General features: G+C 62.8%; 56 protein-coding genes and 1 pseudogene (2 of these 57 cut by a window edge). 37 read left to right on the top strand and 20 right to left on the bottom strand.

The features are described 5' to 3' along the window. The 6 genes in view from hyfB to AC0L3I_RS25845 are tightly spaced (at most 20 nt apart) and all read left to right on the top strand, a layout consistent with a single transcriptional unit that may run on beyond the window. Positions 1–1,218, top strand: the 3' portion of a protein-coding gene (gene hyfB / locus AC0L3I_RS25870) for a hydrogenase 4 subunit B (RefSeq protein ID WP_473528703.1). It extends 798 nt beyond the left edge of the window; only the last 1,218 of its 2,016 coding nucleotides appear in the window; its start codon lies off the left edge, out of view; the stop codon is at positions 1,216–1,218. After that, positions 1,209–2,165 (top strand): respiratory chain complex I subunit 1 family protein, encoded by a 957-nt coding sequence (locus AC0L3I_RS25865; RefSeq protein WP_123147005.1) that lies wholly within the window; start codon positions 1,209–1,211, stop codon positions 2,163–2,165. Before hyfB ends, AC0L3I_RS25865 begins: the two co-directional genes overlap by 10 nt. Next, the gene (locus AC0L3I_RS25860) at positions 2,165–2,827 is read left to right on the top strand and encodes a hydrogenase-4 component E (protein WP_123147006.1); all 663 of its coding nucleotides are present in this window, start codon (positions 2,165–2,167) and stop codon (positions 2,825–2,827) included. Before AC0L3I_RS25865 ends, AC0L3I_RS25860 begins: the two co-directional genes overlap by 1 nt. Then, positions 2,824–4,272, top strand: a complete 1,449-nt coding sequence (locus AC0L3I_RS25855; protein ID WP_473528702.1) for a hydrogenase 4 subunit F — start codon at positions 2,824–2,826, stop codon at positions 4,270–4,272. The genes AC0L3I_RS25860 and AC0L3I_RS25855 overlap by 4 nt, the downstream gene beginning before the upstream one ends. 20 nt (positions 4,273–4,292) lie before the next feature. Further along, on the top strand, positions 4,293–5,873 hold the full coding sequence (locus AC0L3I_RS25850; protein WP_473528709.1) for a hydrogenase large subunit: 1,581 nt from the start codon (positions 4,293–4,295) through the stop codon (positions 5,871–5,873). 11 nt (positions 5,874–5,884) lie between these two features. Further along, on the top strand, positions 5,885–6,433 hold the full coding sequence (locus tag AC0L3I_RS25845) for an NADH-quinone oxidoreductase subunit B family protein (protein ID WP_473528701.1): 549 nt from the start codon (positions 5,885–5,887) through the stop codon (positions 6,431–6,433). 42 nt (positions 6,434–6,475) lie between these two features. Here the strand turns inward: AC0L3I_RS25845 and AC0L3I_RS25840 are convergent, their stop codons facing one another. The 3 genes from AC0L3I_RS25840 to AC0L3I_RS25830 all read right to left on the bottom strand — a co-directional run bounded on the left by AC0L3I_RS25840 (position 6,476) and on the right by AC0L3I_RS25830 (position 9,133). After that, complete coding sequence (locus tag AC0L3I_RS25840; protein ID WP_473528700.1) at positions 6,476–6,832, bottom strand: DUF488 domain-containing protein; 357 nt, start codon at positions 6,830–6,832, stop codon at positions 6,476–6,478. 45 nt (positions 6,833–6,877) lie between these two features. Then, positions 6,878–8,134, bottom strand: a complete 1,257-nt coding sequence (locus AC0L3I_RS25835; protein ID WP_473528699.1) for an aminopeptidase — start codon at positions 8,132–8,134, stop codon at positions 6,878–6,880. 84 nt (positions 8,135–8,218) lie between these two features. Beyond that, complete coding sequence (locus AC0L3I_RS25830; RefSeq protein WP_473528698.1) at positions 8,219–9,133, bottom strand: LysR substrate-binding domain-containing protein; 915 nt, start codon at positions 9,131–9,133, stop codon at positions 8,219–8,221. Between the two features lie 97 nt (positions 9,134–9,230). Between AC0L3I_RS25830 and AC0L3I_RS25825 the strand changes: the two genes are divergently transcribed. From AC0L3I_RS25825 to sbmA, 3 genes are all read left to right on the top strand, one after another. Then, on the top strand, positions 9,231–9,443 hold the full coding sequence (locus tag AC0L3I_RS25825; RefSeq protein ID WP_473528697.1) for a hypothetical protein: 213 nt from the start codon (positions 9,231–9,233) through the stop codon (positions 9,441–9,443). A 120-nt stretch (positions 9,444–9,563) separates the two neighbouring features. After that, on the top strand, positions 9,564–10,724 hold the full coding sequence (locus AC0L3I_RS25820) for a YbfB/YjiJ family MFS transporter (protein ID WP_473528696.1): 1,161 nt from the start codon (positions 9,564–9,566) through the stop codon (positions 10,722–10,724). A 122-nt stretch (positions 10,725–10,846) separates the two neighbouring features. Then, on the top strand, positions 10,847–12,124 hold the full coding sequence (sbmA, locus tag AC0L3I_RS25815) for a peptide antibiotic transporter SbmA (protein WP_473528695.1): 1,278 nt from the start codon (positions 10,847–10,849) through the stop codon (positions 12,122–12,124). 16 nt (positions 12,125–12,140) lie between these two features. Here the strand turns inward: sbmA and AC0L3I_RS25810 are convergent, their stop codons facing one another. Further along, positions 12,141–13,157: a polysaccharide deacetylase family protein gene (locus tag AC0L3I_RS25810; protein ID WP_473528694.1), complete on the bottom strand. Its 1,017-nt coding sequence runs from the start codon at positions 13,155–13,157 to the stop codon at positions 12,141–12,143. 282 nt (positions 13,158–13,439) lie between these two features. On the opposite strand from AC0L3I_RS25810, the gene AC0L3I_RS25805 reads away from it, so the two are divergent. Beyond that, entirely contained in the window at positions 13,440–14,105 is a 666-nt protein-coding gene (locus AC0L3I_RS25805) for a tetratricopeptide repeat protein (RefSeq protein ID WP_473528693.1), read from the top strand. Between the two features lie 118 nt (positions 14,106–14,223). Beyond that, positions 14,224–15,657, top strand: a complete 1,434-nt coding sequence (der, locus tag AC0L3I_RS25800; protein ID WP_473528692.1) for a ribosome biogenesis GTPase Der — start codon at positions 14,224–14,226, stop codon at positions 15,655–15,657. 250 nt (positions 15,658–15,907) lie between these two features. On the opposite strand, the gene AC0L3I_RS25795 is transcribed toward der, so the two are convergent. Then, the gene (locus AC0L3I_RS25795; RefSeq protein WP_473528691.1) at positions 15,908–16,663 is read right to left on the bottom strand and encodes an SDR family NAD(P)-dependent oxidoreductase; all 756 of its coding nucleotides are present in this window, start codon (positions 16,661–16,663) and stop codon (positions 15,908–15,910) included. A gap of 188 nt (positions 16,664–16,851) precedes the next feature. On the opposite strand from AC0L3I_RS25795, the gene AC0L3I_RS25790 reads away from it, so the two are divergent. From AC0L3I_RS25790 to AC0L3I_RS25735, 12 genes are all read left to right on the top strand, one after another. Beyond that, positions 16,852–17,448 (top strand): L,D-transpeptidase, encoded by a 597-nt coding sequence (locus tag AC0L3I_RS25790; RefSeq protein WP_473528690.1) that lies wholly within the window; start codon positions 16,852–16,854, stop codon positions 17,446–17,448. A gap of 199 nt (positions 17,449–17,647) precedes the next feature. Beyond that, a complete protein-coding gene (locus AC0L3I_RS25785; protein ID WP_082982116.1) occupies positions 17,648–17,788 on the top strand; it encodes an ABC transporter in 141 nt (46 codons plus the stop codon). Positions 17,789–17,930: 142 nt separating this feature from the next. Further along, positions 17,931–18,530, top strand: a complete 600-nt coding sequence (locus AC0L3I_RS25780) for a hypothetical protein (protein ID WP_473528689.1) — start codon at positions 17,931–17,933, stop codon at positions 18,528–18,530. Between the two features lie 157 nt (positions 18,531–18,687). Next, on the top strand, positions 18,688–19,275 hold the full coding sequence (locus AC0L3I_RS25775; RefSeq protein WP_473487695.1) for a protein-S-isoprenylcysteine O-methyltransferase: 588 nt from the start codon (positions 18,688–18,690) through the stop codon (positions 19,273–19,275). 10 nt (positions 19,276–19,285) lie between these two features. Further along, the gene (locus AC0L3I_RS25770) at positions 19,286–20,065 is read left to right on the top strand and encodes a hypothetical protein (protein WP_473487680.1); all 780 of its coding nucleotides are present in this window, start codon (positions 19,286–19,288) and stop codon (positions 20,063–20,065) included. Next, the gene (locus tag AC0L3I_RS25765; protein WP_473487694.1) at positions 20,065–20,952 is read left to right on the top strand and encodes an SDR family NAD(P)-dependent oxidoreductase; all 888 of its coding nucleotides are present in this window, start codon (positions 20,065–20,067) and stop codon (positions 20,950–20,952) included. Before AC0L3I_RS25770 ends, AC0L3I_RS25765 begins: the two co-directional genes overlap by 1 nt. Before the next feature lie 259 nt (positions 20,953–21,211). Next, a complete protein-coding gene (locus tag AC0L3I_RS25760) occupies positions 21,212–22,396 on the top strand; it encodes a cell wall hydrolase (RefSeq protein WP_473487679.1) in 1,185 nt (394 codons plus the stop codon). A gap of 242 nt (positions 22,397–22,638) precedes the next feature. Next, a complete protein-coding gene (locus AC0L3I_RS25755; RefSeq protein WP_023799399.1) occupies positions 22,639–23,037 on the top strand; it encodes an AtpZ/AtpI family protein in 399 nt (132 codons plus the stop codon). Between the two features lie 70 nt (positions 23,038–23,107). Beyond that, on the top strand, positions 23,108–23,866 hold the full coding sequence (locus tag AC0L3I_RS25750) for a F0F1 ATP synthase subunit A (RefSeq protein WP_077381387.1): 759 nt from the start codon (positions 23,108–23,110) through the stop codon (positions 23,864–23,866). An 83-nt stretch (positions 23,867–23,949) separates the two neighbouring features. After that, the gene (locus AC0L3I_RS25745) at positions 23,950–24,174 is read left to right on the top strand and encodes a F0F1 ATP synthase subunit C (protein WP_023799397.1); all 225 of its coding nucleotides are present in this window, start codon (positions 23,950–23,952) and stop codon (positions 24,172–24,174) included. Between the two features lie 60 nt (positions 24,175–24,234). Continuing rightward, positions 24,235–24,834, top strand: a complete 600-nt coding sequence (locus tag AC0L3I_RS25740) for a F0F1 ATP synthase subunit B (protein WP_473528688.1) — start codon at positions 24,235–24,237, stop codon at positions 24,832–24,834. A gap of 10 nt (positions 24,835–24,844) precedes the next feature. Beyond that, positions 24,845–25,336: a F0F1 ATP synthase subunit B gene (locus AC0L3I_RS25735; RefSeq protein WP_473528687.1), complete on the top strand. Its 492-nt coding sequence runs from the start codon at positions 24,845–24,847 to the stop codon at positions 25,334–25,336. A gap of 264 nt (positions 25,337–25,600) precedes the next feature. Here the strand turns inward: AC0L3I_RS25735 and AC0L3I_RS25730 are convergent, their stop codons facing one another. Together AC0L3I_RS25730 and AC0L3I_RS25725 are read right to left on the bottom strand one after the other, a co-directional pair. Then, the gene (locus tag AC0L3I_RS25730) at positions 25,601–26,296 is read right to left on the bottom strand and encodes a ribonuclease HII (RefSeq protein WP_473487676.1); all 696 of its coding nucleotides are present in this window, start codon (positions 26,294–26,296) and stop codon (positions 25,601–25,603) included. A gap of 155 nt (positions 26,297–26,451) precedes the next feature. Then, a complete protein-coding gene (locus tag AC0L3I_RS25725; RefSeq protein ID WP_473528686.1) occupies positions 26,452–27,606 on the bottom strand; it encodes a PA0069 family radical SAM protein in 1,155 nt (384 codons plus the stop codon). A gap of 151 nt (positions 27,607–27,757) precedes the next feature. On the opposite strand from AC0L3I_RS25725, the gene AC0L3I_RS25720 reads away from it, so the two are divergent. The 4 genes from AC0L3I_RS25720 to AC0L3I_RS25705 all read left to right on the top strand — a co-directional run bounded on the left by AC0L3I_RS25720 (position 27,758) and on the right by AC0L3I_RS25705 (position 31,641). Next, positions 27,758–28,264: a glycosyltransferase gene (locus tag AC0L3I_RS25720; protein ID WP_473528685.1), complete on the top strand. Its 507-nt coding sequence runs from the start codon at positions 27,758–27,760 to the stop codon at positions 28,262–28,264. A 188-nt stretch (positions 28,265–28,452) separates the two neighbouring features. After that, positions 28,453–29,388: a cyclase family protein gene (locus AC0L3I_RS25715; protein WP_473528684.1), complete on the top strand. Its 936-nt coding sequence runs from the start codon at positions 28,453–28,455 to the stop codon at positions 29,386–29,388. 192 nt (positions 29,389–29,580) lie between these two features. Then, positions 29,581–30,408: an MBL fold metallo-hydrolase gene (locus tag AC0L3I_RS25710; RefSeq protein ID WP_473528683.1), complete on the top strand. Its 828-nt coding sequence runs from the start codon at positions 29,581–29,583 to the stop codon at positions 30,406–30,408. Positions 30,409–30,666: 258 nt separating this feature from the next. Next, entirely contained in the window at positions 30,667–31,641 is a 975-nt protein-coding gene (locus AC0L3I_RS25705) for a phytanoyl-CoA dioxygenase family protein (RefSeq protein ID WP_473487670.1), read from the top strand. 47 nt (positions 31,642–31,688) lie between these two features. Here AC0L3I_RS25705 and moaB read toward each other — a convergent pair whose 3' ends face one another. The 6 genes from moaB to AC0L3I_RS25675 form a co-directional block, all read right to left on the bottom strand. Next, positions 31,689–32,246, bottom strand: a complete 558-nt coding sequence (gene moaB, locus AC0L3I_RS25700) for a molybdenum cofactor biosynthesis protein B (RefSeq protein ID WP_258119209.1) — start codon at positions 32,244–32,246, stop codon at positions 31,689–31,691. Beyond that, entirely contained in the window at positions 32,233–33,135 is a 903-nt protein-coding gene (locus tag AC0L3I_RS25695) for a 4-(cytidine 5'-diphospho)-2-C-methyl-D-erythritol kinase (RefSeq protein ID WP_473528708.1), read from the bottom strand. The genes moaB and AC0L3I_RS25695 overlap by 14 nt, the downstream gene beginning before the upstream one ends. Positions 33,136–33,160: 25 nt before the next feature. After that, positions 33,161–33,346 carry a hypothetical protein gene (locus AC0L3I_RS25690; protein WP_077381693.1) on the bottom strand — a complete coding sequence of 62 codons (186 nt, stop codon included), beginning with the start codon at positions 33,344–33,346 and terminating at the stop codon, positions 33,161–33,163. Positions 33,347–33,427: 81 nt separating this feature from the next. Next, complete coding sequence (locus tag AC0L3I_RS25685) at positions 33,428–34,294, bottom strand: S49 family peptidase (protein WP_473487669.1); 867 nt, start codon at positions 34,292–34,294, stop codon at positions 33,428–33,430. 84 nt (positions 34,295–34,378) lie between these two features. After that, the gene (locus tag AC0L3I_RS25680) at positions 34,379–35,179 is read right to left on the bottom strand and encodes a tRNA1(Val) (adenine(37)-N6)-methyltransferase (RefSeq protein WP_473528682.1); all 801 of its coding nucleotides are present in this window, start codon (positions 35,177–35,179) and stop codon (positions 34,379–34,381) included. Continuing rightward, positions 35,179–35,403 (bottom strand): putative signal transducing protein, encoded by a 225-nt coding sequence (locus AC0L3I_RS25675; protein ID WP_023799382.1) that lies wholly within the window; start codon positions 35,401–35,403, stop codon positions 35,179–35,181. The genes AC0L3I_RS25680 and AC0L3I_RS25675 overlap by 1 nt, the downstream gene beginning before the upstream one ends. Positions 35,404–35,565: 162 nt before the next feature. Here AC0L3I_RS25675 and AC0L3I_RS25670 point away from each other — a divergent pair, with 162 nt between their 5' ends. After that, complete coding sequence (locus AC0L3I_RS25670) at positions 35,566–36,582, top strand: polyprenyl synthetase family protein (protein ID WP_473487667.1); 1,017 nt, start codon at positions 35,566–35,568, stop codon at positions 36,580–36,582. A 149-nt stretch (positions 36,583–36,731) separates the two neighbouring features. Here the strand turns inward: AC0L3I_RS25670 and AC0L3I_RS25665 are convergent, their stop codons facing one another. Further along, the gene (locus AC0L3I_RS25665; RefSeq protein ID WP_473528681.1) at positions 36,732–37,880 is read right to left on the bottom strand and encodes a helix-turn-helix transcriptional regulator; all 1,149 of its coding nucleotides are present in this window, start codon (positions 37,878–37,880) and stop codon (positions 36,732–36,734) included. A gap of 298 nt (positions 37,881–38,178) precedes the next feature. Here AC0L3I_RS25665 and AC0L3I_RS25660 point away from each other — a divergent pair, with 298 nt between their 5' ends. Next, positions 38,179–39,954, top strand: a complete 1,776-nt coding sequence (locus AC0L3I_RS25660; RefSeq protein ID WP_473528707.1) for a tetratricopeptide repeat protein — start codon at positions 38,179–38,181, stop codon at positions 39,952–39,954. A gap of 66 nt (positions 39,955–40,020) precedes the next feature. On the opposite strand, the gene AC0L3I_RS25655 is transcribed toward AC0L3I_RS25660, so the two are convergent. After that, positions 40,021–41,856 (bottom strand): patatin-like phospholipase family protein, encoded by a 1,836-nt coding sequence (locus AC0L3I_RS25655; RefSeq protein WP_473528680.1) that lies wholly within the window; start codon positions 41,854–41,856, stop codon positions 40,021–40,023. Positions 41,857–42,007: 151 nt separating this feature from the next. Beyond that, positions 42,008–42,931: pseudogene (locus tag AC0L3I_RS25650) on the bottom strand (NmrA/HSCARG family protein). On the opposite strand from AC0L3I_RS25650, the gene AC0L3I_RS25645 reads away from it, so the two are divergent. The 3 genes from AC0L3I_RS25645 to AC0L3I_RS25635 all read left to right on the top strand — a co-directional run bounded on the left by AC0L3I_RS25645 (position 42,908) and on the right by AC0L3I_RS25635 (position 47,195). Next, positions 42,908–43,975, top strand: coding sequence for a glycine--tRNA ligase subunit alpha (locus AC0L3I_RS25645; RefSeq protein ID WP_473528679.1), 1,068 nt, complete (start codon positions 42,908–42,910; stop codon positions 43,973–43,975). The pseudogene AC0L3I_RS25650 and the gene AC0L3I_RS25645 overlap by 24 nt on opposite strands. Positions 43,976–44,379: 404 nt before the next feature. Then, positions 44,380–46,827 (top strand): glycine--tRNA ligase subunit beta, encoded by a 2,448-nt coding sequence (gene glyS, locus AC0L3I_RS25640; RefSeq protein ID WP_473528678.1) that lies wholly within the window; start codon positions 44,380–44,382, stop codon positions 46,825–46,827. A gap of 110 nt (positions 46,828–46,937) precedes the next feature. After that, positions 46,938–47,195, top strand: a complete 258-nt coding sequence (locus AC0L3I_RS25635; protein WP_473487659.1) for an ATPase — start codon at positions 46,938–46,940, stop codon at positions 47,193–47,195. Positions 47,196–47,325: 130 nt separating this feature from the next. On the opposite strand, the gene AC0L3I_RS25630 is transcribed toward AC0L3I_RS25635, so the two are convergent. Beyond that, complete coding sequence (locus tag AC0L3I_RS25630) at positions 47,326–47,778, bottom strand: hypothetical protein (RefSeq protein WP_473528677.1); 453 nt, start codon at positions 47,776–47,778, stop codon at positions 47,326–47,328. A gap of 176 nt (positions 47,779–47,954) precedes the next feature. Between AC0L3I_RS25630 and AC0L3I_RS25625 the strand changes: the two genes are divergently transcribed. From AC0L3I_RS25625 to AC0L3I_RS25615, 3 genes are all read left to right on the top strand, one after another. Further along, positions 47,955–48,926, top strand: coding sequence for an L-threonylcarbamoyladenylate synthase (locus AC0L3I_RS25625; RefSeq protein ID WP_473528676.1), 972 nt, complete (start codon positions 47,955–47,957; stop codon positions 48,924–48,926). 9 nt (positions 48,927–48,935) lie between these two features. Next, on the top strand, positions 48,936–50,366 hold the full coding sequence (locus tag AC0L3I_RS25620) for an FAD-binding oxidoreductase (protein ID WP_473528675.1): 1,431 nt from the start codon (positions 48,936–48,938) through the stop codon (positions 50,364–50,366). 184 nt (positions 50,367–50,550) lie between these two features. After that, positions 50,551–51,117, top strand: a complete 567-nt coding sequence (locus AC0L3I_RS25615; protein ID WP_095491092.1) for a DUF6101 family protein — start codon at positions 50,551–50,553, stop codon at positions 51,115–51,117. Here AC0L3I_RS25615 and ubiA read toward each other — a convergent pair whose 3' ends face one another. Continuing rightward, entirely contained in the window at positions 51,118–52,101 is a 984-nt protein-coding gene (gene ubiA, locus AC0L3I_RS25610) for a 4-hydroxybenzoate octaprenyltransferase (protein WP_473528706.1), read from the bottom strand. It abuts the gene before it with no gap. A 205-nt stretch (positions 52,102–52,306) separates the two neighbouring features. Between ubiA and purD the strand changes: the two genes are divergently transcribed. Continuing rightward, a complete protein-coding gene (gene purD, locus AC0L3I_RS25605) occupies positions 52,307–53,584 on the top strand; it encodes a phosphoribosylamine--glycine ligase (RefSeq protein WP_473487652.1) in 1,278 nt (425 codons plus the stop codon). Between the two features lie 20 nt (positions 53,585–53,604). Here the strand turns inward: purD and AC0L3I_RS25600 are convergent, their stop codons facing one another. Continuing rightward, the gene (locus tag AC0L3I_RS25600; protein WP_123147476.1) at positions 53,605–54,711 is read right to left on the bottom strand and encodes a glycoside hydrolase family 25 protein; all 1,107 of its coding nucleotides are present in this window, start codon (positions 54,709–54,711) and stop codon (positions 53,605–53,607) included. 169 nt (positions 54,712–54,880) lie between these two features. Continuing rightward, positions 54,881–55,111, bottom strand: coding sequence for a hypothetical protein (locus AC0L3I_RS25595; protein ID WP_473487650.1), 231 nt, complete (start codon positions 55,109–55,111; stop codon positions 54,881–54,883). Positions 55,112–55,322: 211 nt separating this feature from the next. Here AC0L3I_RS25595 and AC0L3I_RS25590 point away from each other — a divergent pair, with 211 nt between their 5' ends. After that, positions 55,323–56,387 carry the 5' portion of an acyl-CoA dehydrogenase gene (locus tag AC0L3I_RS25590; protein WP_473528674.1) on the top strand. The gene runs 705 nt beyond the window's last position, so 1,065 of the gene's 1,770 nt are visible here — the first part of the coding sequence; it begins with the start codon at positions 55,323–55,325; its stop codon lies beyond the right edge, outside the window.

The following is a 56,387-nucleotide window of genomic DNA, read 5'->3' as shown; positions in this document are numbered from 1 at the left end:
GGTGAGCCGGCATGGTGGTCTGGCGTCGTCGTGCTTTTCCTTGGCGGCCTGACGGCGGTGCTCGGGATCCTCTACGCCTTGATGGAGAAGGACCTCAAGCGGCTCCTTGCCTACAGCACCATCGAAAACATCGGCGTCATCTTCGTTAGCCTTGGCCTCGCGCTCGCCTTCAAGGCCAACGCGATGCCGTCGGCCGCAGCATTGGCGCTCACCGCCGCGCTGTTCCACGTTCTCAACCATTCCTTTTTCAAGAGCCTGCTGTTTTTCGGCGCGGGCGCGGTGCTGACGGCGACCGGCGAGCGCAACATGGAGAAGCTGGGCGGTCTTATCCATCGCATGCCGCTGACCAGTTTTGTCTTTCTCGTCGGCTGCGTTTCGATCTCAGCACTGCCGCCCTTCAACGGCTTCGTCTCCGAATGGCTGGCCTTCCAGGCCATATTGCAGAGCCCCGATCTGCCGCAATGGGGCCTGAAGGTGATGGTGCCCGCTGTCGGTGGCCTGCTGGCGCTGTCGGCGGCGCTGGCCGCGGCCTGTTTCGTGAAGGCGTTCGGTATCACATTTCTCGGCCGGCCACGCTCCGCGGCGGTGGAGCAGGCGCAGGAGGTCGACCGCTACTCGCTGGCGGCAATGTTCGTTCTCGCGGCCCTTTGTCTGCTTGCCGGCATTCTGCCGGGCCTGATCATAGACGGTCTGTCACCGGTGACGCTTTCGCTGATCGGCAACCGCATGCCGGTGCAGATGGCGCAGCCCTGGCTGTCGATCGTGCCGATCGCCGAGAGCCGCAGCTCCTACAACGGCCTGCTGGTGTTTGTGTTCATTGCAATCTCCGCATCGCTTGCGGCGTTCGTCATTCACCGCTTCGCCTCGCATGCGCTGCGTCGCGGCCCCGCATGGGGTTGCGGCTTTCCCGACGTCACGCCGGCCGCGCAATATACGGCCGTCAGTTTCGCGCAGCCCATTCGCCGCGTCTTCGGCACATTCGCATTCCGTGCCCGGGAAAAGGTGGAAATGCCACCACCGGGCGCCACCGGGCCGGCACGCCTCACTGTGGAAATCCACGATGTGATCTGGGAGACATTTTACCAGCCGATCGCTGGCGCTGTCGGCTATGCGACCGAGAAGCTGAACCATCTGCAGTTCCTGACCATCCGGCGCTATCTGACCCTGGTCTTCCTCTACCTCGTCACCTTGCTTCTGGTGCTCGCGCTATGGCCCTGATCCTTGAACTGGCCGTCCAGGGCGCGCAGATGGTGCTGGTGCTTTTGCTGGCACCGCTGCTGACCGGCTTCGTGCGCAAGGTGAAGGCGAGACTGCAGCGCCGCCGGGGACCTTCGCTGTTCCAGCCCTACCGCGATCTCCTGCGGCTGATGCGCAAGGAGGTCGTCCTGGCGGACAACGCATCCTGGCTGTTTCGCGTCATACCCTACCTGATCTTTGCCGCCACCTGGGTCGCCGCCGCGCTCATCCCGACATTCGCAACCGGCCTCACCTTCAGTTGGACCGCCGATCTCATCGCCATTGTCGCGCTGCTCGGCAGCGCGCGGTTCTTCCTGGCATTGGCGGGCATGGATGTCGGCACGAGCTTTGGCGGCATCGGCGCGAGCCGCGAGGTGATGATCGCTTCATTGGCCGAGCCCGCCATGCTTTTGATCGTGTTCAGCCTGGCGCTTGTCGCCGGCGCGACGCAACTCTCCACCGTCGCCGCCGTCATGGCTTCGCCGGATGTCGGCCTGCGGGTCTCGCTCGGCATGTCGCTGATCGCTCTCGTCATGGTGGCGCTCGCCGAAAACGCCCGCATACCGGTCGACAATCCATCCACCCACCTGGAACTCACCATGGTTCACGAGGCGATGATCCTGGAATATTCCGGCCGCCATCTAGCGATGATCGAGTTCGCCGCCTTCCTCAAGCTGCTGCTCTATGTGTCGCTGATTTGCTGCGTCTTCATTCCGTGGGGGCTGGTGACCGCTCGGGCCGGACCAGGGTCCTATGCTCTGGGCGTCGTTGTCTACATCGGCAAACTTGCCGCCTGTGGCATTCTGCTTGCCGTGTTCGAGACCGCCATCGCCAAGATGCGCGTTTTCCGCGTCCCGGATTTCCTCGGTGCCGCCCTCATGCTGGCGCTGCTCGGCACGCTCTTGCTGTTCGTCTCACGGAGCCTTTGATGAACGGTCTCACCTTCGACATCGCTCATCTGCTCGCCGGTGGGCTGGTGCTGGTCAGTTTCATGATGCTGTATCAGGATCGCCTGTTTGCGCTGATCAACGTCTTTGCGCTTCATGCGATCGTGCTCGCTTCGTCCGTGGCCTGGCAGGCCTACGTCCAGGACGCCCATCACCTTTATGTCACCGCGGCGATCGCCCTCATTTTCAAGGCGATCGTCATTCCCGTCGGGCTTCATCGCATCATCCAGCGGCTCGGCATCCACCGCGACATCGAGACCGCCGTCGGCATCGGTCCGACCATGCTTGCCGGCATCGGTCTGGTGGCTTTGTCGATGGTGCTGATGCTGCGGGTCACACCCGAAGCCGACCCGCTCGCCCGCGAGGATCTCGCATTCGCGCTGTCGATAATATTGCTGGGCCTGCTGGTGATGGTCACCCGCCGCAACGCCGTCAGCCAGGTTGTCGGCTTCATGTCGCTCGAAAACGGCCTGGTGCTGGCCGCCACCGGCGCCAAGGGCATGCCGCTGGTCGTCGAGATCAGCGTCGCCTTCTCGATCCTGATCGCCTTCATCGTCATCGGTGTCTTCCTGTTCCGCATCCGCGAGCGGTTCGACTCGGTGGATGTCGGCGCGCTCGACGACTACAGGGGAGAACGCCGTTGACCGCTCCCTTCGACGCGGTGGCCGCCATCCTGCTGATACCCGTCGGCGCGGCCGCACTTCTGGCGGCGCTGCCGAATTACCGGATGTCGGCAGGCCTGAACGTCGCCGCGAGCTTCCTGACCCTACTCGCCGCGCTGTCGCTGTTCATCACCGACCGGCCGCAGCCAGGCCAATACCTGCTCGTCGACGATCTCAACATCGTTTTCATCGTGCTCAACACATTCGTCGGCTTCACGACCAGCGTGTTCAGCGCGTCCTACATTGCGCACGAACTGGAGACCGGCCGGCTGACCGCGCCGAACCTGCGATTTTATCACGCGATGTACCAGATCATGATGTTCGGCATGAACCTCGCCTTCGTGTCGAACAATATCGGTTTGATGTGGGTGGCGGTGGAGCTTGCGACGCTGACCACCGTGCTGATGGTCGGCATCTATCGCACGCATGAAGCGCTGGAGGCGGCCTGGAAATATTTCATCCTGGGAAGCGTCGGCATCGCGCTTGCGCTGTTCGGCACCATCCTCGTCTACATGGCCGCACAGCCGGTCGTCGGCGAGGGCACCAACGCCATGGTCTGGACGGTGCTCATCGAACAGGCGGCGCATTTCGACCCGGCTTTGCTCAACGTCGCCTTCGTCTTTCTGCTGCTCGGCTACGGCACCAAGGTCGGCCTTGCTCCCTTGCATGCCTGGCTGCCCGACGCGCATGCCGAAGGCCCGACGCCGATCTCGGCGGTGCTCTCGGGCTTGCTGCTGAACGTCGCACTCTATGCCGTGCTGCGCTTCAAGCTGTTGCTCGCGGCAAGCCCGGAGGCGATAGCCCCGGGACCATTGATGGTCGCAATGGGGCTCACCTCGCTCATCTTCGCGGCCTTCATGCTTTACCGCCGCCGCGACATCAAACGCCTGTTCGCCTACTCCTCGATCGAGCACATGGGCATCATCGTGTTCGCGTTCGGCATGGGCGGCCCGCTCGCGAACTTCGCCGGCCTGCTGCACATGGTCATGCACAGCCTGACCAAGTCGGCGATCTTCTTCGCGGTCGGGCACATCGCGCAGGTCAAGGGAACACAAAAAATCGCCGACATCAGAGGGCTGACGGAAACGCATCCCGGACTCGGTTGGGGGCTCGTCATCGGCGTCGTTGCCATTGCCGGCCTGCCTCCGCTCGGCATCTTCATGAGCGAATTCCTGGTCGTCAGCTCGACCTTTGCGAGGCAGCCGCTTCTGGCGATCCCACTGGTGTTCGGGCTTCTCATCGCCTTCGGCGCCCTGCTGCTGCGGCTGACTGGCGTCGCCTTCGGCGAGCCGCGCGGTGGCACCGCGCCCGTCGAGGCATCCTACGTGCCGATGTATTCCCACCTGGCCCTGGTGTTTGGCGCCGGCATCTACCTGCCGGCACCTCTGGTCACGTGGTTCCAGCATGTCGCGACCATCCTGGGATGAAGCGGATGAGCAAAAGAAAGATGCCCACGCTGACCGACCTCATCGAGGCCGGACGCCCTGTCGAGCACCATGTCCCCTGGCGGCGCGCCATGGTGGCGCCGAAGGCTTGGAACCTTGCCGTCGAGCAGCTTGCCGAGGGCCGCTGGAGCCTGCTCGGTCTTTGGGGCGAGCCGGACACCGTCCACATGGCGCTTCTCGACGCGGCTGATATCGGCGTCATCAGCCTGAAATGCCCCGGCGGCCGCTACCCATCGGTCGGCCAGCGGCATCCACCGGCACTGCGCCTCGAGCGCGCCGCCGCGGACCTGTTCGGGCTGCTGCCGCAAGGGCTTCCTGACACACGCCGCTGGCTCGATCACGGCCAATGGGGCGTCATTCATCCCGTGGCAGCGGGGGCATTGGCGGCGGAAGCATCAGCAGCGCCGGCTCATGCGCCAGCCATGGCCTCTTACCGCTTCCTTCCCGCGGAAGGCGAAAGCCTGCACCAGATCCCGGTCGGGCCCGTGCATGCCGGCATCATCGAGCCGGGGCATTTTCGCTTCACGGCAAGCGGCGAAATAATTGTCCGGCTGGAAGAGCGTCTCGGCTACGTGCACAAGGGCATAGAAGGCCTGATGACAGGTTCGCCTGTCGAGCGCGCGGCCAAACTGGCGGGGAGGACGTCCGGCGACAGCACCGTGGCGTATTCGCTGGCCTTTGCTCGCGCGGTCGAAGCGGCGCTCGGCGTCGAGATTTCCTCGCGCGCCGTCTGGTTGCGGGCGCTGATGGCGGAACTGGAGCGTCTTGCCAACCATCTGGGCGATATCGGCGCCATCTGCAACGACGCTGCCTTCGCGCTCATGCATACCCATTGCGGCGTGCTGCGCGAACGGGTTTTGCGCGCCAGCGATGCGGCCTTCGGACATCGCCTGATGCGCGACCGCATCGTGCCGGGTGGGGTGGCAAGCGACCTTAGCGAGGCGGGAACGGCCGCGATCCGGACCCTCGTCGTGGAGATCAGGCAGCGGTTCCCCCATTTGATCGAACTCTACGACAACACGGCGTCGCTGCAGGACAGGACCGTCGCGACCGGCCGGCTCAAGCCGGCCCTTGCCCGGCAATACGCAGCGGGCGGTTATGTCGGCCGCGCCTCCGGCCGAGAGTTCGATGCGCGGCGCAGCCCAGGCTTCCCGCCTTATGACGAACTCGCCTTCGACGTCCCGCTCCTTCAGGAGGGCGACGTGAATGCGCGCGTCTGGATCCGCATCCACGAGGTCGAGCAGAGCTTATCGCTGACCGACCAGATCCTTCAAAGGCTGCCTGACGGCCCGATCCGCGTCGATGTCGCCGAGGCGAGTGTTACCCAGACAGGCGTCACCAAGACCGGCGTCACCAAGACCGGCGGGCCGCGTGAAGGCATGGCGCTGGTCGAGGGGTTCCGGGGCGACATTCTGGCCTGGCTGCGCATTGGCGAAGGCGGTATGATCGAGCGCTGTCACCTGCGTGACCCGTCATGGTTTCAATGGCCGCTGCTTGAGGCGGCCATTGAAGGCAACATCGTCGCCGACTTTCCGCTCTGCAACAAGTCATTCAACTGCTCTTACTCCGGTCACGATCTCTAAGGCATTCCGCCATGCGCAAGCACCTCTTCGAAGGCCTGACACGGCCCCCTCTCACAGAGCGTCCGCCCAAGGCGAGCCAGACGGCGATCGACGAACTCTCGCGCGCGCTAGACGGCGCTGCCCGCAAGCGACTGGGCCGCAGCCTGTCGATCCGGGCGGTCGACGCTGGTTCATGTAACGGCTGCGAACTCGAAATGCATGCGCTCAACAACGCCTTCTATGACGTCGAACGCTTCGGAATCCGGTTCGTCGCGTCGCCGCGCCATGCCGATGTGCTGCTTGTCACGGGGCCGGTCACCAAAAACATGCGCGAGGCACTGAAACGGACTCATGACGCAACTCCCAATCCCAAATGGGTGGTCGCGCTTGGCGACTGCGGCAGGAACGGTGGCTGTTTCGCCGGGAGCTATGCAGTCGTCGGCGGCGTGTCGGAGGTGCTGCCTGTCGATCTGCACATTCCGGGCTGCCCGCCATCGCCAATCGAAATTCTAAAGGGATTACTAGCGTTGCTTGAGAGGGTGAACGCAAAGACTGCTGCCCCCGACGTTGATATCGAATAAGCACCGCTATACCAGCGAACAACCGGCAGCGTGCGCGCTGCCTCAGCCCCTCAGGCTGAGATAGTCGGCCAAGGCCACCGCGTTATTGTGCAAGTCGTCCTGGGCGCCGTAGAGCAGCGTCACCCGGCCGTTGTCGAGCAGGGCGCGCAACTGGCCGACCGCATCGCTGTTCCTGTCGAGCTCGCCGCGATAGCGCTGCTGGAATTCCATCCAGCGCGTCGGCTCGTGGCCGAACCATTTGCGCAATTCATCGCTTGGCGCGAGGTTCTTCAGCCATAGCGTCAGCGCGGCGTCTTCTTTGCGGACGCCGCGCGGCCATACGCGGTCTATGAGCACCCGCTGCCCATCGCCAGGCGAGGGCGGCTCGTAGATGCGCTTGACCTTGATATCGAGTTTCATCGTCAACTCCGGGGCTGACCGCCAAGACGGCTTGCTGGCGGCTCCTTACGCCCACTCGCCCTTGCGCATGACCGGTACGCGGCCGCCGTCCTTGCCGACGCCGTCGATGTCGATCCTGTCCGAACCAATCATCCAATCGATATGGATAAAGCTCTTGTTGCCGCCACGCGCCGCGATCTCCTCCTGGCTGAGCGAGGCGCCGTCGATGAAGCATTTCGAATAGCACTGGCCGAGCGCGATGTGGCAGGCGGCGTTCTCGTCGAACAGCGTGTTGAAGAACAGCAGTCCGCTCGCCGAGATCGGTGAGGAATGCGGCACCAGCGCGACCTCACCGAGCCGGCGTGAGCCTTCATCGGTATCGAGCACTTTTTTCAGCACATCCTCGCCGCGGCTAGCCTTCGCCTCGACGATGCGGCCGCCTTCAAAACGCACCGCGATGCCGTCGATCAGCGTGCCCTGATAGGACAGTGGCTTGGTGCTCGAAACATGGCCTTCGACGCGCCTTGCATGCGGGGTGGTGAAAACCTCCTCGGTCGGGATGTTCGGATTGCAGGTAACGCCGTTCTTGGCGGTCGAGGCGCCGCCCATCCACTCATGGCCGTCGGCCAGCCCGACGGTCAGGTCGGTGCCGGGTCCGGTGAAATGCAGCGCATGGAAATTATGGCCGTTCAGCCATTCGGTGCGGCTGCGCAGAGCCGCATTGTGCGCCTTCCAGTTGCCGATCGGGTCGTCCACATCAACCCGTGAGGCGGCAAAGATGGCGTCGGCGAGTTTTGCCACGGCGACGTCGTCGGTATCGCCGGGAAACACCTGCTTGGCCCAGGCCAGGTCGGGGTAGGCGACGATGTTCCAGTTGATGTCGAAGCCGGTGATCTTCTCCAGTGCCGGCTGGTAGGCGACTGAATTCGCCTTGTTGGCGCGCGCCACTTTCGCCGGATCCTGCCCCGACAGCAGCGACGGATCCTCGCCGCGCACGGCAAGCCGCGCCGCATTGTTGGCGAAGGCCTTCGCCATGCCCTCATAGAGCCAGCCGGCGGCGTGGTCGAAGCCGGCATCGGCGCCATAGCGGAAGCGCGCCAGCGTCATCTCGTCGTCGTTGAAGATCGGCGTCACCAGGCCGGCGCCGGCCTTGTACGCATGCTCGACGATCCGTCGCGTCAGAGGCAGAGCTGCGATCGACGATGTCAGCACCAGATCCTGCCCCGGTTGCAATTGCAGCCCGACCTTGATGGCGGCTTCGGCCAGCCTGTCGAGTTTCACCGGGTCGATCGTTGCGGAAACGCCGCGCGAATGTGTGGTCATGATCCTGCCTGTCGCGATGTGGGAGTCTGGTTCTTACATAGACCCGCACGGCTCTCCTTTCCACCGCGATTGCACGCGGGGGGTTCAGTTCGCGCTGGCGAGCGACCCGAAATGCGCCATGGTCGCAGCTATCTCTTCGCGGACCCAGACCTTGAAATCCCTGACCTTGCGGCTTTCGGTCTTGGTGGCGGAGGTCACCAGCCAATAGCCGAGCCCGCTCTGGGCGCGGACGCCAAAGGGGGCGAGAAGGCGGCCGTCGGCCAGCGCGTCGGCAGCCAGCAATTGCCAGCCGAGCATGACGCCGTGGCCGGCGATCGCCGATTCCAGGCACAGCATCGGGTCGGTGAAGCGCGCGCCTTTGAGGAAGGTGATCGGCTTAACCCCGGCGGCCTCGAACCAGCTTTCCCAACTGATCATCGCCCGTTCGTCGGTGATCGCGCAGGTCAGGGCAAGATCTTCGATCGATTTCAGTTTGTCGGCGATCACCGGGGCGCAGACCGGGAAGAACTCCTGCGCTAGCAGCAATTCCGCCCGCGCACCCGGCCACGTCCCGTCGCCAAGCCGGATGGCGATGTCGATATCCGAGCGATCGAGATCGGCAATTCGCACCGAGGCGTCGATGCGCAACAGCACATTCGGATGCCGGGCGAAATGACGGGACAGTCTCGGCAGCAGCCACTTCGACGCGAAAGCCGGCGCGACCGAAACCACCAGCGTGCATTCGGAGGCCTGGTCGGCGAGCGCCACGGCTTGCGCGAGTTCGCGGAAACCTGCCCCGAGCCGGGCGGTGAAGACGGTGCCGAATTCGGTCAGCACGAGACCGCTTGCCGTCCGCTCGAACAGCGCCTGGCCCAGCTGCTTCTCTGTCCGCTTGATCTGCTGGCTGACGGCGCTGGCGGACACGTTGAGTTCGCTCGCTGCAGCCGAAAGCGATCCCAGTCGGGCGACGGTTTCCACGGCGCGCAGGCCGTTGAGGTGGACGCGGTTCAGCATGGCCATGCAGTTTTTCTAAACCGTCACGGTTGAAATCTCAATTGAAACATCGGGCAGAATGGCAGATTTTAGGGAGACAAGCAGACCACTTGAGGAAAATCCGATGAAGATTTTATCACTGCTCAGGGTCTTTTCCGTTGCCGGTACAGAGCAAGGCCGGTCGCATGAAGGCGAGACCACCCGATGGGCGACCGATCCGCTGTCGCATCCTGTGCTCGACACCATGTCGGAGCGTGAACTCGGCGACATGCCGTTTAGGCTGACGGCCCGGCGCGCTGCCTACGAGACGGGCACCGCGCAGGTCGGCTGCGGCTGATGAAACAGATTTAGCGGGCCGGCCCTCTGCGGTGGACTCTGGCCAACAGCCATTGCGAGCCGTTCTGGCCCAACAAGAAGCGGATTGTTTGACAGGCTCGTGCACCTATTGTGCACTGCAATGAAAACCGCTTTGCCATCCCCTGTGCGTCTCGCCTTCGCCGGCATGATTGCCCTAGCCGTTGCCATGGGAATCGGCCGCTTCGTCTACACGCCGATCCTGCCCGGCATGATGGAGGAACTTGGCCTGTCGCCGGCCGATGCCGGCTGGATCGCATCCGCCAACTATCTCGGCTATCTCATCGGTGCGCTGGCGGCCGTCGGCGCCTGGGCGCACGGTCGCGAGCGTTTGCTGATGCTGGCCGGTCTTGCCGCCACCGCAGTCCTCACCGGGCTGATGGGCCTGGCCGGTACTATCCCGGCCTTTCTCGTCATCCGCTTTCTTGCCGGTGTGGCCAGCGCCTTTGTCTTGGTCTTCATGTCCAGCATCGTTTTCGGCCATCTGGCCGCGGCCGGGCGAAACGACCTGCAGGCGCTGCATTTTGGCGGCGTCGGCCTCGGCATTGCGGCGTCCTCGGCGCTGATGGCTGTCCTCGTCACCGGGCATGCCGGCTGGACGGCGGCCTGGTTCTGGTCCGCCGCGATCTCAGCCTGCGCCTTTGCCCTCGTGGCGCTGCTGCTCGGCAGCACTGCGACCGCCAACGGCGCCGATGGTCGCGAACCGGCGCTGCCGAAGGACCGCTCGCTGACTAAGATCATTGTCGCCTATGGGCTGTTCGGCTTCGGCTATATCGTGACGGCGACCTTTCTGGTCGCCATCGTCCGGCAGGGCGGCGGCGGCCGCGTCTTCGAAGCCGTGGTCTGGATGGTCACCGGCCTTGCCGGGATTCCCTCGGTCTGGCTTTGGCAGAAGATCGCCGGAAAGATCGGGCTCTACCAGGCTTATGCCTTCGGGTGCATCGTCGAGGTGGTCGGCGTCACCGCGAGCGTCGCCATGGGCGGACACATTGGGCCGCTGCTCGGCGGGTTTCTGCTTGGCGGGACCTTCATCGCCATCACCGCGCTCGGTCTGCAGACCGGAAGGCAGCTTGCCCCGCAAGCGCCACGCCGGATCCTGGCGTTGATGACGGCCTCGTTCGGCCTCGGTCAGATCATCGGTCCGATCGTCGCCGGGCTGCTTGCCGAAGCCTCGGGCGACTTCTTCCTCGCATCGATTGTGGCCGCCGCCGTCCTGCTTGTCTCCGGCGCGGTCATCTGGTCGGCTGCGCCAAAATCGCCATGATTGTGGTCTTGCTCGGTGCCGGGCATCGCGCACCGGCCATTTTCATTCCGATCGATGTGTGACCTTATGCCCGCTGAACAGCAACGCCGCTGATTTGCGCATCGACCGAGGATTTCCCCACCGTGTTCGTATCCTTCTTCCCGCAGCCGAAGCTTTTTTTCATCTCGGCCGCCGTCTGGAGCCTTCTGCTCGTCCTCCTGTGGTTTTTCGGCGGCGAACACCTTGGCACGATGCTTGGGATGCCGCCGGTCGATCCGCGGGCCGCACCCGTCATCAGCCCAATAAGATTCCTGACGCCGGCATTCCTCTGGTTCTACGCATATTTCTTCGCCGGTATGGGCGTATTCTACCTTTTTTGGTCGCTGTATGCCCCACACCGTTGGCAGAACTGGTCGATCCTTGGCTCTGCTTTGATTATTTTCGTCACCAATTTCATCGTGCAGATAAGTGTGGCGCTCAATGACTGGCGTGGCATGTTTTACGACATGGTGCAGAAGGCGCTCACCACGCCCGGGTCCGTTGCGCCTGCCGAGCTTTACTACGGAGTATGGCAGTTTCTGTCTTTGGCCCTGGTCTATATGACCATTGCCGTTCTGAACGTTTTCTTCGTCAGGCACTATGTTTTCCGCTGGCGTACGGCGATGAACGATTATTTTACCGCTTACTGGCCGAGGCTGCGCCATATCGAAGGGGCGTCGCAGCGCGTTCAGGACGACACGATGCGCTTCTCGGGCACAATGCAGGGGCTCGGAGTGAACTTCATCGACTCCATCATGACCCTGATTGCTTTTCTACCCTTGCTGGCATCCCTTTCTCTCCATGTTCCAACTCTCCCAATAGTCGGAGCAATCCCTTATCCGTTGGTTGTTGCGGCGATCGCCTGGTCGTTGTTTGGCACCGGCTTGTTGGCAGTCGTCGGCGTCAAGCTGCCCGGGCTGGAATTTCGTAATCAGCGTGTTGAAGCCGCTCTGCGCAAGGAACTTGTCCTCGGTGAGGACGATACGGCGCGAGCGCAGCCACCAACGTTGGTCGAGCTTTTCAGAAATGTTCGCAAGAACTATTTCACTCTCTATGCACACTATGTCTATTTCGACATGGTCCGCTATCTATACCTTCAAGTCGACAACGTCTTCGCTACGCTTATTCTCGTTCCAACCTTGGCAATCGGTAAGATAACATTTGGCGTTTTCCAGCAAATTGTCACCGCCTTTTCACAAGTCGCCACTTCGTTCCAATATCTCGTGAATTCCTGGCCGACTATCGTCGAGCTGATATCCATCTACAAGCGCCTGCGCGCCTTCGAGGCGACGCTTGAAGGGGCGCCGCTGCCGGAAATCGACCAGCACTATCTGGAGCGAGAGCGAGCCGGCTTGCGCCCTGAGGATCAGCCGGTGAGCTAACAGTGGCGGGCGGCTGTCACTTCCGGATCCAGCCGCCCACCGACGCCTGCGTTTGGCCGCCATCGCGCCGCGAAACATAGTCGCGATAGCTGATGCACTCGACGTCGGGCCTGGTGCAGACCTCGCCGGCAAAGCGTTCCAGCGCGTGCCAGTAGGCGCCGTCATTCATCAGTGTGAAATGGAAGCCGAGTTCCAGCGGAATGCGTTTGCCCTGGTATTGGGCATCGAACGCGGCGCGAAAGGCGTCATGGGTCCGGTTGGCGAATTCGTCCGCCTTGCTCGGCCGCTCGAAGCCGCCGGAATGCCTGATATAGAGATTGTAGTCCATGGCGATCACCCGCCTTGTGTCAGGACCTTCCGGGATCTGCGGCAGCGAGAAGCGTGTGATGCCGTCGCGGGTCGGTGGCCGGGCAGGGCCGCGCGACACACCGCTCGCGTCAAACAAATAGCCCGCCTTTGGCAGCGCCTCGTAGAGCGCCTTGTTTGCCGACAGATAGGGGGCGCGAAAGCCGACCGCCTTGCGCGCGATTTCGCGCCAGCCCGCGGGTTCAGCGGTAATAGCGTTAATCGAATAGGCGTTCTCGAGAATATGCTTGAACGAACCGAACTCGCTCAGCCAGTCGGCCTTGCTCCAGTCCTTGCCGTCGAAATGGCCGCAAGCGTGGCTGCCGATATCGTGGCCTTCTGAGACGGCAAGGTTTATCTGCTCGAGCCGGTCGGCGACGTCCTGTTTCGAGGCGGCAAAGCCGATGTTGGATTTGCCCGATGTCTTGCCGGGCGCCATGTACGCCTTGTGCGTTTCCGGCGAGAGCAGGAAGACGCAGGACACGAAGTAAGTGAAATGCGCGCCGGTGCGCGCGGCCAGCGCCCTGCTGCGCTTCCACTGCGAAATATCGCGAGCGCTGTCGAACGAGATGATGACGGCCTGTTTCGGCCTTGCCGGCGGTGGCGCCGCGGGCGGATCGGCGACAGCGGCGCCCGCTGCAGCAAGCGACGCGATGGAGAATGCAACAACGCGGGACGAACGAGGCATTAGCATCTGATCTGGATTGGAGGAGGGTTCGAGCACCGGCTATCGGCGAAATGTGGCGCGGGTGCGGTTGCCTCGGGCGGCCACGTGTCGGCGATTAGCCGATTTTCCTGTCCAACCCCTTCCATGCCGGCAAAATTTCGCTAAAACGCGGGCTACCGCATCGGCCTGAAAAGCAGCATTGATTTTCAGGAAGCACGATGCGCAAATTCAAAGTGTTAGAGCGTACTTTCCATGGACGCACGTCGCTCTAAACCGCCCTGGGGCGGGCAGGATGGTTTTGAGATGTCGGACGACAGTTTTATCCGCGAAGTCAACGAAGAGATGCGTCGCGATCAGGCGCATGCGCTATGGGACCGTTTTGGTCCTGCCTTGCTTGCGCTTGCGATACTGGTGGTGGTCGGCACCGCGGCCTTCGTCGGCTATCGCTATTGGGACGAGACTCGCGCCAATCGCTCGGGCGACGCCTTCTCGCAGGCGCTGAAGCTTGCCAATGAGGGCAAGAGCGACGAAGCGCTGACTGCCCTCGCTGCGTTGGAAAAGGATGGCTACGGCGCCTATCCGCTGCTCGCCCGCATGCGCGCGGCAACCGTCAAGGCGGATAAGGGCGATGTCGTCGCCGCCGTCAAGGACTTCGACGAGGTCGCCGCCGACACGGACATTCCATCAGGCCTTCGCGACATGGCGCGCATCAGGGCAGCGCTGCTGCTCGTAGACCACGGTTCGTTCGCCGATGTCTCCAGCCGCGTCGAGACGCTCACCGCCGACACCAATCCGCTGCGCCATACCGCGCGCGAGGCGCTCGGCCTTGCCGCCTGGAAGGAAGGCAAGGCGACGGACGCACTGAAACTGTTCGACCAGATCGCCTCGGATGACGGCGCCCCGCGCAACGCGCGCGAGCGGGCGACGTTGATGTCCGAGCTGATCCGTGGGTCGGGCAGCGTGTCGTAATGTATGTCGCCCAAAAGTGTGTTGCGGTTTTGGGACAACGACATGCATGGCAGATGCATGTCGCCAAAAAGTGTGCAGCGGTTTTGGGACGACGACATGCTGGCAGATGTAGGGCCGCATGACGTTCAAAGTCGCCATCATCGGCCGGCCTAACGTCGGCAAATCGACCCTTTTCAATCGTCTGGTGGGAAGGAAGCTGGCGCTTGTCGACGACACGCCGGGCGTCACTCGTGACCGTCGCGTCCATGCCGCCAAGCTTTACGATCTGCATTTCGACGTCATCGACACCGCCGGCTTCGAGGATGCTGCTGCTTCGACGCTGCCGGGCCGCATGCGCGCCCAGACCGAGATCGCCATCCGGGAAGCCGACCTGATCTTTTTCACGATCGATGCCAAGTCCGGGCTGATGCCTGACGACAAGACCTTCGCTGAGATCGTGCGCAAGTCCGGCAAACCGGTTGTCGTCGTCGCCAACAAGGCCGAGGCGCGCGGCGCCCAGGGCGGCATGCTGGAGGCCTGGGAACTCGGCCTTGGCGAGCCAATCCCGGTCTCGGCCGAACACGGCCAGGGCCTGCCCGATTTGCGCGATGCGGTGATATCAGCACTGGGCGAGGCGCGCGCCTTCGGCGAAGAAGAAGAGGATGCGGACGAGGAGACCGCCGCCAGCGAGGTGCTGATCGGCGAGGACATCACCGATCCGGATGCCGAGCCGAGCTACGACGATACCAAACCGATGCGCATCGCCGTCGTCGGGCGCCCAAATTCCGGCAAATCGACGCTGATCAACGCGCTGATCGGTGAGGAGCGGCTCTTGACCGGGCCGGAAGCCGGCATCACCCGCGATTCCATCTCCGTCGACTGGGACTGGCATGGCCGCCGCCTGAAGCTGTTCGACACCGCCGGCATGCGCCGCAAGGCCAGGATCCACGAAAAGCTGGAAGTCATGTCGGTGCAGGATGCCCTGCGCGCCATTCGCTTTGCCGAGATCGTCATCATCGTGCTCGACGCCACCATTCCTTTCGAGAAGCAGGATCTGCAGATCGCCGACCTGATCATCCGCGAGGGCCGCGCGCCGGTGATCGCCTTCAACAAATGGGATATGATCGACCACCCCCAGGAACTCCTGGCGGAACTGCGCGAGAAGACCGAGCGGCTGTTGCCGCAGGCGCGCGGCATGCAGGCGGTTCCGGTCTCGGCCGAAACCGGGCGCGGCCTCGACAAGCTGATGGATGCCGTCATCCGGACGCACAGAGTGTGGAACAGCCGCGTCTCGACCGGCAAGCTCAACCGCTGGCTGGAAGGCATCCTGGCGCATCATCCGCCGCCTGCCGTGGCAGGGCGTCGGCTGAAGATCAAATATGTCACCCAGGCCAAGACGCGCCCGCCGGGCTTCGTCGTGTCCTGCTCACGGCCGGACGCGATGCCGCAATCCTATGTCCGCTATCTCTCTAACAGCCTGCGCGAAGCCTTTGACATGCCCGGCGTGCCGATCCGCATCGCCCTGCGCACCTCGGAAAATCCGTTCGCCAGCAAGGCGAAAAAACGCCGCTGAGCTGCGCGTCTTCTGGGCGCCAGCATCAGGCTACGCTCCGCAGGCCGCTCGCGGGCAGCGCCTGCACATTTTCGGGTAGGCGATTCCACCGCCACCTGCAGCAGGATGTCGGCAAGTCGCGCCGCCACCGGGTCTGGCTCGGCCTTCCTTGCGATGCGGGAACAGCGCCATCTCAGGCAGTGCGGGCAGCCGGCGATCTGCGGCGTCATCGCCCTGACAGTAGCCAGCACGAGTGGGACAGCCTCTGCACCTAATGGGCGGTGTAAGCTCCGTCGACCAGATGGTAGCTGCCAGTGACAAAGCTGGCCTGATCCGACAACAGGAAGCACACAAGAGCCGCTACCTCTTCCGGTTTGCCGCGTCTGCCCATCGGCTGAAGGGCTGCCATGCGCCGGGTGGTCAATGCCTCCACTTGCTCCGACAAAAGCGGCGTTTCGATCCAGCCGGGGCCGACGACATTGATCCGGATGCCCATCCTCGCATATTCGATCGCCGCAACCTTGGTCAGTCCAACGACCCCGTGTTTCGCTGCCGTGTATGCGGACGCAGTTGGCAAGCCGACGGAACCGAGAATCGAGGACATGTTCACGATGGCGCCTCCGCCTCGATCCAGCATGGCGGCGATTTCGTACTTCATGCTGTAGAAGACGCCATTCAGATTGACGTCTATAAGCTTGTGCCAGTTGTCGAGCGGATAGTCTGCCGTTGCTTTTCGAACGCCGTCGATGCCTGCATTGTTTACCGCCATATCCAGTCCGCCGCATTTCTGGACAGTGAACTCGATCAGCTTTTCGACGGCTGCCGCATCCGTGACATCGACCGCAAAGTCGTAGGCCCTGCCCCCTTGCGACCTTATTTCGGCGGCTTTGCAGTGCGCGGCCTCGGCATCAAGGTCGGCGACAACAACCTCGGCTCCTTCTTGCGCGAGTTGCCGTGAAACAGCCGCTCCTATTCCGGAGCCTGCACCGGTCACAATCGCGACTTTCCCATGGAAGTCAGCCTTCATCGTCTCTGTCCTTTGCCCATTGTGACATAACCGAGCAGAGGCAGACGCTTATCGCAAGAAGTTTCGCTCCAATTCGCTTGTCAATCCTGTGAATTCATTTTGCCACCACACAGCGAGACTTGGCCCGCAGGCCTTGGAATGGTAGAGACGAGGGCGGGGTAGATTAACCAGTTTCCTAGCAGGTAGAAATGGAAGAACACCACATTGCGCGCCGGGGGCTCGTGCTGGGTAGTCTGGCTCTGATGCTTTCCGGATGTACGTCGACGCTACGACAGGTGGCGGAGCCGATTTCATCCGCGTTCGGACCAAGGAATGGCCTCAATCCTCGTTTCCGACGGCGGCATGTGCGGTACGACGGAAACGAGCCGCCTGGAACGATCGTCGTCGATACTTCGCAACGTTTTCTCTATGCCGTCGAGACCGACGGGTGGGCGACGCGCTACGGCGTCGGCGTCGGCGAGCAGGGACTTTCGTTCAAGGGTACAGCGACCGTCGCCCGCAAGGCGGACTGGCCGTCGTGGACACCCACCGCCAGCATGATGAGGCGCAAGCCGCGCCTGGTGCAGTATGCAGGGGGGGTCCCTGGCGGACCAAACAACCCGCTAGGTGCGCGTGCCCTTTATCTCTATCGCGACGGGCGCGACACCCACTTCCGGATACATGGTACAAACGAGCCATGGACGATAGGCACAGCGGTATCGAACGGGTGCATCCGTTTGATAAATGACGACATCATTGACCTCTACGAACGTACTCCTTTGGGCACGACGGTGGTGGTTGTTTGATGGTGGGCAGGCCTGATCTCCGTTGGATGGTGAGCCCTGCCGGCACGTCACCGCAAAGCAGCCGCCTGCAACCGGGTGCCAACTGTGTCATTTCTGCACTAGGCGTTGGTGTAGATCGCAGCTAACTTGGTGGGGCTGCATATCGTTTTATTTGTGGCGATTCTATTGGCTGTTCCGCCCCTGGGGAAAGGATTGCTTGATGAGCAGGATGTTGATTGTAATGGTTGCTACCCTCGCCGTTGCCAGCCTGAGCGGCTGCGCGAACGGCTGGATCGGTAAAGGAAAGGGGAAGGCTCCTCCGCCGGAACCCGCTGCCGTAGAAGAGCCCGTGATTAAATAAGCACCGGCTTTCGGAGATTTGGGGAAGGGCCGCCAGGCCCTTCCCCATCGATATGCAGGGGCCAAGGCCGGATTCGCAGCCTACCTGAGGTTGGCGGGCATAGGCTGGCACTAGGTCTGCGGTCCTCGGAGTTCTGGATGAGATGACGCTTGTAAGTGGCCGTTCAACAATTGTGGCCCTGCTCGCGCTTGTCGCGGCGTCATGTCAGTCGCAGGACAACAAGCCCCAGCCGACTTTCGTGTCCGATGATCGGGCACTGAGATCCGCGGCGATGATGGCGCCCGCGGCGGCATCAACTCAAGCCCAACGGCATTTCATCGAATTCCGCTCCCGGTACGCCCTTACCTACGGCCATTCCTTCGTGATTTTTGGACGATTGAACCAGGCGGGACGGATGGTCAACCCCGAAGTCGCGGGGCTCGCTCCGAAGTCCAGTGATCCCAATGTCTATGTTCTCGGCCATTTGGCGCCCGTGCCAGCCTCGACCGGGTGGACGGACGGCGACCTGGAAGATGCCTACCGGTCGGCAAGCTGGCGTGTTTTACTTACCGAAGCCGAATATAGGAAAGTCGTCGCGAGCATACGAAGGCTGCAGGCCAGCTCTCCACTTTGGCACGCCTCGCTCTACAACTGCAACGCATTCGTAGCGGACATCGCCAGATCGATGGGGTATAAGACCCCCGGTACCTGGCTCCGGCCGCAACAATTCATAACCAAGCTTCGGGAGATGAACGGCGGTTGAAATGCGATTGGCAAACCCGCTTTCGCCTCATTCGCCCGGTCAACTCCGAAAGGAGCGCGCTCTGAATGTCTTCGGTCGACAGTTCGGACGCTGACATCGTTGCGACGGTTTATCGTAGTCCCAGATCGAGAAAAGGCTCCGGTGACCTGAAGTGACCATTTCTGTAGCTTCACTTGGCGAGATCATTTGGGTGATCGGCATCGTTGCCTGGTATGTGATCCGGTATCCCTTCGAGCGCCGGGCAAGGCGCGTGCGAATTGTAGCTGGCGGCCGCTCAAGTTCCGACACCGTCGGGCTTGCATCGGCTCTCCTTGGCCTGGCTATCCTGCCTGGCTTCTATGTCGCCACCGGCATCCCCGCAGCGGCTGACCATCCGGCCAGCGTGTGGTCGGTGGCGCTCGGAACCATCATCTTCTGCTCCGCGCTGTGGATTTTTCGCATGTCCCACAAGGAACTTGGCCGTAACTGGTCGATCACGCTCGAGATTCGCGAGCGGCATGAACTGGTCAGCGCCGGGCCATACGCCTTGGTCCGTCACCCGATGTACACCTCGTTTCTGCTTATGGGGCTCGGCCAGCTCTTTCTGCTGCCGAACTGGGTTGCGGGCATATCTGGTTTGATCGGATTCGCAGTGCTTTTCCTGCTGAGAGTGGATAAGGAAGAGCGTATGATGCTGGAGAATTTAGGCCCGCAATACCGCGCCTATATGGAAAGGACCAAGCGAATATTCCCTTATCTTTATTAGAGGTCGTTTGATGCGAGGCCGAGCCCTCAAGCTTTCGGCGCCCCGGCGCCTTGTTGGCGATCTGATGAGGTTTTCGATCGGCGTGCCACGCGTCGCGGTGCAGCGTCAGATGAACCTCGGCCCACTCGTAAGGGCTAGAATGGCGCAGCAGACCAGGCCCTCGTGGACTGCGATCTTCCTGAAAGGATATGCGCTTCTCGCCCTGGAGATGCCGGAGCTGCGGCGCGCCTATGTCAAGTTGCCCTGGCCGCAGCTTTACGAGTATCCGGCAAGCGTAGCCTCGATTGCCCACGAGCGCGAATATGACGGCGAGCCGGCCGTTCTGCTGAGCTGCATCAAGTGCCCGGAGCGCTACTCCATCACGGAACTTGAGGGGTCCATCCACGCGGCTCGATCACGGCCGATCCTGGAGGTCCCGGAGTTCCGGCGTGCCTTGCGGATGGCAGGTGCGCCTGCGCCAGTCAGGTGGCTGCTTATGTGGCTAGGGTTGAACATCGGCCGGCAAAGGGCAAATTACTTCGGTACCTTCCAACTGTCCGTCTATTCTGGTCTCGGTGCGGAATCACTCAACCCGCTGACACCACTGACCACGCTTCTAAACTACGGTCCGATCGAAAAAGACGGATCGGTGAATGTCCGCATCCACTACGATCACCGGGTCATGGATGGAGCGAACGTCGCACGAGCACTGGAGCGATTCGAAAAGATCCTGAACGGCACCGTCGCGAATGAAGTGGTGCTGCTCAGGCAAGGTGCTTCCGCTCCTGCAAGACGGAGTAACGCGACGTGATTTCGCACTATGAATTCCGGCCAGCCGTCGTCGTGATTGGCGGCTCGGGTGGAATTGGCCGGGCGATTGCGGGCGTCGCTGCACGGGAGCGCGGTGCGGTTGTGCTGGTTGCCCGCTCGCCCGAGGGTTTGGCCGCCGCGGCGTCTGAGGTTCGGGAGGCGGGCGGCGAGGCATTCACGCTCGAGCTGGATCTCGTGGCAGGCGATGCGCCAACGCGCCTGGAGGGCTTTCTGTCCGCACACGGCCTGGTCTGTGATGTCCTGGTCAACAGCGCCGGCTATGGCCTGCGGGGCGCGGCGACGGCGCTGCCCATTGATGGTCAACTCGGTATCATCGATCTCAACATACATTCCCTCACGGAACTGACCCTCCATTTTCTGCCGGGCATGGTGGCGCGCCGACGGGGCGGGGTGCTCAATCTCAGTTCCGTGGCCGGGTTCCTTCCTGGGCCTTATATGGCTCTGTACTTCGCTAGCAAAGGTTTCGTGCGCGTCTTCTCAGAGGCGCTTCACCAGGAATTGCGCCGAACCGGTGTGACGGTCACATGCGTGGCGCCAGGCCCGGTGTCGACGGAGTTTCTCGCAAGGTCAGGCGCCAATCAGACGGTGCTCTTCAACATCTTGCCCAAGGTGGGTCCGGAGTATGTGGCCGAACGGGCGTGGCGAGGGTTCAAATCCGGTCGTCGCCTCGTCGTGCCGGGAATCTCGGCCAAGTTGGCTGCCCTTGCGGCATCGCTCCTGCCTTCCGCAGCGCTGCTGCCCCTGGTCGGCCGGCTGCAACGCGGCGGCAATGATCAATGTCCTTGCGGTTCAGGTATGAAGTTCAAGAAATGCTGCGGTACCCGCCAGATCCAGCTGCGCCGGGGCCCTCGGGGAATTATCCCCTGACCGACCAGCACGCCACCGAAAAACCTCATTGAAGCAAGAGACCGCTCGCCGATGGCGGGCCGTAAAGCATGTTCGTGGCATAGAGGAGAATCCCTCCATCTCTGAACAGCGCTCTGCGGAGCGGTCATTGGGACGGTTGGAGCCGTTTCCAACAAAGCCTTTGAAATGATTGGCGCTGTCGAACTCCGTTAACGCCCCATCAAGGTTAATGCATCATCGTGCCTCTCCAGTGGGGTCCGTTGCGTTTCTGGAGAGTTCCGTGCATCGACGTGTTTTGAAGCGGCTTGTCGCTTTCGCCGGTGAGAAAAGACGTTCCTTTCTGTCTCCTCTGGTCGTTGGAATTGGCATCTGGGTCGGCTTTCCCAATGCCATTGCCTACCAGGACATGACGAGCCTGGTTTCCGGCCTCAAGGCGCCGAACGCCCGCTGGAACGCCTATGTCGAGAAATCCGTCGCCGGCTCGGTCCATGCCGCCGAAATGCCTTTCCTCGATTCCGACACCACCGGTTCGATCTCGGGTTCCGGCGTCCGGTTGCCCGGCATCGGCGCCGTGTCGTTTCGCGGCAAGGGCAGCGTGGCCAGCACGACGCCCGACGAGGACCGCATCATGCGCGCCGACAAGAAGGGCCGCATCATCATCGTCTCGCCGGTCGCGCCGCCGAAGAACTTCAATGCCGGCTCGGTGTTTGAGCGCTCCTCCTCGCTGCTTCGCCCGAGCATGGACAGTGGCCTGAAAATGGCTTTCGCCAAGCCCGAGATCAAAGGCAAGGAGATCCAGATTGCCGCCGCGTTTCATAGGCGCGTCGACAAGAAGCCGGATCCCGGCGTGCCGGCCATGCTGGCCGCACTGGTCAACAACGATCGCCCCGACGTCCTGGCGACGGCCTACGCAGCGGCCGCGCCCGACTATGCCCAGGCTTCGCCCTTCGAGGCCTTGCTTCAGGACGAGAAGCCGAATGATGGCCGCTTCATTCCGCCGGTGGCCAAGGGCGATCATTCGTGGATGCAAACTCCGCTGCCGGCGAGCGTATTCTCCAAAGCGGAACAGACTTGCCTCGCCAACGGCATCTATTTCGAGGCGCGGGGTGAAACGGTGCGCGGCCAGGCCGCCGTCGCCCAGGTCATCCTCAATCGCGTTCGCAATCCGGCCTATCCGAACTCAATCTGCGGCGTCGTCTATCAGAACGACAAATGGTTCAACCGTTGCCAGTTTTCCTTCGCTTGCGACGGCAGGAAGAAGCGCATCCAGAGTCCCGCCCACTACAAGACCGCGCAGGACATCGCCATGGCGGTCACTGCCGGCAAGATCTTCATCCCGGAAGTCGGATCGTCGACCCATTACTACGCCAACTACGTCAACCCGGGTTGGGCGCGGACGATGAAAAAAATGACCAGGATCGGCCTGCACATCTTCTATCGCACCTATGGCGGCGGCTGGAGCTGAGCGCTCCGGCAAGGCCCCGGGCGCGGCCGATCGAAGACCCGTCGCCGCAGGGATTCGGCCGCGGCACGCCAGCGGCGGTAGCGGGCACGATGTCGCACCCTGGCAAGCCATTGATATGAATGGAGAAAATACTTAAGGCGGAAGTCCCGCCCGTGGCTTGACGGGCGCGGACCCTCTAACTATGTTGCCGGCGACTTAAGAGCGGACGGACGGTGACGATCTGAACGGGCAAGGGGGTTGCGATGGCCGACAAGAATGGGCCAGACGGAACCGGAGAAACCGGCCGCGGCAAACAGCGTCAAGCCGACATCCGCGACGACGATCTTGAGCGCCGCCGGCGCGACCTTGAAGCATCGCTTGCGACAAGGCGGCCGGACCGGCTCGAGGGGAAAGACGACGCGAAAGCGGGCAGTGCGGCCGGATATGGCCAGGCGCTCAAGCTATCCAGCGAGTTCATCGCCGGGATAGTGGTTGGTGCTGGTCTTGGCTGGATCATCGACCGTGTGGCGGGGACATCGCCATGGGGTCTGATCGTTTTTTTGCTGCTCGGTTTTGGCGCCGGCGTGCTCAATGTCCTGCGCTCCGCGGGACTTATGGCGGAATTCGGACAGGGCGACAAAGCCCGCGATCCGAAAGAATGACTTGAGGCGCCGCTTGCCGGCGCAGTGAACAGGACACTAAAGCCGCGCGCGGCTTTGATGGGGATTTAAAGTGGCTGCTGACAAGGTCGATCCGATCCACCAGTTCCATATCAACAAGCTGATTCCGATCGAGATCGGCGGCTACGACCTGTCGTTCACCAATTCTGCACTCTTCATGGTCGCGACCGTCGCCGTTGCCTCGGCGTTTCTCTATCTCAGCACCTCGAGCCGCAGCCTCGTTCCTAGCCGTCTTCAGTCGGTCTCGGAAATGGCCTACGAATTCGTCGGCAACATGCTGAGGGACGCAGCCGGAACCCAAGGCATGAAGTTCTTTCCCTTGGTATTTTCGCTGTTCATGTTCGTGCTCGTTGCCAATCTGCTCGGTCTTTTTCCATATTTCTTCACCGTCACAAGCCATATCATCGTCACCTTCGGCCTTGCCGCGCTGGTGATCGGAACCGTCGTCGTCTACGGCTTCATGAAGCATGGCCTTGGTTTCCTGAAACTGTTCGTGCCGCATGGCGTGCCGGTTTACCTGCTGCCGCTGGTGGTGCTGATCGAGGTGATTTCCTTCGTTTCGCGCCCGGTCAGCCTCTCGGTTCGTCTGTTCGCCAACATGCTGGCCGGCCACATCACGCTGAAGGTGTTCTCGGGCTTCGTGGTGAGCTTGAGCGCGCTTGGCACGCTCGGCATTGCCGGATCGGTCCTGCCGCTGGCGATGGCTGTGGCGCTGACGGCGCTGGAACTGCTGGTCGCCTTCCTGCAGGCCTACGTCTTTGCCGTGCTGACCTGCATGTATCTGAACGACGCCCTGCATCCCGGGCACTGACCCAGGTTGACCCAAGAGTTTCCGGCCTTGCTGCCGGGATAGAAAATCGCAACGGAATTTTTAGATCCAAAGGAGTTGAACACATGGAAGCAGAAGCAGCAAAGTTCATCGGCGCCGGCATCGCATGCCTCGGCATGGGTGGCGCCGGTATTGGCCTTGGCAACATCTTCGGCAGCTATCTGGCGGGCGCATTGCGTAATCCGTCGGCCGCGGATGGCCAGTTCGGCCGCCTGATCTTCGGCTTCGCCGTGACTGAAGCGCTGGGCATCTTCTCCCTGCTCATCGCGCTTCTGGCCCTGTTCGGCTAACATTGGGAATTGGACGGGCCGGCCGCAATCAGCGGCAGGCCTGACATCAGGGGATAGTCCATGTTCGTGACATCTGCCTTTGCGCAAGAGTCCGCGCCCGCTGTCGAAGGCGGCCATACCGGCACGGAAGGCGATACGCATTCCGGCACCGGTGTGCCTGCCGAGGCGCACGGCGTGTTCCCGCCATTCGATCCGGCGACATTCCCGTCGCAGCTTGTGTGGCTGGCGATCACCTTCGGGCTGTTCTACCTGTTCCTGAAGAAGGTGGTGATGCCGCGTGTTGGCGGCATCATCGATGTCCGCAACGACCGCATCACCCAGGATCTCGATCATGCCGCCAGGCTGAAGGGCGAGGCCGATGCCGCCGTTGCCGCCTATGAGCAGGAACTGGCGGAGGCCAAGATCAAGGCCAATGCGATCGGCCAGCAGGCCAACGATGCCGCCAAGGCGGAAGCCGAGGCCGCCCGCAAGAAGGTCGAGGCTGCGCTCGACCAGAAGCTTGGCGAAGCCGAGGCTCGCATTTCGTCCATCAAGGCCAATGCCATGAAGGAAGTCGGCACGATCGCCGAGGACACTGCTTCGGCAATCGTCGAGGCGCTTGTCGGCGGCAAGGCCAGCAAGGCCGAGATCGCGGCAGCCGTCAAATCCGTGGCCCGGTGAGGAGCGCATTATGGACGCCACATCACTCGCGACGCTTTGGGCCACTGTTGCCCTCGTCATTTTTCTGGCCATTGCCGTCTACGTCAAGGTGCCTAAGCTGATCGCCAAGGCGCTTGACGCCCGCGCCGACAAGATCAGCAACGAGCTTGAAGAAGCGCGCCGGCTGCGCGAGGAGGCCCAGCAATTGCTCGGCCAATACCAGCGCAAGCGCAAGGAAGCCGAGCAGGAGGCCGCCGCCATCGTCGCCGCCGCCAAGCGCGAGGCCGACATGCTGGCTGCCGAGGCGCACAAGAAGACCGAGGATTATGTCGCCCGGCGCACCGCACTTGCCGAACAGAAGATCGGTCAGGCCGAGCGCGAGGCGATCAGCGAGGTGCGCGCCAGCGCCGTCGATATCGCCGTCGAAGCCGCACGCACGCTGCTCGCCGGCAAGATTGACGCAAAGGCGGGCGCCGACCTGTTCAAGGCCTCGCTTCAGGATGTGAAGTCCAAGCTGAATTAAGCGACTTCATCAGGAAGTCATCGAAGCCGCCCGGGAAACCTGGCGGCTTTTTTTGTTAGGCGAAAGCGCCTGAGCGGTAATCTCCCCCCTTGAGGGGGAGATGTCGCCGAAGGCGACAGAGGGGGTCGCCTCGGCTGGCGCGACGCGATATCGGATAATACGTCGAATGAGAGAGGAGGTTGGCGCTTCACGCGCTGCTACCCCCTCTGGCCTGCCGGCCATCTCCCCCTCAAGGGGGGAGAAAGCGCGACGATGGACCATCGCTTAATCCAGACCCGAAAAACTCTCTTCGTCCTGCACCTCGGTTCCGCCAAGCCGGAACGGTGCGAAGGACGCGCGGTGCAGCCGCGCCACCGGTCCATGCACCTCGATCGCGGCACGGTGGCGGACCGTGGCGTAGCCCATATGGAGTTCGAAACCGTAATGCGCGTGATGGCCGCCGCAGCCGCACATCATGCGGTCGCGCATCACCTTGGCGACGATCGACGCGGCGGCGATCGACTGCGAGCGCTGGTCGCCCTTGATCAGCGCTCTGCCTTCGCATGGCAGTCCGGGCGGCACGTCGCGTCCGTCGACCAGGGCCAGCTTTGGCTGCACCGAGAGCCCGACCAAAGCGCGACGCATCGCCTCGAGGCTTGCCCTGAGAATATTGCTGCCATCGATGCCTTCCGCGCCGACCGAAGCCATCGACACGCCAAGAGCGGAGCCGAGGATTTTCAGGAACAGCGCCTCGCGCTGCAGATGGCTGAGGCGCTTGGAATCGTCGAGGCCGTCGGGAATGTTGGCGGGATCGAGCACCACCGCTGCCGCCACGACCGGCCCGGCGAGCGGGCCACGGCCTGCCTCGTCCATTCCCGCCACCGGCCATAGGCCTTCGGCCATCGCCTTCGCCTCGAAAGAGAAATCGGGTCTCTCAACGATTTCGAAGAGAAGCGGAGAATCAGAACGCGCGCGAGCCATGTTGCGGCGAGGTTCGCATCGGCTCCGATTCTCCGCAAGCCCCTCCGGGTCGGGTGAGGCACCGGACCCGGAGGGCACCGTCTGCAAGCCCGGGGACAAGGACAGGCCGGACGGGATTTTTCATGTGCCGCCGGCAGCGGCGGCACACGATGTCTTCACAGCAGCATCAGTTGCTCGGTTGCCTTGGCCGCCGCAACGAACTGGTCGGTCCTGAGCGACCGCCGCTCGGCGTTAAGGCCAAGCCGTTTGGCGGCGATCTCGAAGCGCCGGCCGATCTGCCAGGCATAGGGGCCGGCGCCTTTCATGCGCTTGCCCCAATCCGAATCGTAATCCTTGCCGTCACGCATCGAGCGGATCAGTGACATGACGTGACGGTAGCGGTCCGGATAATGGCGCAGCAGCCAATCCTTGAAGATCGGCGCGACCTCCAGCGGCAGGCGCAGCACGACATAGCCGGCCTCGCGCGCTCCTGCTGCACGTGCCGAATCGAGGATGCGTTCCATCTCCTGATCGGTCAGGCCGGGGATGATCGGAGCGACCATGACCGAGGCCGGAATGCCGGCGTCCGAAAGCTGCCTGATCGCCTCCAGCCGCTTGGTCGGCGTCGACGCGCGGGGCTCCATCGTTCTGGCCAGCATCCGGTCAAGCGTCGTCACCGACAGCGCCACCTTGGCCAGCCCGCGTTCGGCCATGCGCGACAGGATGTCGATGTCGCGCGTCACCAGCGCGGACTTGGTGACGATGCCGACCGGGTGGCCGCGCGCCTCCAGCACTTCGAGGATCTCGCGCATGATCCGGTACTGCTTCTCGATCGGCTGGTAGGGATCGGTGTTGGTGCCGATGGCGATGGTGCGCGGCTGGTAGCCGTCCTTCGACAGTTCCTTGTCGAGTAGCCGCGCCGCATCCGGCTTGGCGAACAGCCTCGATTCGAAATCCAGCCCCGGCGACAGGCCCATGAAGCTGTGCGTCGGCCGCGCGAAGCAATAGACGCAGCCATGCTCACAGCCGCGGTAGGGGTTGATCGAGCGGTCGAAGGAAATGTCGGGCGATTCGTTACGGGTGATGATGGTGCGCGGCTTTTCGACCTGCACCTCGGTCTTGAAAGGCGGCAGCTCCTCCAGCGAGTTCCAGCCATCATCGAACACATGCCGGCTGACCGGTTCGAACCGGCCGGACGGGTTGATGCCGGCGGACCGGCCGCGATTGCGGTCTGGACGGATTCGGACGCCACTCTGCTCGATCATTGCATTGGCCATCTCGGCCCTTCCAGCCCCGAAGGCGGCAATGTCGGCACGTACGATCTGTTCCATTTTTGCCCTCTCCCAGGGACTGTCGGCTGGCTGTCGAATCGCTCTGTTCATGAAAATAATCCTATTTTATCCACCAGAACAAATCAAGAACATTTTTGCCATGCTACGCAAAAACTGGCACTGCGCCCCGCATTCCGCTATTCGGCTAACGATGCTTAGCGTTCTCATCCAGACCCTGAATGACGAAGAGAGACTTGCCCGCACGCTTGCCTCGCTGATTGGCGGCGCGGTCGAGGGCGTGGTGCGCGATGTCATCGTCTGCGACACCGGCTCGACCGACCAGACGTACCGCGTTGCCGAACATGCCGGCTGCCTTTATGTGGCGAGCGGCGGCATTGCCGCCGGCATCAGGCAGGCCAAGGGCGACTGGCTGCTGCTGCTGGAGCCGGGGGCGCGGTTGGCGGAAGGCTGGATCGACGAAGTCGTCGCCCACACGGCCCGGCAAACCATGCCGGCGCGGTTTTCGCGGGCGCGCGGCAGTCGCGTGCCGTTCCTGTCGCGGGTGTTTTCGGGAAACCGGGCTCTGGCCGAAGGGCTGGTGATCAGCAAGCGTCAGGCCGCGGCCTTATCGAAAAACGCCCGCAGCGCCGAAGCCATCGCGCGCGGCCTTTCGACCAAGAGGCTCGACGCCGAAATCTGGGTGGCGCCGGCGAAGTGACGGTCGTCACTCTCCCCATAGCGGGCGAGGGAACGTCGCGTCCTTCGTTAGGGTGAGGCGGCGCGCAAGCCGTGGGCGGAAAGCGGCATGATGGAATCCGCATTGGCGCGATACTCTTGGGAGGAATGCATATGCTTGTCGTCCTGCGGGAAACTCGCGATACTCAGCAATATTCGGGGAGATTGCAGATGAATGTATCTAAATTCGTTCGTATCGCCTCGCTGGCAGCCGCTTGGTCAGTGCCGGCGATCGCGGTGGCGCAGGAATCGTCGCTTTGGTCGGTTTATGAGAACACGCTCAAATCGGCCAAGTACATCGATCTGACCCACGCCTTCGAGCCGGTGCAGCCCGTATGGCCGGGCTTCGCCAATGCCAAATTCAAACCGGCTGTCGCCGGGAAGGACATCGAGGGCTACGTCAAGGCCGGCGAAGAGTTCACCTATGACAAGCATGGGTTCGTCGGGAGCGCCTACGAATTGTCGACGGACCAATATGGCACGCAGCTCGATCCGCCCTCCCACTGGAACCCACTCGGTGCAACGATCAGCGACCTGCCGGCCACTTATGCCGTGCGGCCGCTCGTCGTGATCGACATCAGCGGCAAGGTGCAGACCGACGAAGGCTATCACCTCCAGGTCGCCGACATCGAAGAATGGGAAAAGGAGCACGGCCGCATACCGGAGGGTTCGGTCGTCTTCGTGCGTTCGGATTGGTACAAGAAATGGTCCGATGCCGCCCGCTTCAACCAGAAGCCGTTTCCAGGCGTCAGTTTGGACGCGCTGAAGTTCCTGCATCTGGAGCGGAAGATTCTGTTTCATGGTCATGAGCCGCTCGACACCGACACCACGCCCAATCTCGAGGGCGAACATTGGCTGCTTCACAACAATTTCACGCAGGCAGAAGGTGTTGCAAACCTCGACAAGGTGCCTGAGGCTGGGGCGTTGGTTACAATCGGCTTTGCCAAGCCGCTTGGCGGGTCAGGCGGATATGCGCGTTACATCGCTATTGCACCCGCCGATTGGACAGAGGGCGTTTCGGTCACCGAAGCGCCTGGTGCCCCGCTTTTCCGGCAAAAGGCGCCGCTCAAGCGCGACGAGAACGGCGTCTTCCGTCCGACGCCCTGATCGTTGACGATATCATCGGGGCGGCAGGGCCGTGGCGCGTCCCATTCGACGCGATTTGTCGCGTAAGTCGGGACAAAAGGTTCAGACGACCAGCCCGTCCGGCGCTCGCGAAAACGTGACTGTCCCGATGATAGCCATCACAATTGCTGGCGCTATCGTGGCATGAGCGCCGATCCTGCCAGGGAGGCAGTCATGCTCCGCCTATCTGCCGCCGTTCTGCTGAGCCTGGCTTTCTGGCCGTTCGCCGCGTCGGCCCAGGAAGAGCCGCCGCCGTCGAGATGCGTTGCGATCGCCGAAGCGCTGCCGTCGGCCACCTATGCCAGCTTCACAGCGCCAAAGGCGCAGACGCCTCCGCTGGCCGAGGCTTTCGTCGACGGCGACGTTACGATCACCTATGCCGGCCATTCGACCTACATCATCGAGACGCCCGCCGGCGTCAGGATCGCCACCGACTTTTCCGGCGTTTACGGCGCTGACCCGCTGCCGCGCGTGGTGACCATGAACAAGGCGCACCGCACCCATTATTCGGACCATCCGGATCCCGCCATTGAGTATGTGCTGCGCGGCTGGAATCCGGACGGCGGTCCGGCGCGGCACGCCCTTGTCGTGGACGATGTCTACATCCGCAACGTGCCGACGGATATCCGCAATGGCGGCGACCTCGGCAAGGACGGCAATTCCATCTTCATTTTCGAAGTGGCGGGGCTCTGCATCGGCCATCTCGGCCATCTGCACCACCGGCTGGAAGACGCGCATTACGGCGCCATCGGCCGGCTCGACATCCTTATGGTGCCTATCGACGGCGGCATGACGCTGTCGCTCGACCGGATGACCGAAATCACCGCGCGGCTCTATTCCTCGATGATCCTGCCGATGCATCGCCATGCGACTCCGATCAGCGAATTCACAGGTAGGATGGGCGACGATTTCGCAGTGGAATTCCTGTCCGGCCAGTCGCTGACGGTTTCGCTGAAGACCCTGCCAGACCGGCCGACGATCGTCATTCTCGACGGGGTTTGAATCGCTTCGTCGCGATCTTCTCCACCGTGCGCAACCTCTTCGTTCCACCTCGCTCGAAACACTCGCTGTCGCGAAATCAACGAGCCTTAATGCTCCGTCAAGCTTGCCGGAAAGTTTGCGACAGCTCCTTTCATTGTGCATTGCACAAAATCTAACCGGGGCTTACCATTCCTTTGATGCGGGCGGATGGGTTTGGGTAACGCCTGAGCGGTGAGCGGCCGACGCTTCGTCGACGCGCCCTTATAGCTGAGGATCCTGATGACCCTTTCAAGTCCTGACCAATCCGGTGCTGCAAGCCTCGAGTCGATCGCCCGAAACGGCAGCCTGCTGCGCCGCATTGCGGTGCGGATTCCGACCTATCTGTCGGACCTTCGCGAAAATCCGGCATGGCTGCCGATGTTTATGCTGGCGCGCACCATGCCGGCGCGGCGGTTGCATTGGCGTGGCGCAAAACCGGTTCGACCCACACAAAAAGACCAGGAGACGATGTTCGCTGGCGTCGATCGTGACGCGGTGGTCGGCGCGCTCCGCTCGGACGGCCTCTTTTCCGGGCTTGCCCTGCCGTCGTCGATCCACGAGGAAATCGCCAGCTTTGCGCAGCGCACGCCTTGCTTCGGCAATTTCGACCGTCGCCTGGAGTTCCTGCCGGCCGAACATGCCGAGGCCGAGAAGCACTTCGGCCGTCCCTTGCTCAGCGGCCATTTTTTCGAGCGGGTTCTCGACTGCAACGCTGCGCTTACGGTACAGCGCGACCCGCTGCTTCTCGACATCGCAGCCCATTATCTCGGCAGCCAGGCGAAGCTGATCACCACGCGCGTCTGGTGGAGCTTTCCGACGAGCTCCGTCTCCGACGCCGAGAAGAACCTGGCGTCGCTTGGCAAATACCACTTCGATCTCGACGATTGGCGGATGCTGAAATTCTTCTTCTATCTCAATCCGGTCGATGCCGAGACCGGTCCGCATGTCTATGTTCGCGGCAGCCATAATCGCCGCATCCTCAAGCATCAGATGACGCTTCTTGTCGGCCACCCCGCGGAAGAGGTTCTGAGTGTCTACGGCGCGCAGAGCCCGATTATGCTGACCGGCGAGGCAGGTTTGGGCTTTGTCGAGGATCCCTTCGGCTTCCACATGGGCACCGTGCCGACGCGCAAACCGCGGCTGATGATGGAAGTCGGCTTCGGCGTTTCGCCGCCCTCGCGTCGGCGGTTCCACGGCGAGCCGGTTATTCGCTGATTTTTGGCGCTGATTTTTGGCCCGAAACAGCCTTTTGGGAACCTGGCCTAACTTGTCTTGGTGCCGCCGCGCCGCAGATGCTCGTCCAGGCGCGGCATGATCTCGACGAAGTTGCAGGGCATGTGCCGGTAGTCGAGCTGCGGCTTCAGAATGCCGTCCCAGGCGTCCTTGCAGGCGCCGGGCGAACCCGGCAGCACGAAAACGAAGGTCGCGTTGACGACGCCGCCGGTCGCCCGGCTCTGGATCGTCGAAGTGCCGATCTTGTCATAGGAAATGCGGTGGAACACTTCGGAAAAGCCGTCCATGCGCTTTTCGAAGATCGGCTCCAGCGCCTCCGGCGTCACATCGCGGCCGGTAAAGCCGGTGCCGCCGGTGGTGATGACGACATCGATCGCGTCGTCCCTCGACCAGCCCAGAACCTTGTCTCGGATTTTTTCGCGGTCGTCGGTGACGATGTCGCGGGCGGCCAGGATATGGCCGGCCTCCACGATGCGGTCGGCCAGCGTTTCGCCGGATTTATCGTCGGCGAGGCTGCGCGTATCGGAAACGGCCAGCACCGCGATGCGCACGGGAATGAAGGAGCGGCTCTCGTCAATCCTGGCCATGCGTGTCAGCCTCCGATGTCATGCTTCGCGTCGCGGCGACGAACCAGTCGGGATGGCGGCTGCGGATATCGACGGCCGCGCGCTTGGCGACATTGCCGGCCTCGAACAGCCCGAAGCAGGTTGCGCCGGAACCGGACATCCGGGCGAACCCCGCTCCGGACTTGTTGAGCACCGACAGCGCCTTGCCGACGGCGGGTTGGATCGCCCGCGCCGCGGGCTCGAGATCGTTGCGGGTGATCTCCAGCCAATTGCGGATGCTGTGGAAGTCGAGGTCGCGCGGCAGCGGCGGCAGTCCCTCATTGTCGCGATCAGAAAGCGCATTGAACACCTCGGCCGTGGAGATGGCAGTGCCGGGATTGACGAGAACCAGCCCGATCGCGGGAAAGCCCGGCACGACCGACAGTTCGTCACCGACGCCGCGCGCGATCAGCGGCTTTGCCATAAGGCACATGGGAACGTCGGCGCCCAGCGAGAGGCCGACTCGCGCCAGGTCGGCATCGCCGAGGTCCAGCCTCCATATCTCAACCAGCCCGCGTAGCGCCGTTGCGGCGTCGCTCGACCCGCCGCCGACGCCGGATGCGACCGGCAGGTTTTTTTCGAGCCTGATGGCGACCGGCGGTGTGTGCCGCTGACCGGCCTGCTCTCGCAGCGCGTCGCGCGCTTTAACGACCAGATTGCTGTCGTCGAGCGGGACTGCGGAGGCATATCGGCCCGAGACGGAAAACCCGTCGCTGTCGGCAAGCTCGATGTCAACCCGGTCGCCGAAGCGCGTGAACACCGCCAGGCTCTCGATCGTGTGATAGCCGTCGGCGCGCCTGCCGGTGACGTGCAGCGCGAGATTTAACTTGGCATGCGCATGCAATGCCCGGACCCCATTGCCGGAAGCCACTGTCTCAGTCACGAGGGGGATGATGTCAGTCCTTGGCCAGGCGGTATTCGCCGGTCTTCGGGTCTCTGACCAGCGTGCCCATTGTGCCGTTGGTAGCCTGCTTTTCGGTGCGCCGTATCTTGGCCGTCACGCGCTCGGCTTCCCTGACGAAGGAGCGATAGCCGAAATAGGCGAGCAGGCCGACTGCGATAAAGAAAATGATCTGTGGCATGTCAAACTCCTCCCTCGCAAGGCCGACTGCGGCGCCGGTCGGGCCGGTCAAGCTTTTAAGTTAAACGCTTTCGCCGGTTTTTCAAAGCCCGAAGCGCGCCCATAGCGCGCGCTCTTCCGCCGCATCGATCACGCCGCTTGCGGCAGCAGCGGCGATCTCGGGCGCCGAAAAGCCGCCTCTGCTTGAGCCGAACCAACCGAAGCGGCCGAACAGGCCGCGCGGCGCCGTGATCAGCTTGAGCTGGGTTTTTGGCCCGAAACGGGCCCTCAGCACGCTGCGCATATCGCCAAGCGCATCGACAAGGCCGAGCTCCAGTCCCTTCTTGCCGGTCCAGAACAGGCCGGTGAACAGGTCCGGGTCGTCCTTGAGCTTGGCCCCGCGCCGGTCCTTGACGAGGTCGATGAAGGTCTCGTGGACCTCGAGCTGCAGCGCCTTCAGCCGCTCGATATCTTCCTTCTTCTCTGGCTTGAACGGATCGAGCACCGCCTTGTTCTGGCCGGCCGTGTGGACGCGGCGCTCGACGCCGATCTTCTTCAACAACTCGGGAAAGCCGAACGAGGCCGACACCACGCCGATCGAGCCGACGATAGACGACGGATCGGCAACGATCTCGTCGCCGGCGACCGCGATCATGTAGCCGCCCGACGCCGCCACGTCCTCGACGAAGACCAGTACCTTTTTGTTCTTCTCGGTCGCCAGGTCGCGGATGCGTCTGAAGATCAGCCGCGACTGCACCGGCGAGCCGCCCGGCGAATTGATCGAGATGGCGACCACGGGCGCATCGAAGGAAAACGCCTTCTCGATAGGGCCGGCAGTGGATGCGAGCGACAGGCTAGGCCGGAACTGGCCGCCGCCGGGCATGATCGTGCCGTGCAGCCGGATGACGGGAATGACGACGATGTCGGAACGCCAGGATTTCGGCAGCAGGCGGTTCAGGAAGCGTTTCACGGGGTCTCCGCTCGATTGGCTTGAAGGCATGTAGGGATTCGCCGGCCAACGGCAATGCCGCGCCGCCGGCCGGTAGAAAAAGGCTCAGTCGCCGAACAGCGAAGCCAGCCCGTTGTTGATCATCTCGGTCCGCTCGGTTGGGCCGTCGCCCGATTGTGCATGCAGCATCAGCGGCGGGCGGATCGACAGTTTTCCGCGTGCGCCGAGTATTGCCCTGACGACAATGCGGATCGCCGCTGCCTCGGGGCGAGGGTGGACGGCCAGCATCTCGGCGTCGCCGAAGCGGCCTGATATCGCATCGAGGATGGCGCCGAGCTGATCGGGCCTGGCAATCACGGCAAGACCGCAGCGCGGCCTGACCACAGCAGCCGCGCTTCGGATCCAGCTGTCGAACAGCCCGTCCTCCATCACATGCGCCGCCTTCCTGAGCGGGTCGGGCGTGGCGCGATCCTCGGCCGCGTTGAAGGGCGGGTTCATGATGACGAAATCAAAGGAATTGTCGGCAAGCCCAGTGGCGGTTCGCGCCCGGCCCGACAGCGCGACGTCGGCGGCGAGCACCGAGGCGCGGTCGTTGAGATGCGCATTACCGGGGTGGGCAAGCGTCGTTGCGGCGAAGGCCGCCATTTCCGGAGACCGTTCGATGAGCACGGCCTCGGCATCAGGACAGCGCGACAGCACGGCCAGGCCTGCGGCGCCAGCACCGGCGCCGAAATCGGCAAGGCGCCCGGCGAAGGAGGACGGCACGGCAGCCGCCAGCATCATGGCGTCCATGCCGGCGCGATGGCCTGCCTGTTTAGGCTGCACCAGCCAGAACCGCCCGCGATGGAAAGCATCGACGGTATGGGCCGGCGTGTCCTGGACCAGGGTGGCGCGCGCCGCGGACATTACTTCTGGCGCATCTCGTTGGCGATGCCGGCATCCGTCAGGATGCGCCGCGCCGCATCGGCCTGGTCGGCTTCGACCATGATGCGCCTGGGCAAGATGCCGATCGAACCGTCGAGCACGCTCATGTTCTGGTCGGCGACGAAACAGCCGATGCCGGCATCGCGCATCAGCGATTCGACAAAGGAGATGATCACGGCGTCGTTGGTGCGGATAAGCTCTATCATAGGAAGAAACTCGCAGGTTGCAGCGTCTATGTAAACGTGGGTGGCTTCCGTCGCCACCTCGACCGCGCCAAATCGCCTCTTGCCGTGCCTGTGGGTAGCGCCCTAGAGTTTGCGGCGGTATCGGGGTGCCGTCGTGCGCGTGACATAAGACGGGAGTTTGTCGTGGGTGTCGTTCTCAACATCGAAAACGGGAAGCGGGAAGCCGCCTCCATTAAGGATCTCATCGACCTGACTTCGGCCGATATGGGGCGTGTCAACAAATTGATCCTGTCGAAGGCCGGTTCCGACGTCGAGATGATCCCGGAGATTGCCAACCACCTGATCTCTTCGGGTGGCAAACGGCTGAGGCCGATGCTGACGCTCGCCTCAGCGCAGATGTTCGGCTATTCCGGCGACGGCCATGTCAAGCTCGCCACATCAGTCGAGTTCATGCACACCGCCACGCTCCTCCACGACGATGTCGTCGACGAGAGCGGCATGCGGCGCGGCAAGAAGACCGCCCGCATGATCTGGGGCAACCAGGCGAGCGTGCTGGTCGGCGATTTCCTGCTCGGCCAGGCTTTCCGCATGATGGTCGATGTCGGTTCGCTGGAAGCGCTCGACATCCTGTCCAGCGCCGCCTCGATCATTGCCGAGGGCGAGGTGATGCAGCTCGCCGCCGCCAAGAACCTCGAAACCACAGAGGATGAGCATTTCGCGGTGATCAAGGCCAAGACCGCGGCCCTGTTCTCGGCCGCCGCCGAGGTCGGTCCGGTTATCGCCCAGGCGACGCGAAACGATCGCGCGGCGCTGCGCTCCTATGGCATGAATCTCGGCCTTGCCTTCCAGCTGATCGACGATGCGCTGGATTATGGCGGCACCAGCAAGGATCTGGGCAAGAATGTCGGCGACGACTTCCGCGAAGGCAAGGTGACGCTGCCGGTGATCCTCGCCTACCGGCGCGGCACCAAGGCCGAGCGCATCTTCTGGAAGCGCGCCATTGAGGACAATGTCACCGACGACGCCGGGCTGGAAAAGGCGATCGGATTGATGACCCGTCACGGCGCGATCGCCGACACGATCGGGCGCGCCGGCCATTTCGGCGAGATCGCCCGCGACGCGCTGGCGCCGCTCGAAGCGACACCGCAGAAATCGGCGCTGATCGACGTCATCGATTTCTGCATCAGCCGGGTGAACTGAAAGACATCGCCGGCGGCCGGCACCGCGCCGGCCCGCGATTTTGGTCTTCCCGGAATTGCGGCGGTGAAATCATGCACGTTCCGCAGCAGCATGGTTAGCAAGTAGGGCAGGGCTCTGTGACGGTCAGCGCGCCCGGCAAACTGTCGAGGTCATGAAAATGACCACGCGCTCTTCAGCAGCGCCACGAGCTCGCTCTGACGGCTGGTTTCGGTTTTCCGAAAAATTCGCTCGAGATAGGTGCGGGCCGATTTGACGGCGATGCCGATTTCCATGGCCGCCTCCTGCACCGAAAGGCCCGAGGCAAGCTCGACGGCGAGCCGGGCTTCTGCCGGCGTCAGGTCGAACAGGCCTGAAAGGATACTGGGCGATGGAACAGTCGCGCCGATGCCGACCACGGTTGCGGCAACGAGAATGTCCGCGCCCGAAAAAATATCATGCGCGGCGCGGCGCAGCGGCAACAGGTGAACGACCAGCGCGGACCGCCCCTTGATGGCAGCGACGGGGATGGACCGCACGACGCGGTTATCCCGGTTCTGCGCGATCGCCTGCTGGAACAGCGCGTTTGCAGTTTGATCGGCAATCGCGATGCCGCCATGGGCTGTGGGAAGGAAGACGTCGGCCATGTCTTCGAAAAGCGGATTGGCCGTCAGCACACGGCCCGATCCACTCATGCCCGATCCATTCATGATTGCGGCCGGCAGCCCGATTTCCCGGAGAATGGATACGGCGGTCCTGGCCCGTTCCAGGCCCAGGCGCCCGGCGACAAGGCTCGCCCGTGCGAGGTGCGGACGCAGTCCGTTCAACAGTCCGATTGCGGCCTGGTCATAACTCCCGTCCTTCAGCCAGCGCTGGAAGACAAAAAGGACAAGCTCGCGGCCAGGCATGGGGATGGCTGTGCACAGATGCGGCCCGATGCCAAACGCGGTGGCACTTTTGCGAACGGGATCGCACTCGATCTCCTCGCAGATGATGAAATTATCGACCCACACAAAGGTTGCCGGCTGCGCGGCGCACATGCGCTTCACGCTCTCGGAGAACCGCCAAGTATCCCCCTTCATGAACGCGTCGAGCAAGGGCTGGACATGCGTTTCGGTGATGGCGCGGACCGGCGAATGATCGCTGACTACAAAGATCGCGCCGTTTGCCGAGCGGGAGATCGCGCTTGCCGCCGCCAATACCTCCGGCCACAGCTCGGCCGCGAACGCCGCTTCGTAGATTCGATCGACAATGGCGAAGGCCTGCTGGTCCTGCGGCATTTCCAGCATCGGCATCTTCCTGGGCGAAGCAACGGCATCCATCTGCACAGTTCCACGCATCATTCCGCTGCGTAAACTTTCGCCGCCCGTCGCTTACGGATCGCTTACGGCATCGCGGCGCCGGTGCTGCAGCAGGACAGGCCGGCGGCGCGTCAGGCCGGCAAAGCGCGGTCGACGGTCGCAGTTGGGCGCATTTTCGCGTGGTTTTTGATAGCATGACCCGATTGTGAATTCGGGCCGGGTTGAAGCGTGACCCCAAAAAGGCCATGCTTTACCTGGAAAAGATCGAGTCTACGGCGATCCCGCTGACGCGGGCATGGCTTTGACTGAAAGGGATACGATGCGGCAAGGATGTGCGCGCTGGCTGACAGGGCTGGCAGTTGTGACGGGCATGGCGATCTCCGGTCTGCCCGCCTATGCCAAAGAGACCACCGAGCCGGTCAATATCATGTCGTTCTCGGGGGCCTATCTTGCCGCGCGGGTCGCCGAAGGCGACAATGATCTCGACAGCGCCATCGCCTACTACAAGCAGGCGCTCGCCTTCGCTCCCGGTGATACCTCGTTGCAGCAAAGCCTGATGCTGTCGCTGATCGCGCAAGGGCGCTTCGAAGAATCCCTGGTCTATGCAGACAAGCTCAAGACGGTTCCCGACGTCGAGCGGTTCTCGCGCCTGGCGCTGGCCGTCGGCTCCTTTCACAAGAAGGACTTTTCCAAGGCCGAATACTGGCTCAAGCTTTCGCTCGAATCCGATCTCGACCGGCTGATCTCCGGCGTCATGACCGGCTGGGCCAAGCAGGGCGCCGGCGACCCCGGCGAGGCCATGGCCTCGATCGACAGGCTGCAGGGCCCGGACTGGTTCGGCCTCTTCAAATCCTTCCATCGCGCGCTTATCGCCGATGCCTCGGGCCTGCCCGAAAAGGCGGATGCGATTTACGCCGCGACCTTGCAGGACACCGCGACCGGCGCCGCCGCGCCCGAAACCTGGATGCGCAATGCGCAGGCCTATGCCTCCTTCCTTGCCCGCAAGGGCGACAATGACAAGGCGCTGTCCGTGCTCGATCAGGCCGAGGCATTTGCCCCCGGCAAGGTCGAGATATCAGCGCTTCGCGACAAGATCACCAAGGGCGAGAAGGTCGAACCCTTCGTTGTAGGCCCGTCCGACGGCGCCTCGGAAATTCTGCTCGATCTCGCCACCGCGCTCAATCGCGGTGGCGGCGAGCCGTTCGTTCGCCTCTATCTGCAATATGCCCTGGCACTGCGGGCCGACAGCGACGCGGCCCTTGTCCAACTCGCCGCCGTTTCCGAGCAGTTGAAGGACGGCGAGGGCGCCATCGCCTTCTATCGCCGCATCCCGGCCAGTTCGCCACTGAAGGCGCTTTCGGAACTGCAGCTCGGCCTCAACCTTGCCGATCTCGACCGCTATGACGAGGCCATCGCCCATCTGAAGGCCCTCGTCCAAGCGCATCCCGACGACATGCGTGCCTATCAGGCGCTCGGTGGCGTCTATGCCTCAAAGGAGGATTTCCGCTCCGCGGCTGGTCTCTATGACAATGCGGTAGCGATGCTGAAGTCCCCGACCCGCGCTGACTGGAATATTTTCTACCAGCGCGGCATCGCCTATGAGCGGCTGAAGGAGTGGCCCAAGGCCGAGCCGAATTTTCGCAAGGCGCTGGAATTGTTCCCCGACCAGCCGCAGGTTCTGAACTATCTCGGCTATTCCTGGGTGGACATGAACGTCAACCTCGAGGAAGGCCTTCAGATGATCCAGAAGGCCGTCGACCTCAGGCCGAGCGACGGCTACATCGTCGATTCGCTGGGCTGGGCCTATTTCCGCATGGGCAGGTTTGAAGACGCTGTGCGCGAAATGGAGCGCGCCGTGTCGCTGAAGCCGGAAGATCCGGTGCTGAACGATCACCTCGGCGATGCCTATTGGCGCGTCGGCCGCAGGCTGGAAGCCACCTTCCAGTGGAACCAGGCCCGCGACCTGAAGCCGGATCCCGACGTGCTCGCCGCCTTGCAGCAGAAACTGCTAAAGGGCCTGCCGCCGATCGAATCCAACACAGCGCAGGAAACCCCGAAGGTCAAGCCCGAGCCGGCGCCCGCGCCGAAGGGCTGAATACTCTGAATTCGATTATGCGGGGCTCGTCGCCGCTGTCGCTAAGGGTCTGGACTATAAGCCATGCTAATCGTGCTCGGTGCCGAGCACCGCTCGGAGCCCTGAGTCGTTCTGGCGGAGATGTTCCTCGATCCATCGGGTCGTACGGTCGTAGGCATCCGAAAACAACTCGGAATGCCGACTCCAATCCATGAAGCTGATCGTGTTCGGAACCTCCGGACAGACCAAGATATCCTCTTCGCCGACGGCAATGTCCTGCGGCCGGTGTGCCAGCATGCTCGAGGCAATGACCTGAAGCATGCTGGGAACCCGAGGCAAGCGGGCACGACCGAAAGGGTTCAGCAAGGCCAATGCCAGTTCGGAAGCTCCGGGGATGCGGTCATAGTCTATGTCGTATTTCTGCGGTGCACTCGTCCCGAAGGTAACGATGACATTGGGTCCGGTCTTGAGCTCCGTCATCTGCTCCAGCGGCAAATTGTTCATGATAGCGCCGTCCACCAGCATATCGCCGTCATCTGTAAAGAACGGCGGCAGGACGCCCGGGATGGAGCCCGACGCCCGAACGGCGTGCCAGAGCTTTCCACGACGGTGGACATGGGGCTGACGGCTGCTCAGATTGGTCGAAAGCGCAAAGAACGGAAGCCAAAGATCCTCGATCAGAACGTCGCCGTATTCCAGCCGAAGAGCCCGATCAAACGCTTTGTGATCCAGAAGCGCGAAATGCGGCAAGGTGGGACGGCGAAACGCCCGGCTCTTGATAAATATGTTGTGGGTGCCTCGGTCGATCTGGTCGGCATCCAAGCCTCTTGCGAAGCCGGCCATCATCGCCGCTCCGGAACTTGTCCCGCCGAGATAGTCGAAGCAAGCGCCCGCCTCAACGAAAGCCTTGTAGACGCCTAAATGAGCGCTGCCGAGGGACCCACCCCCTGCCGCCACGAAGCCCAATGCCTTGCCCGAAATAAATCGGACCAGGCGCTGGAAATCAGACCCGTCGTCCAGCGCAACATGATGATGCTGGTCAACATAGGGTCGCTCATCGAGCCATGCAGAGGTACCGGAGACCGCTGCCGAGCGATTGTCGTGAATTAGGACAAGCCGACTGGTCGATGGCGGATGGACCGCTAGCGTCAGTTCCTCAGACGGGTTCAGGCGAGGCGAGCAGGACGCGTTGGCCAGCAACAGGACGGTATCGGCCTGGCGAATGCAGACTTGGGTCCATTCATTAGGTTCCTCATCGGCAACATAGACGTTGAATTGGGCTTCCGCCTCCAGTTCGTTCAACCAGTTAAGGATCGGCTGGTCGTCGATCGGAAGACCTGGGAACTTCGCTTGGATCTCAAGCCGGGAAACGAACCGAGCGCGCGTGGCCGCGCCGAACGCTTGCCGCAGGTGCTGGATGAGCACCGGTGAGATGCGACTTCCGCCGGCTGCAATGATCGCAAGCGTTCGGATCTTGGCAGGTTCCTTGAGACGCGACGAACTCGGAGATTGGGTGGCAAACCGGCGCGCCAGAAATACCGTGACCGCCTCTCTCAGGCTCGGCAATGTCTCGGCCGCCTTCTCGAAATGATTGCGACCGATTTCAAGGACGATCGAATCGCGCGCTGCAAGGACAGTGGCCGTGCGGGGTAGTCCTGCGAAGAAACCGATTTCACCGATGAGTTCACCCTGTGCGATCTCGGCGACCGAGCCAGTCGAATCTCCTTTGTGTACCGTAAAGCGTCCAGACAGCACGATGAAAAACCTGTCCGACGCATCGCCTTCGCGAACCAGAACCTCACCGCGTCTCAGGACCCGACGGTCGGATTCGGCAGCTAAAGCCTCGAGCGCCAGCAACGACGCCCGATCGAACATCAATGTCGCCGACAATAAACTCGCTGCAAGAGAATCGACGGAGGACATCTGAGCCATCCCTTGGGAATCCATGACTTTTGTCTCCTCGAGGGTGCTGGACGCCCTGCCGAATGACACCATACCACACATGAGAGCCGCCGAACGGCTGAGGCGCGGGACTGACCGCTGGGCGCTCTCTGGCTCCCAGCAAGGGCCACGATCAGGCCGCCACGCCGCTCTCGGCGTCCGTCTTTTGGGCCGGGAAATTCACTTGAGCCCACATCGCGAACCTGCTCGCTTGCCTGCCTGCTATTTTGTTTGCAAGCGCAATCTCGTCGTGCGGACCCGGGCCAAGGTAAGTGTGAACCTGGAAGTAGCTAAAAGTCCCTGCCACCTCGGCGGCCCCAGGAAAAGAGGTAGCAAAAACGTCCGTTGGGACTTGTTTGAATGAAATCTTATGTCCCTGCCGTTTCAGCGTGTCGACGATTTCATTGAAGCTTATGAAATCACCGACCAAAGGCAGATGCTCGCCGTTTCCTGGCTCATCCGGGTGTCCGAATGCGCCGGCCACGATGTCGCCGAGTTCGGTGATGTCGCCCATGTGAATGCAACGTACGTCCGGATCAAGGGGAAGAGCCCAGCCCAGGTTTCCATCTTCCTGCTTTTGCGGAGCAAGTGCGCCCACAAAGTTCTGGTAGAAAAATGGCGCGATAACGAACGTATGATGCGCAAAGCTGGCCTTCTTCACGATCCAATCAATTTTGGCTTTGCCGGTGAAGTGGGGAACGTGGGGCTTGCCGCCGCTGATTGCTTCTACATTGGGCAACGTTGACTAGACAAAATGCTGGACGCCGGCCTCTTTGGCGGCGCGCACCGCTGCTGTTGCCTGCTTGAACTCGTCGGTACCTTCTTCCCAAAAATTGGTGACCAGAAAGACGCCGTATGCCCCTTCAAATGCAGCTTTGAGGCTTTCCGGGCGGTCCAGATCTGCTTCGACGACTTCCTCGGCGAGTTCGCGGTTTTTGCTGGGACACGCCTCTGCGGCCGGCCCCTTGCCTTGACGCTTGCCGGTGGGCGCTCTAGGGAGGGCCGCATCCCCGCCTTTCCCGTCGAGGCCGCCGTGACTGTTGATATCCCAGCCCATATGCATCCCAGCCGCTCGTTCCAGGGGCTGATCCTGACCTTGCATAACTACTGGGCTGACTATGGCTGCGTCGTTCTCCAGCCCTACGACATGGAAGTTGGCGCCGGCACGTTCCATCCGGCGACGACGCTGCGCGCGCTCGGGCCAAAGCGCTGGAACGCGGCCTATGTGCAGCCTTCGCGCCGGCCCAAGGACGGGCGCTACGGCGAGAACCCGAACCGGCTTCAGCACTATTACCAGTACCAGGTGATCCTGAAGCCGAACCCGGCTAATCTGCAGGAGCTTTATCTCCGCTCGCTGTCGGCCATTGGCGTCGATCCACTTCTGCATGACATCCGCTTCGTCGAGGACGACTGGGAAAGCCCGACGCTCGGCGCCTGGGGGCTGGGCTGGGAGTGCTGGTGCGACGGCATGGAAGTGTCGCAGTTCACTTATTTCCAGCAGGTCTGCGGCATCGAATGCGCGCCGGTGGCGGGCGAGCTCACCTACGGGCTGGAGCGGCTGGCCATGTATGTGCAGGGCGTCGACAATGTCTACGACCTCAACTTCAACGGCCGCGAGGGCGCCGACAAGGTGACCTATGGCGACGTCTTCCTGCAGGCCGAGCAGGAATATTCGCGCCACAATTTCGAATTCGCCAACACGGCGATGCTGCTTCGGCATTTCGAGGACGCCGAAGCCGAGTGCAAGGCGCTGCTCGATGCCGGCGCGCCCTTCTCCCCCCTCGAGGGGGAGATGCCCGCGAAGCGGGCAGAGGGGGTTGCCTCAGAAGGCACCGCAAGTAGGACGTCGAGCACTGCCCGAGCGACCTCTCCCGGCCAGGCTTCGTCCGGCCACCCTCCCCCCAAAGGGGAGGGGAACCACCGCCTGGTATTCCCCGCCTACGACCAGTGCATCAAGGCCAGCCACGTCTTCAACCTGCTCGACGCGCGCGGCGTGATTTCCGTCACCGAGCGGCAGAGCTACATCTTGCGGGTACGCAATCTGGCGAAAGCCTGCGGCGAGGCGTTTTTGCTGACGCAGGCTGGCGGGCTGGCGGCTTAGCTCCAGAGGCTATTTGCGATTTCGACTGAAGCGCTGATTGGCAATACGCCTTGGCCGCTGGAGCCAGCCATCGTCCGCAGCGCTTGTCTAACGCCAGGCATCGCGAACGTCCCATGAGCCTGCGCTGCGAAACAGGCGCTGAGCGCGAGGATCTGTAGGAATGTCGATGCCGACTTCATGGTCGTTCAGCCAATAGTTCCCTGCCTGAGCGTTGGTCGCTTCAGCGCTGCGTTCGGTTCATGGAAATCTTTGACCCAAGGACGGATAGCCCCGCTTCGACCCGACAGGCAGCGGAAATTTTTTGGAAATCGTCGGTAGACACGCCGATTGCATGGGGAAGGGTGACAGCGGCCAGCCGAGTTGCTATGCCCCGCCCGGACCATTTTGCCGCGTGAGCACAATCAATGCCCGACCTGCTTTTAGAACTCCGTTCGGAAGAGATTCCCGCGCGCATGCAGCGCAAGGCGGCGGGCGACTTGAAGAAGATGATGACGGACGGTTTGGTCGAGGCCGGGCTGACCTATGAGGCGGCGCGCGAATATTGGACGCCGCGGCGGTTGGCGCTCGACATTCGCGGCGTGACCGCGCGCTCGAAGGACATAAGCGAGGAGATCAAGGGACCCTCGACCAAGGCGCCCGAACAGGCGGTGCAAGGTTTTCTGCGCAAGGCCGGCCTTTCCTCGATCGCCGAGGCGCATGTCCATGCCGATCCGAAGAAGGGCGACTTCTATGTCGCCCATATTGCGAAGCCGGGCCGGGCGGCGGAAGAAATCATCGCCGAACTGGTGCCGGGCATCATCCGCGGCTTTCCATGGCCGAAATCGATGCGCTGGGGGCCGGCCTCGGCGAAACCCGGATCGTTGCGCTGGGTACGGCCGCTGCAATCCATCCTTTGCACCTTCGGCCCGGAGACCGAGGAGCCGGTGGTCGTCGACTTCGAGATCGACGGCATCCGCTCGGGCAATGTCACCTACGGCCACCGTTTTCATGCGCCGGGCGCGATCACCGTGCGCCGCTTCGACGACTATGCCGCCAAGCTGGAGGCGGCGAAGGTCGTGCTCGACGCCGACCGGCGCAAGGAGATCATCCTTTCCGACGGCAGGAATCTCGCTTTCGCCAACGGGCTCGATCTGGTCGAGGACGAGGGGCTGCTCGAGGAAGTGTCAGGCCTGGTCGAATGGCCTGTCGTGCTGATGGGCGAGTTCGAGCAGGACTTTCTCGCCATTCCGGCCGAGGTGATCCGGCTGACCATCCGCGCCAACCAGAAGTGCTTCGTTACGCGGCCACCGGGTGTCGGTGAAGCGCTTTCCAACCGCTTCATCCTGACCGCCAACATCGAAGCAAGCGACGGTGGCAAGGAGATCGCCCACGGCAACGGCAAGGTGGTGCGCGCCCGCCTGTCCGACGCGCTCTATTTCTGGAAGACCGACCAGGGCGACCTGCCTGATCTCGACCAGTTGCAGGCATCGGCGGAAAAGTTCGGGCTTGATCTCAAAAAGCCGCTCGACCAGCGCATGGCCCGTCTCGACCATCTCGGCGTCACCTTCCACGCCAAGCTCGGGACGCAGGGTGAGCGGGTTGAGCGCATTGCGCGGCTTGCCGAGGTGTTGGCGCCGATCGTGGCGAAGTCGATCTCCCCCCTTGAGGGGGAGATGGCCGGCAGGCCAGAGGGGGTTGTCTCGCGTGAAACGCCGGCATTCTCTGTCCGCGATAGGGCGTCGCGTCAGGACGTGCCGACCCCCTCTGTCGCCTTCGGCGACATCTCCCCCTCAAGGGGGGAGATTACCGCGCTCGCACGTCGTGCTGCCGTCCTGGCCAAGGCCGACCTCACCACCGAGGTAGTCGGCGAGTTCCCGGAATTGCAGGGCGCCATGGGCTGCAAATATGCGCTGCTGCAGGGAGAGCATCCCTCGGTCGCCGCCGCGATTGAGGAACATTATAAGCCGCAGGGCCCGTCCGACCGTGTTCCGACCGACCCGGTATCGGTGGCCGTAGCGCTCGCCGACAAGCTCGACACGCTGGTCGGCTTCTGGGCGATTGACGAAAAGCCGACGGGGTCAAAGGACCCGTATGCGCTGAGGAGGGCGGCGCTGGGAGTGATCAGGATTTTGGTCGAGAATCGTGTCCGGCTTGCGCTGACATCTCTCTTCGACCGCGTTTACAAGATGGCGAACTATCTCGCGTCCGGACGGCCCTTTAGCGCCGATCTCCTCGCCTTCTTCCACGACCGCCTGAAGGTCTATCTCCGCGACCAGGGCGCGCGGCACGATCTGATTGACGCGGTGTTGTCAAGTGGCGAAGCCCCCTCATCCGGCCCTTCGGGCCACCTTCTCCCCGCTGGGGAGAAGAGACTGACGCCAGCGTTGGCGACCTCTTCTCCCCTCGGGGAGAAGGTGGCCGCAGAGCGGCCGGATGAGGGGGCTTCGCGGTCCGACGACCTGCTCCAAATCGTCCGCCGCGTCCAAGCACTTGGCACGTTCCTCGACACCGAGGACGGCAAGAACCTGCTTGCCGGCACCAAGCGTGCGGCCAATATCCTGGCTGCCGAGGAGAAGAAGAAAACGACCATCGCCGAACGTGTTGAGCCGGCTCTATTCCGGGAAGATGCCGAGAAAGCGCTGTTTGCCGCGGTGAATCAGGCCGAGAGAGAAGCCGGCCAAGCGATTCACAATGAAGACTTTTCCGCCGCCATGCTGGCGCTTAGCGCGTTGCGTGAACCGGTTGATTCATTCTTTGAACGCGTTCTCGTGAATGATGAGGACCTGGCCGTGCGCGCCAATCGTCTGGCACTGCTGGCACGCATCCGGGCAGCGACCGACAAGGTTGCGGATTTCTCGAAAATCGCCGGCTGAGGCTTGGGAAAATATTTCTTTCCCAATAGCCGGTCGAGCCGGCTTACAGTCATATGACGATCATCTCTGCTGGCACAAGGAACATGTTCGCCAACCCCGCGGAGGCTTTCATGAATTCCGCTCGCGACATCGAAGTGACAGAAGAAACCGCCGCCGAGACGCTTGAGCCCGTTTCCGAAACAACCCTCGACGAGGCAGCTGCCGCGATCGAAGCTGCCGATCTGTCGGAAGACGATGAGGACGGTGACGACGAAAGCGACGCGACGGCCGAGGAAGGCGCTGAAGACGACAAAGCCGCTACCCTCTTGGATGACGACGAGGACGAGGAAGACGGCGTGAAGGCCGAAGCGCCGGACGCTGACGAATAGGACACCGACGAAGAGGAAGAGTCGGACGCCACCGACGCGGACGACGAAGTCGCGGCCTGAGGTTTTTCAGGCGACGGAATTTTACTCAATGAACCAGGCGGCGCGCGAGCGTCGTCCTGGCCTCGAACGGCTATCTGGCCTGGTCGATCTCGGGAATGGGCGTCGGTTGCGGCGTTGCGGGCTCAGGCGGGCTGTTCGTTGCACTTATCTTTTCGTCGGATCTGGTGGCCGCCCCAGGTGCTGCGACAGCGGTTGTCGCGGCAGGTGCGACGCTGGGGGCCGGCTTTGCGAAGGCGTCGCCGACGATGCCGCCGCGAATGATCATCGGGCTTTGCATGAAGTCATGCTTGGGCTGGCTCGGGATCGCAGCAACTTTTTCATAGGTGACGTCGGGCACTGGTTCGCCGAGCGCCACGATCGATGGCGTCGAGGAGCTCCCAGCCATCTTCACCGCTTCAGGCGCGCCGAGCCTGACGACGGATGGCGTCGAGGATGGTGCACCGAGAACAACGAATGACGAAGCCTGTGCTCCGCCCGCCGCCAGAGTGAGACCGAGCGCTGCCAGGATACGCACCCAGACCATGATAGTTCCCCTTGCCCAACAAGTCGGCACCATATCGTCCGGGAATTGATGCGGGCTTGCGAGGAAAGCTAGCATTTTAGCGATTTGATAATTCGCTAACGTCCGGACTTGCCCCGTAAACGTCACCGTATTACGCACCCACACCTGTGAGGTCCCGCATCTGTAAGGTGATGAGAGTGGCTGAGATACTTGCCGCCGGCGAGGCGATGGAGCGGGCGCTGGCGCTGCTCGAAGTCGGCGATGTCGTCGCCATTCCGACGGAAACCGTCTACGGGCTGGCCGCCGACGCCACCAATGGCGTTGGCGTGGCGCGCATCTTCGAGGTCAAGGGCCGGCCGCGCTTCAACCCGCTGATCGCCCATGTCGCCGATCTGGCGATGGCCGAGCGCCTCGCGCTGTTCGATCCGCTGTCGAAAAGACTGGCGCAGTCATTCTGGCCGGGACCGCTGACGCTGGTGCTGCCGCAGCGGCCCGGCAACGGCATTCATCCGCTGGTCACCGCCGGGCTCGATACGATTGCGCTGCGCATGCCGAAGGGCTTTGGCGGCGAACTGATCGCCAGGCTCGGACGCCCGCTTGCCGCGCCCAGCGCCAATTCCTCAGGCAAGATCAGTGCAACGACGGCCGAGGCCGTGGCGGCGGATCTTGGTGCAAAAATCAAGCTGGTGGTCGATGGCGGCGCGACGTCGGTCGGGCTCGAATCGACAATCGTGAAGATCGAGGGGGGAAAGCTGCGGCTGCTGCGACCGGGAGGCATTGCCGCCGGGGAGATCGAAGCGGCCGCCGGCGTGAAGCTGTCGCGCGGTGCGGCGGGCATCGAGGCGCCGGGCATGCTCGCCTCGCATTACGCGCCTGGTGCTGCGGTGCGGGTCAACGCCGCAAAAGTCGCAATGGGCGAAGCCTTGCTGGCGTTCGGGCCCCGCCGTGCCGAAGGCTGGCAAGGCGCTGCCGCCTTGCGCAACCTGTCGGAGACCGGCGATCTGCGCGAGGCCGCGGCCAACCTCTTTGCCCATATGCAGGATCTCGATCGCAGCGGCGCCAAGACAATCGCCGTCGAGCCGATCCCCCTCGACGGGCTGGGCGAGGCGATCAACGACCGGCTTTCGCGCGCCGCCGCCCCTCGTGACAAGATCGACGCAGGGCCATAGTTTCCAGCTATGAACGACATATCCCGGGATATCGACCCCGCCATCATCGACCGCTTTGCGGCCATCGTCGGCGACAAATATGCGCTTCGCGACCGGCAGGACATCGCGCCCTACCTCACCGAAAGGCGCGGCCTGTGGCATGGCCGAACGGCGCTGGTGCTGAGGCCCGGCAGCGTCGACGAGGTCAGCCGCATTATGCGGCTGGCGACCGAGACGGGAACGCCGGTGGTGCCGCAAAGCGGCAACACCGGGCTGGTCGGCGCGCAGGTGCCGGATATGTCCGGCCGCGAGATCGTGCTGTCGCTGTCGCGGCTGAACCGCATCCGCGAGATCGACATCCTGTCCAACACGGTCACCGTCGAGGCCGGCGTCATCCTGCAGACGCTGCAGGAAGCGGCCGATGCCGCCGACCGGCTGTTTCCGCTGTCGCTTGCTGCGCAAGGCTCCTGCCAGATCGGCGGCAATCTCTCTTCCAACGCCGGCGGTACCGGTGTGCTTGCCTATGGCAATGCGCGTGAGCTCTGTCTCGGCGTCGAAGTGGTGCTGCCGACTGGCGAGGTCTTCGATGATCTGCGCAAGCTGAAGAAGGACAACACCGGCTACGATCTGAAGAACCTGTTTGTCGGCGCGGAGGGCACGCTCGGCATCATCACCGCCGCCGTGCTCAAGCTTTTCCCCAAGCCCAAGGGGCGCGAGGTGGCCTTTGCCGGCCTGTCGTCACCTGAGGCGGCACTGTCTCTGTTCAGCCTGGCGATGGATCGCGCCGGTGCCGCGCTCACCGCGTTCGAACTGATCGGCCAGAGGCCCTACGACTTTACGCTTCTGCACGCGCCAGGCGTCGTGCGGCCGCTGTCCGGGGACTGGCCGTGGTATGTGCTGATGCAGATCTCTTCGGGCCGCTCGGCGGAGGATGCGAGGGCCCTGATCGAAGAGGTGCTCTCAGCCGGCCTCGAACAGGAGATCGCCGGTGATGCGGTGATTGCGGCGAGCATCACGCAGGGCGATGCCTTCTGGAATTTCCGCGAGGTGCTGCCCGAGGCGCAGAAGCCCGAAGGCGCCTCGATCAAGCACGACATCTCGGTGCCGGTGGCGGCCATCCCGCAATTCATCGAAAAAGCGGCCGGCGCCGTGCAATCGGTCAGCCCGGGCGCGCGCGAGGTCTGTTTCGGCCACATGGGCGACGGCAATCTCCACTACAATATCTCCCGGCCGATCGGCGGCGATGACGAAGCGTTTCTCGAGCTCTATCACGCCATGAACAAGGCCGTGCATGATGTCGTGCGCAGCTTCCACGGCTCGATTTCGGCCGAGCACGGCATTGGCCAGCTGAAGCGCGATGAATTGATCGCGACGGCGCCGCCGATGGCGATCGAATTGATGCGTAGGGTGAAGACGGCCTTCGACCCGGCCGGCATCATGAATCCCGGTAAGGTTATCTGATCCTTTCGATGTCTTGTGAATGGTCGCATTCCGATAACCATCCCCTTGAGATCAGCAAAATTTAACCGACTTTCTTAAGCGCTGCGATAAGAAGCCCGCGCTAACGTTTCCCCATAACGAGGCTGGAAAAACCGGCCCGGAGAACCGGAAGACCGGCTCTCAGGAGAGACAGGAAAGGCACAATATGAACACTGGACTGAAGCCAGTCTGGGCCGGGCGCAACATGCGCCTCGACCCATTCCGCCTGCCGCAGGTGGTGAGCTACGCCACGCGCGACGATTACGGCGACGTTACGTTCACCATCGACCACCGTGGCGCCGTCATTCGCCGCATGCTGGAGATGAGCGGCGTGCCAGCGTTCATTGCTCTGCCTGCCAACGCGTTTCGTGGCGTGGCCGCCCGCGCGATGGAGGATCCGGATGGCAATGTCACGGTGACGCTGGAGCTTCTGCACAATGATCCGATGCTGTCGGTGCCGCTGCTGGTGGCCGACGATCTCGAGGATGTCGCCGCCGACTGGCGCGCCTGGGCCGCTGCCTACCGCCTGCCGATGCTTCTGATCGAATCGGACGGCATCGCCCGCACGCTGGAGGAATCGCTTGGCGCCGCCATCAAGACATTGCCGGCGCAGAACCGCCGCAAGGGTCGGGTTTCGACCACGCGTCGTCCGCGCTTCCTCGCCCGTCGCAGGGCCGGCGATCTCGGCCTCAGGCTGGTGATTGGCGGCCAGGAAATTATCTCGCGGGAATAACTACACCAGCGGCTTCAACGCCACCCACAGCCCACCGCCGATCAGGCCAAGGAAGATCAGCCAGCCGACCTGGTTGTTCGATCTGAACAGAAGCATGCACTGGTCCGGATCGTCGATGTCCAGCCTTGCTATCTGCTGCGCCATATGGGCGCCGGCGGCGATCAGCCCGGCCAGCGCCGGCACCGGCGCCTGCGCCGAGGCGAAGGCGATGGCGAAGCAGACCAGCGCCCCGCCATAAAGCCCAACGAGCCAGGTCTTGGTGTTGTCGCCGAACAGGCGTGCGGTCGAACGCACGCCGACGATGGCGTCGTCCTCCTTGTCCTGATGCGCATAGATCGTGTCGTAACCGATCACCCACAGGATCGAGCCGATATAGAGCATGACGGGCGGGCCATCGAGATCGCCGAATTCGACCGCCCATCCCATCAGCGCACCCCAGGAAAAGGCAAGGCCGAGAACCAGTTGCGGCCAGTTGGTGAATCGCTTCATGAATGGGTAGATGGCGACGACGGCGAGCGAGCAGATGCCGAGTAGGATGGCAAAGCTGTTGAACTGCAGAAGCACAGCGAGTCCAATCAATGCCTGGATAACGAGAAACGCCCAGGCCTGCCGGCGCGTGACCTTTCCCGCCGGCAGCGGCCGCGAGCGCGTGCGTTCCACCTGGTTGTCGATGTCCTGGTCGACCAGATCGTTGTAGGTGCAGCCGGCGCCGCGCATGGCGATGGCGCCGATCAGGAACAGCACGAGATACCATGGCGCCGGCAGCAGCGAGAGCAGTGGATCAGTAGGGCGTGGATAGGCACTCGCGGCAAGGGCTGCCGACCACCAGCACGGCCACAATAGCAACTGCCAACCGATCGGCCGGTCCCACCGGGCAAGCTGCGCATAGGGCCACAGCCAGCGCGGCAGAATGCGGTAGACCCAGTGGCCGCTCGGCGCATCGGCGACGCGGCCCTGGGCAGCTTTCGATTGGATGGGTTCCATCGTGCTGAAGTGGCAGCAGAGGCGAACGCCGTCAAGCATCAAGCCAAATGGTCATGCCGTAAAATATCGTAGGCGGCGAAACAGCCTTTCCCGTTGATGTCCGACGTTCCCGTGCGCAATTGGTCCCAAATCATCCAAATGTCTTGACCCATCGTCCGGGGCGCAATAGCGCAGTCCTGATCGTGGAATGGCAAGGAATCTGGGCATGCGTGTTTTGTTGATCGGCTCCGGCGGCCGCGAACATGCGCTGGCCTGGAAGATCGCGGCCTCGCCGCTGCTGACGAAGCTTTACGCGGCGCCGGGCAACCCAGGCATCGGCCAAGAAGCCGAACTGGTGACGTTGGACATTGCCGATCATGCGGCGGTGGCCCGGTTCTGCGCGGAGAAAAAGATCGACCTCGTCGTGGTCGGGCCGGAAGGGCCGCTGGTCGCCGGCATTGCAGACGACCTCCGCGCTGAAAACATTCGCGTCTTCGGCCCGTCCAAGGCGGCGGCGCGGCTGGAAGGCTCGAAGGGTTTCACCAAGGATCTTTGCGCGAAATACGACATCCCGACCGCCGCCTATGGCCGTTTCGGCGACCTTGCGTCGGCCAGGGCCTATGTCGAAAAGATGGGCGCGCCGATCGTCATCAAGGCCGACGGCCTCGCCGCCGGCAAGGGCGTCACCGTCGCCATGAATTTGGCCGATGCGCTGGCAGCACTCGATGCCTGTTTCGACGGATCCTTCGGACAGGCCGGCGCCGAGGTCGTGGTCGAGGAGTTTCTCACCGGCGAGGAGGCGAGTTTCTTTTGCCTGTGCGACGGCGCCACCGCGCTGCCGTTCGGCACCGCACAGGACCACAAGCGCGTCGGCGACGGCGACATCGGCCCGAACACCGGCGGCATGGGCGCCTATTCGCCGGCCCCGGTGATGACGCCGGAGATGATCGAGCGCACCATGCGCGAGATCGTCGAGCCGACCATGCGCGGCATGGCCGAACTTGGCGCGCCGTTTTCCGGCGTGCTGTTTGCCGGGCTGATGATATCAGGCGAGGGGCCGAAGCTGATCGAATACAACACCCGTTTCGGCGACCCGGAATGCCAGGTGCTGATGATGCGGCTGAAGGACGACCTCCTGGTCCTGCTCAACGCTTCTGCCGACGGCCAGCTTGCGCATACCTCAGTGCGCTGGCGCGACGAGGCGGCGCTCACCGTGGTGATGGCGGCAAGGGGTTACCCCGGCACGCCGGAAAAGGGCTCGATGATCCGCGGCGTCGAAGAGGCCGCGGGCGATGCTGTCGAGATCTTTCATGCCGGCACCGCCATCAACAGCGGCGCGCTGGTCGCCAATGGCGGCCGTGTGCTCGACGTCACGGCCGTCGGCGGCACAGTCGGCGAGGCGCAGAGACGAGCCTATGCGGCGCTCGACCGGATCGATTGGCCGCAAGGCTTCTGCCGCCGCGACATCGGCTGGCAGGCCGTCGCGCGCGAGCAGGCGCGCTGACGCCGAACGGCTTTCAGCTTTTAGCGCAGGCCACGGTCGAACTCGGTTGATGCGGTGCTGACCGGATCGCTGGCGGCGGGCGCGGCTTCAACGGCTGATGCGGAAGGCTTTTCTTTCCGCGTCCAGGCCACATATTCGGCAATCCCTCGCGGAAGGCGCAGCAACGTCTTCACAGCAGGCATTTGAAAGCTGCTGCGGAACTTGGCCCAGCGGGCGCTGAACATGGCGATCATTTCGGAGAAGGTCGGTGATGCCACCACGGTGGCGTAGGTGATGGCATTGCCCGCAAGGCCGGCCTCGCGCGAGAGAGGCACCGGTATCGAGGCGAGGTAATCCGGCTGCGCATCGATCAGGCCGCCGAAGGGCCATTGCGCGCGCAATGTGGCGGCATCCATCGGTGCGACATTGACGTCGATATCGTTGGGCGTGCCGGCCACCCGGTAAGGACAGCGGAACCGTCCGCAATTGGCTTTTGCCGAAAACTGCCAGAGTGCGTAGCCTTGCCAGTTGCCCATCGGAAAATGCACGCCGATGTCCGGCTTGTAGCGCGCATACCAGAGCGGCAGCCGCGACAGGAGCCGGTATTTGTACTTATTGTCGGCGATGTGCCTGGCGGTCTTGCCGTTGGTGTAGAGCACCGGAAAGCGGCCCAGTCGCCGATGCACATGGCGCACGAACTCCTCTGCATCCTCGAGCGACATCCATTTCGTGGGGTCGTCATCCTCGATGTCGAGGGCAAGCAGGTCTTCCGGACCAGGTTTCGCGAAATTGATGAAATTATTGGCCTGTCCCACAGGGTTGCCGGGGCGGGCGAGATGATAGGCGCCCCATTTCAGGCCGAGCGCCTTGGCCACTACCTTGCGCGTCTGGAACAGTTCCTGTGCCACCGCATGGCGCTTCCACAGCGTCTTGCAGAGCCGCGTCTCGGTCTCGTCGCCGAAACAGAAATAGACTGGCGGCATCCCGTCGGACGCCTTGTTGATGAAGCCGACGATCCGCTTGTCGGTCGCAAGTTCAGCCCAATCAATGGGATTGTATTCGTAGGCGTCGATCACCAGCGCCCGGTCGGCATCCTTCCACGGCGCGGAGAAATCCGAGGCTTGTGTCGGCCCCAACACCATTGTCATCGCGGTCGCGACGACGAGGAGTCCTAGGCGGCGAAGAGGGTGCGCCGGCGGCTTCAAACAGCAGATCCTTGCTGGCCAAAACCTGATCCTGAACCGCCATGGTTAAGGAAATACTTTCGGCGGCCCGCGGCGAATGCCGCAATTCTGCCGGTGGTGGCTTTACTGGCCATCAACGGGGGGAGAGCGGCTGGAACGGGTCGGGCGCCGGCGCTTGCGGCAGCGTTCCCTCAGCCTGGCGCTTGCGGTGATGGGCCAGCGAGCATTGCGGCGAACACAGAATGCCGCGATCCGACCAATAGGCGGCGCCGTCCTCGATCTTGCCCCGATGGTGCCAAAAACCTGCCGCTCGATAGGGCAGGCCGCATTCGATGCAGCGAAAGGCGTCAGGTCTGGCGAGCACGGGCGGTCCGATCCAGTATTCTTGAATCTGTCGCCGGTCGACTTGTCCGGCTTTTTGCCGATTTTAGCGTGAACAGCTCCAATTGCAAAATCCGCGTGACAAAATTTGACGTTTACGTAAAAAGAAGGCGGGAGAGGCGACCCAAAAGCGAATGGTTTTGTGTCCGCACGGATATTAAGTTTCCCTGCCGGACAGAGGAGGAGCGAGCGGCATGTATCGGGCACCGGTCGAGGAGATCGCCTTCACGCTGAAGCATGTGGCCGGCCTGAAGCCGGCGCTCGACGCCGGCACCTTTGGCGAGCTTGGCGAAGACCTCGTCGACGCCATTCTGGCGGAAGCCGGCCGCTTCGCCACAGAAGAGGTCGCGCCGCTCTACAAGATCGGCGATGAACAAGGCGCGGTGCTGAGCGGCGCTGCCGTCACCATGCCGCCCGGCTGGAAGGCGCTCTATCGCCGCTGGATCGACGGCGGTTGGAACGCGCTGTCCGCACCGGAGGAATTCGGCGGCCAGGCGCTGCCGACCATGCTGGGCGTCGCCGCGCTCGAAATGTGGAACTCCGCCGCCATGGCCTTTGGCATCGGCCCGACGCTCACCATGGGCGCGGTCGAAGCACTCGACAAGCACGCCTCACAGGCGCTGAAGGCCAAATACTTGGAAAAGCTCGTCTCCGGCGACTGGATGGGCACGATGAACTTGACCGAGCCGCAGGCGGGCTCGGATCTGAACGCTTTGCGCGCCCGCGCCGAGCCGGCCGGCGACGGCACCTACCGCATCTTCGGCCAGAAGATTTTCATCACCTATGGCGAGCACGATTTCACCGACAACATCATCCATCTGGTGCTGGCGCGGCTGCCTGACGCGCCGGCCGGTACGCGTGGCCTTTCGCTGTTCCTGGTGCCGAAATTCCTTGTCGGCGACGACGGCGCGCTGGGCGCACGCAACGACGTCTTCTGCTCAGGGCTGGAGCACAAATTGGGCATCCACGCCTCGCCGACCTGCACCATGATCTATGGCGACGGTTTCGAAGGGACCACCCCCGGCGCGATCGGGTGGCTGATCGGCGAGGAAAACAAGGGCCTCGCCTGCATGTTCACCATGATGAACAATGCGCGGCTCGCCGTCGGCATGCAGGGCGTGGCGGTTGCCGAAACGGCCACGCAGAAGGCGCTCGCCTACGCCAATGACCGCCGGCAAGGCAAGGCTGCAAGCCATGACGGCAATGGCATGGCGCCGATCGTCCATCACCCGGACGTGCAGCGCAATCTCCTGACCATG

The organism is Mesorhizobium sp. WSM4840 (assembly GCF_055811755.1).
The sequence above is the reverse complement of the archived record's forward strand: the minus strand, read 5'-3'. Positions and strand labels throughout refer to the sequence as shown.

Coding starts and splice junctions, on each gene's coding strand:
- AC0L3I_RS25795 (WP_473528691.1), bottom strand. CDS start 16,663: ATGAAGGCTGACTTCCATGGGAAAGTCGCGATTGTGACCGGTGCAGGC.
- AC0L3I_RS25725 (WP_473528686.1), bottom strand. CDS start 27,606: ATGGAACAGATCGTACGTGCCGACATTGCCGCCTTCGGGGCTGGAAGG.
- AC0L3I_RS25755 (WP_023799399.1), top strand. CDS start 22,639: ATGGCCGACAAGAATGGGCCAGACGGAACCGGAGAAACCGGCCGCGGC.
- AC0L3I_RS25830 (WP_473528698.1), bottom strand. CDS start 9,133: ATGGCCATGCTGAACCGCGTCCACCTCAACGGCCTGCGCGCCGTGGAA.
- AC0L3I_RS25720 (WP_473528685.1), top strand. CDS start 27,758: ATGCTTAGCGTTCTCATCCAGACCCTGAATGACGAAGAGAGACTTGCC.
- moaB (WP_258119209.1), bottom strand. CDS start 32,246: ATGGCCAGGATTGACGAGAGCCGCTCCTTCATTCCCGTGCGCATCGCG.
- AC0L3I_RS25805 (WP_473528693.1), top strand. CDS start 13,440: ATGTCGGACGACAGTTTTATCCGCGAAGTCAACGAAGAGATGCGTCGC.
- AC0L3I_RS25705 (WP_473487670.1), top strand. CDS start 30,667: ATGACCCTTTCAAGTCCTGACCAATCCGGTGCTGCAAGCCTCGAGTCG.
- AC0L3I_RS25785 (WP_082982116.1), top strand. CDS start 17,648: ATGAGCAGGATGTTGATTGTAATGGTTGCTACCCTCGCCGTTGCCAGC.
- ubiA (WP_473528706.1), bottom strand. CDS start 52,101: ATGGAACCCATCCAATCGAAAGCTGCCCAGGGCCGCGTCGCCGATGCG.
- AC0L3I_RS25850 (WP_473528709.1), top strand. CDS start 4,293: ATGCCCACGCTGACCGACCTCATCGAGGCCGGACGCCCTGTCGAGCAC.
- purD (WP_473487652.1), top strand. CDS start 52,307: ATGCGTGTTTTGTTGATCGGCTCCGGCGGCCGCGAACATGCGCTGGCC.
- AC0L3I_RS25780 (WP_473528689.1), top strand. CDS start 17,931: ATGACGCTTGTAAGTGGCCGTTCAACAATTGTGGCCCTGCTCGCGCTT.
- AC0L3I_RS25710 (WP_473528683.1), top strand. CDS start 29,581: ATGCTCCGCCTATCTGCCGCCGTTCTGCTGAGCCTGGCTTTCTGGCCG.
- AC0L3I_RS25660 (WP_473528707.1), top strand. CDS start 38,179: ATGCGGCAAGGATGTGCGCGCTGGCTGACAGGGCTGGCAGTTGTGACG.
- AC0L3I_RS25730 (WP_473487676.1), bottom strand. CDS start 26,296: ATGGCTCGCGCGCGTTCTGATTCTCCGCTTCTCTTCGAAATCGTTGAG.
- AC0L3I_RS25635 (WP_473487659.1), top strand. CDS start 46,938: ATGAATTCCGCTCGCGACATCGAAGTGACAGAAGAAACCGCCGCCGAG.
- AC0L3I_RS25655 (WP_473528680.1), bottom strand. CDS start 41,856: ATGTCCTCCGTCGATTCTCTTGCAGCGAGTTTATTGTCGGCGACATTG.
- der (WP_473528692.1), top strand. CDS start 14,224: ATGACGTTCAAAGTCGCCATCATCGGCCGGCCTAACGTCGGCAAATCG.
- AC0L3I_RS25810 (WP_473528694.1), bottom strand. CDS start 13,157: ATGCCTCGTTCGTCCCGCGTTGTTGCATTCTCCATCGCGTCGCTTGCT.
- AC0L3I_RS25630 (WP_473528677.1), bottom strand. CDS start 47,778: ATGGTCTGGGTGCGTATCCTGGCAGCGCTCGGTCTCACTCTGGCGGCG.
- AC0L3I_RS25740 (WP_473528688.1), top strand. CDS start 24,235: ATGTTCGTGACATCTGCCTTTGCGCAAGAGTCCGCGCCCGCTGTCGAA.
- AC0L3I_RS25715 (WP_473528684.1), top strand. CDS start 28,453: ATGAATGTATCTAAATTCGTTCGTATCGCCTCGCTGGCAGCCGCTTGG.
- AC0L3I_RS25680 (WP_473528682.1), bottom strand. CDS start 35,179: ATGTCCGCGGCGCGCGCCACCCTGGTCCAGGACACGCCGGCCCATACC.
- AC0L3I_RS25620 (WP_473528675.1), top strand. CDS start 48,936: ATGAACGACATATCCCGGGATATCGACCCCGCCATCATCGACCGCTTT.
- AC0L3I_RS25820 (WP_473528696.1), top strand. CDS start 9,564: ATGAAAACCGCTTTGCCATCCCCTGTGCGTCTCGCCTTCGCCGGCATG.
- AC0L3I_RS25840 (WP_473528700.1), bottom strand. CDS start 6,832: ATGAAACTCGATATCAAGGTCAAGCGCATCTACGAGCCGCCCTCGCCT.
- AC0L3I_RS25845 (WP_473528701.1), top strand. CDS start 5,885: ATGCGCAAGCACCTCTTCGAAGGCCTGACACGGCCCCCTCTCACAGAG.
- AC0L3I_RS25665 (WP_473528681.1), bottom strand. CDS start 37,880: ATGGATGCCGTTGCTTCGCCCAGGAAGATGCCGATGCTGGAAATGCCG.
- AC0L3I_RS25600 (WP_123147476.1), bottom strand. CDS start 54,711: ATGACAATGGTGTTGGGGCCGACACAAGCCTCGGATTTCTCCGCGCCG.
- AC0L3I_RS25745 (WP_023799397.1), top strand. CDS start 23,950: ATGGAAGCAGAAGCAGCAAAGTTCATCGGCGCCGGCATCGCATGCCTC.
- AC0L3I_RS25790 (WP_473528690.1), top strand. CDS start 16,852: ATGGAAGAACACCACATTGCGCGCCGGGGGCTCGTGCTGGGTAGTCTG.
- AC0L3I_RS25770 (WP_473487680.1), top strand. CDS start 19,286: ATGCGAGGCCGAGCCCTCAAGCTTTCGGCGCCCCGGCGCCTTGTTGGC.
- AC0L3I_RS25825 (WP_473528697.1), top strand. CDS start 9,231: ATGAAGATTTTATCACTGCTCAGGGTCTTTTCCGTTGCCGGTACAGAG.
- AC0L3I_RS25735 (WP_473528687.1), top strand. CDS start 24,845: ATGGACGCCACATCACTCGCGACGCTTTGGGCCACTGTTGCCCTCGTC.
- AC0L3I_RS25860 (WP_123147006.1), top strand. CDS start 2,165: ATGAACGGTCTCACCTTCGACATCGCTCATCTGCTCGCCGGTGGGCTG.
- AC0L3I_RS25865 (WP_123147005.1), top strand. CDS start 1,209: ATGGCCCTGATCCTTGAACTGGCCGTCCAGGGCGCGCAGATGGTGCTG.
- AC0L3I_RS25615 (WP_095491092.1), top strand. CDS start 50,551: ATGAACACTGGACTGAAGCCAGTCTGGGCCGGGCGCAACATGCGCCTC.
- AC0L3I_RS25675 (WP_023799382.1), bottom strand. CDS start 35,403: ATGATAGAGCTTATCCGCACCAACGACGCCGTGATCATCTCCTTTGTC.
- AC0L3I_RS25690 (WP_077381693.1), bottom strand. CDS start 33,346: ATGCCACAGATCATTTTCTTTATCGCAGTCGGCCTGCTCGCCTATTTC.
- glyS (WP_473528678.1), top strand. CDS start 44,380: ATGCCCGACCTGCTTTTAGAACTCCGTTCGGAAGAGATTCCCGCGCGC.
- AC0L3I_RS25835 (WP_473528699.1), bottom strand. CDS start 8,134: ATGACCACACATTCGCGCGGCGTTTCCGCAACGATCGACCCGGTGAAA.